This is a genomic window from Falsiroseomonas sp. (assembly GCF_051860665.1).
In the GTDB taxonomy this organism is placed as follows: Bacteria; Pseudomonadota; Alphaproteobacteria; order Acetobacterales; family Acetobacteraceae; genus Falsiroseomonas.
In genome coordinates this window covers 223,912-277,222 of the sequence record NZ_JBHYDM010000005.1, presented here as the reverse complement: position 1 = coordinate 277,222, position 53,311 = coordinate 223,912, and the positions used below count along the sequence as shown (strand labels likewise).

The following is a 53,311-nucleotide window of genomic DNA, read 5'->3' as shown; positions in this document are numbered from 1 at the left end:
CTGCTCCACCGTATGGGCGGTGCCGTTCGACATCATGCGGATCTTCTGGCCCTTGCGCAGGCGGCCATCCTTCACCCGCACCAGCACGACGACGCCTAGATAGGCATCGTACCAGCTATCCACCAGCAGCGCCTTCAGCGTCGCATCGGCATCCCCGGTAGGCGCCGGCAGGCGGGTGACGATGGCTTCCAGCACACCCTCGATGTTCAGCCCGGTCTTGGCCGAGATCATCACCGCTTCCGAGGCGTCGAGGCCGATCACATCCTCGATCTGCTGCTTCACCCGGTCCGGCTCCGCCGCCGGCAGGTCGACCTTGTTCAGCACCGGCACGATCTCGTGATTCGCATCCAGCGCCTGGTAGACATTGGCCAGGGTCTGCGCCTCGACCCCCTGGGAGGCATCGACCACCAGCAGCGAGCCCTCGCAGGCGGCGAGCGAGCGGCTCACCTCATAGGCGAAGTCGACATGGCCCGGCGTGTCCATCAGGTTGAGGACATAGGTCTCGCCATCATTCGCCTTGTAGTGCAGGCGCACGGTCTGCGCCTTGATGGTGATGCCGCGCTCCCGCTCCAGCTCCATATTGTCGAGGAGCTGTTCCTTCATGTCGCGCAGCGCGACCGTGCCGGTGGTCTGGATCAGCCGGTCCGCCAGCGTCGATTTCCCATGGTCGATATGGGCAATGATCGAGAAGTTGCGGATGCGGGAGAGAGGTGTTTCGGTCATCTGTTTCCGGGCGCCGGCCATGGCGGGAAAGGCCCGCCTGCGTCACCCGGGAGATAGGGCAGAACCGGCCGAAGTCCAAACCTTTCCGGGCCGGGCCGGGGGGCGCCGCGCTGCGGCTACTCGATCCGGGCGCCGCTGATCTGCACCATCTCCTGCCAGCGCGGCCGGTCGGCCAGGATGCGGGCGCGGGTGGCGGCGGCATCCAGCGGCGGCAGGGCCAGCAGCCCATTGGTCCGCAGCCGGTCCTCCAGCCCCGGATGGGCGGCGGCGCGGCGCAGCAGGTCCTGGGTCCGGGCGGCGAGCTCGGGCGGCAGGGTTCCGGGGCCGCCCAGGATGTTCCAGCTCTGCAGGTCGAGGTCGCCGATGCCCAGCGCCGAAAAGTCGCCCATTCCGGGCACATCCGGCAGGAAGGGAACCCGTTCCCGGGACCCAACGGCCATGGCCTTCAGCGTGCCGGCCGCCACATGCGGCAGCAGCGCAGGCATGAAGTCGAAGCACATGTCGATATTGCCGGCCAGCAGGTCGTTCAGCGCCGGCGCGCCGCCGCGATAGGGCACCACGGTGATGGCCGCCCCGCTGCGCCGGGCGATGGTGGCCGTCAGCAGGTGGGAGGCGCCGCCGCTGCTGGCCGCGCCATTGGTCAGCTCGTTCCCCGGCCGCTTCGCCCATTCCAGCATGGCGCCGAAATCGCCCCAGCCCCGCTCCTGCGCCCGGTCGGCCCGCACGCAGCACAGCACGGTGGAGGTGACCACGCTGGTGATGGGCGTGACGTCGCGGTCCACGTCCAGCGGCATGCGGGACATCATGGCGGGCAGTGAGGTGAACATGGTGATGCTGAAAAGTCCCGTGGTCAGCCCATCCGGCGGGGCCTTGGCGACCGCATCCATGGCGATCAGCCCATTGGCACCGCTGCGGTTCTCCACCACCACGGCCTGGCCGCTGATGGCCTGGATCGCCTCCCCATAGAGGCGCGCGATGGTGTCGGACTGACCGCCGGGCGGGTTCGGCACGATGATCCGCAGCGGGCGGGTGGCGGAAATCTGCGCCAGGGCAGGGGTTGCCAGGGGGGCGGCAGCGGCGGCAAGCAGGGTGCGACGTGGTATCATGAAGGAAAGATTACGCGGCTCTTTCGCAGATGCGAAAGAGCAAATATCAGGACATTTGCCGCCAGCCCCACGGAGACCAGAACCATGCCCAAGCGCGCCGTCCAGTCCAAGAAAGTCTTCAAGTCCAGCCGCCCCTTCGCCCAGGCGACCATCGCCGGCGGCTTCATGTTCGTCTGCTCCACCGGCCGCGACGTCGAAGGGAAATTCGTGGTGGGCGATGTGCGCGCGCAGACGCAGCAGACGCTCGACAATATCCGCGCCCTGATCGAGGAGGCGGGCGGCACCATGGACGATGTGGTGAAGTGCACCGTCTATGTGACGGACCGCGCGAACTGGGAGCCGATGAACGAGGTCTATTTCGCCAATTTCGTCGAGAACCCGCCGCACCGCGTCTCCTGCATCGTCAGCGGGCTGGGCTCGGTGGATTGCCTGGTGGAGATCGACGCCACGGTCTATCTCGGCACCGACTGATCACCGGATCAGCCGCACCTCCACCGCCAGGCCGAGCGTCGCCCAGACCCGGTCGGCGGTGAGCACCGGCAGGCCTTGCCGCGCGGCGGTGGCCAGGCAGGCACAGTCGCCGAGCGACAGGGTTCCGCGATGGGCGGCAAGGAGGCGGGCGGCGGCGACGGCGATTCCCGCATCGTAATCCAGGACTGGGATCTGCAAGCCTTCCCAGGCCTCCAGCCGTTCCGGGTGGCCGGGCAGCAGCTTGGCTGCCACCTCGGTCCAGTTGACGGCGGACATGCAGGCGGAGGGAAGTGAGGCCGCGGTGACCTCCGCGCCCGGCTCCTGGCGAAGCAGGGCCAGGACCGCCGAAGCATCCAGCAGCATGTCAGAGAGCCGGAGCGGCGCCAGCCTCGCCCTCTGGCAGGCTGCGGCCGGCCTCAGCCCGGCGCTGGGCGATCAACTCCTCCGACCACAGCTCGTCACCCGGCTTCCAGGCCGGCACCAGCGCCTGGAGCCGGCGCAGCGCAGCCTGCCGGGTGGTGGCGCGCAGCTCTTCCTGCGTCACCTGGAGCAGAAGCTCACCCCCTCCCTGCACGCCCAGCGAGATGCGGACTTCCTCCGGCAGCACCAGCCGGCCTTCGGCATCCACCTGCACCGTCACGACCCGGCCCATTCGCAAGCCTCCTGTCGACTATCCTCGTAGCACCGCGCCGGTCGCCTTTGCCACCGCGGCGACGATCCTGGCCGTCACGGCCTCGATCTCCGCATCGGTCAGGGTGCGCTCGCGCGGCTGCAGCGTGGCCTGGATGGCCAGGCTGATCTTGCCTTCAGCCATCCGCTCGCCGGCATAGCGGTCGAAGAGGGTGACATCGCTCACCAGCGTCTTGTCGGCATTGCGGGCGGCGCGCAGCAGCTGCTCCGCCGGCACCGACGCATCCACCACGAAGGCAAAGTCCCGCTTCAGCGGCTGGAAGGCGGGCAGGTCGGGCATGCCCTTCTTCCGGCGCTTCGGCTCCGCGATCGCATCCAGGAAGACCTCGAAGGCCACGACAGGACCCGCGAGGCCCAGCGCCTTGACCACCTGCGGGTGCAACTCGCCAAAAGTGGCCAGCACGGTCTTCGGCCCCTGGCGCAGCACGCCAGAGCGGCCGGGGTGGTAGAAGCCCGGCGCATCCGTGGTCAGCATCACCGCCGCCATCGGGACGCCGAGCGCGCCCAGCACCGCCAGCGCGTCGCCCTTCGCATCCAGCGCATCCACCGGCCGCGCCGGCGCTGCCCAATTGGCCGCCGTCTGCCCGGCCCGCACGCCCGCCGCGACGGCGAGCTGGCTGACTCCCGCCGCCGGATCCCGATAGGCGCCACCGATCTCGCCCAGGGCCACATCCGCGAAGCCGCGGGCGGCGTTGCGCGCCGCGGCCATGGCCAGGGAGGCGATCGGGGTCGGCCGCATCTGGTCCAGGTCGCTGGCGATGGGGTTCTCCAGGTGCAAGCTGTCCGGCGTCTCGCCAAACAGCGCCGCTGTGGCGCGATCCAGGAAGCCGTAGGTCACGCAATCCTGCATGCCGCGCGCCGCCAGCACCCGCCGCGCCAGCGCGGCTCGCACCTGCTTCGGCGACAGCGCCGGGCGCGGCACCGCGGAGGTCACGGGCAGCGAGACCGCCGGCACCGCATCCAGCCCGCCGAGGCGCAGCACCTCCTCCACCAGGTCGCATTCCGGCTCGATCTCGGCGCAGCCCTCGGCGGCGATGCGCGCGCGATCCGCGGGCAGGGACGGGTCCTGCGCCAGGGCACCGGCGCCGGCGATGTCATTGCGCCAGGACGGCACGGCGACCGTCACGCGCTCCGCATCGCGCTGCGTCACGCCGAAGCCGAGCCGCTCCAGCCGGCCGACGATCTCCGCCTCCTCCAGCTCCAGCCCGCCAAGGTCGCGCACCCGCGCGAAGCGCAGCGTGGCCTCCCGCTGCCAGGCGGGCTCCGCACCGGCTTCCGAAATCTCGGAAGCTTCGCCGCCGCAGAGGTCGAGGATCATCCGCGTCGCGGCTTCCAGCGCCTTGGGCAGCAGCGCCGGGTCGATGCCGCGCTCGAAGCGCGACCGCGCATCGGTCCGCACGTCATGCCGGCGGCCGGACAGCGCGATGCGCACCGGGTCGAAGAGCGCGCATTCGATGAAGCATTCGGTGGTGGCCTCGTCGCAGCCGGAATGCTCGCCGCCGATGATGCCGCCCAGCGCCTCGGCGCCATTCGCATCGGCGATCACGCCGTCCTCCTCCGTCAGCGCATAGGTCTTGCCGTTCAGCGCCAGCAACTCCTCGCCCGGCCGCGCCATGCGCATGGTCAGCTCGGTGCCCGCCACCTTGGACACATCGAAGACATGCAGCGGGCGACCTACGGCGAAGGTGAAGTAGTTGGTGATATCGACCAGCGCGCTGATCGGCCGCAGCCCGATCGCCACCAGCCGATCCTGCAGCCACTGCGGCGAGGGCCCATTCTTCACGCCCCGCACGGCGCGCCCCAGCACCCAGGTGCAGGCGCGCGGATCGGTAACTTTCCAATGCAGCGGCGTGGGGTAGCTGGCGGCGACTGGCGCCACCTCCCAGGGCTTCAGCGTGCCGAGCCCGGCCGCCGCCAGGTCCCGCGCAATGCCGTGCACCGACAAGGCATCGCCACGGTTCGGCGTCACCTTGATCTCGATCACCGGATCATCGAGGCCGGCCCACTTCACGTAGCTCTCGCCGACCGGCGCATCGTCCGGCAGGTCCACGATGCCCGAATGATCGTCTCCGAGGCCCATCTCCCGCGAGGAGAGCATCATCGCCTCGGACTTCACGCCGCGGATCTCGCCCAGCTTCAGCGTGATGCCCGTGCCCGGGATGAAGTCGCCCGGCACCGCCAGCACGCCCTTCATGCCCGTCCGCGCATTCGGCGCGCCGCAGACCACGGACAGCTCGCGCCCATCGCCCACATCCACGCGCAACTGCCGCAGCCGATCGGCATTCGGGTGCTGCACCGCCTCGATCACGCGCGCGATCCGGAAACTGCCGAGCTCCGCGGCCTTGTCCTCGATGCCCTCGACCTCGATGCCGATGGCCGACAGCGTCGTGGAAATCGTCTCCAGCGTCGCATCCGTCTCCAGATGCTCGCGCAGCCAGCTCAGGGGGAACTTCATCGCTCAGATCCCCTCATGCAGGCTGGCCGGCGCCAGCGGATCGGCGGCCCAGTGGCGCAGCCAGCGCAGGTCGCTTTCGTAGAAGGGGCGCAGGTCGGGCATGCCGTGCTTCAGCATGGTGATGCGCTCGATCCCCATGCCGAAGGCAAAACCCTGCCACTCCCGCGGGTCCAGTCCGCAATTCGCCAGCACCTTGGGATGCACCATGCCGCTGCCCAGAATCTCCAGCCAGTCACCGCCGCCACCCAGCTCGCCGGTCTTCCGGTTCCAGCCGATGTCCACTTCCATCGAGGGCTCGGTGAAGGGGAAGTAGCTGCTGCGAAACCGCACCGGCAGGTCAGAGATGCCGAAGAAGGCGCGCAAAAAGTCCGTCAGGCAGCCCTTGAGATGTCCGAGCGTGATGCCGCGATCGATCACCAGCCCCTCCACCTGATGGAACATCGGGCTATGCGTCGCATCATGGTCGGCGCGATAGGTGCGGCCCGGCGCGATGATGCGGATGGGCGGCTGTCCGCCCAGCATGGTGCGGATCTGCAAGGGCGAGGTCTGCGTGCGCAGCACCAGCCGCTGCCCGCCCGCATCCGTGCCCGGCATGTAGAAGGTATCGTGGTCCTGCCGCGCCGGATGATGGTCCGGGATGTTCAGCGCGCCGAAATTGTACCAGTCGCCCTCGATATCCGGCCCCTCGACCACCCGGAACCCCATGCTGCCGAAGATCGCGGTCAGCTCCTCGATGGTCCGGCTGATCGGGTGAATCCCGCCCTCCGCCGCCGTGCCCGGCGCGAAAGGCCGCGGCGGCAGCGAAACATCCAGCCGCTCCGCCTTCAGCCGCGCTTCCAGCGCCGCCGCCTCCAGCGCCGTCTTCCGGGCCTCCAGCAGCGCCTCGACCTCGCCCTTCAGGCGATTGAGCGCAGCCCCACGCTCCTTCCGCTGCTCCGCCGGCACCGCGCCGAGCCCCTTGAGCAGCCCGCTCAGACTGCCGGACTTGCCCAGCACCGCCACGCGTACCGCATCCAACGCCCGCAGATCCGCGGCGCCGGCCAGCGCCGCCTCCGCGTCCGCACGCAACACCGCAAGGTCATCCGTCATCATGCCAGCATCCGGATACGGAAAAGGCCGCCCCCTGCGGGACGGCCCTCCTGTTTGGTCTTCAGTCCGAACCGAACGGTTCAGGCCTGCGCGGGGAGGGCGCCCTTCGCCTTCTCGACGATGGCCGCAAAACCCGCCGCATCATCATAGGCCAGCGCCGCCAGCATCTTGCGGTCGATCTCGATATTCGCCGCCTTGATGCCCGCCATGAAGCGGGAATAGGTGATGCCGTGCTCACGCACCGCGGCATTGATGCGCTGGATCCAGAGACCCCGGAAATCACGCTTCTTGTTGCGACGGTCGCGATAGGCATACTGCAGCGCCTTCTCGACCCGCTCCAAGGCAGGACGATAGGCGGTGGAAGACCGGCCGACATAGCCCTTGGCGAGCTTGAGGACCTTCTTGTGACGGGCGTGCTTGGTTACGCCGCGCTTCACACGTGCCATGGCTCAGATCCCCCCTTACCGGCTCGAACCGTAAGGCATCCACTGCTTCACCGTGTCACTGTCCTGCTTCGGCAGCAGGAAAGTGCCGCGGTTCTGCCGCTTCATCTTGTTCGTCTTCGCCGTCAGCATGTGGCGCTTGTTGCCCACACCCGCCTTCACCCGGCCGGACGCGGTCAGCGTGAAGCGCTTCTTCACACTGGACTTGGTCTTCATCTTGGGCATTTGGACCTCCACTCGGTCTGGCCGGTCCCACTCACCCCAGCCCCCCTCTCAGAGAACCAGACCGCACCATGCGGCAAGGACACGTATCCGCGGCCAGGCATGCCCAACCAGAGGCCATGACTCGCGGAGCGCGGCTTGTAGCGGCGCGAAGGCCGGTGCGCAAGCGAGAGGGTGGCGCGGGTGGCATGCAGGGGGACGCTGTCCCCCTGCACCCCCTGCCAAGGGGCAGTGGCCCCTTGGAACCCATTGATTCATGAACAGAAATGGAGAGGGGCCGGAGGTACCGCATGTTCGGCGGTCCTACCGGCCCCTCTCCATTTCTGTTCAAGGTCCTGAGGTCCAGGAGGCCACTGCCTCCTGGCGGGAGGGTGCAGGGAGGGCAGAGCCCTCCCTGCAATCACGCAGCGCCGTCCCTCACGCCGCCGCCGCCAGGGCCTCCCGTCGCAGCAGCGCGGTCAGGTGCGCGGCGATGGCGCCCATGCCGGTTTGGGGGCCGGTGCGGCCGGCGCGGGATTCGGCGTCGGCGTTGTAGTTGGTGTTGGTGTTCACGTCGTAGGCGAAGGTTTGGCCTTGGGTGTCGGTGATGAATTCGATGGCGCCGACGCCGATGTGGTTGGCCAGCAGGAAGGCTTCCATGCGGTGGATCAGGGGGTGCTGGAAGTTGTCCAGGATGTTGAATTTGTGCGTGGGCGCCACGGCCGGGCAGGCGGCGCCTTCGCCGATGTTGCAGGCATCCGCCGGGCAGAGTTCGAAGCCTTCGGAGGTATCGACCTGCACGGCATACAGGAAGCGGCCGCCGACGAATTCGGCGCGGCTGATGAAGGGCTTGGCGGCTTCGATGTAGCGTTGGACCAGCCAGATGCCGTCGCGGGGATGGGCTTCGGGGTCCGCGGTGACGTCGAGCAGCGCGAGGGCTTCGCGCAGGCCGGCCTCGCTGCGCACCAGGCGGACGCCCAGGCCCTTGCCCGCGCGGTTGTGCTTGAGGATCAGCGGGTAGCCGAGTTTCGCGGCGGCTTCCGGGATGTTTTCGCGGCCGATGACCGCGAGGGTGGCGGGCACCGGGATGCCGTGGATGGCGAGCGCCTGGTATTGCGCGACCTTGGAGAGTTCGAGTTGCAGCGCGCGGCGGCCGTTCACCAGGGGGCGGTTGTGCCGTTCCAGCTGTTCGATCACGGCGCCGGCGTATTCGGGGGCGTAGATATGCCCGCGGGTGTGGGAGGAAGCGCTCATCCGGTTGTAGAAGACGCCGGGCGGCGGCGGCCGGTTCAGGTCCAGCACGCCGCGGTCCAGGAACCATTCCTCGAAGGGCGTGCCGAGGCTGGCGAAGGCGCTGCGCAGCGGTTCCACCCAGGCGTCGTTCTCGTGGATGACATGCACCTTGGTCATGGTCGGGGATCCCCTGCGGCCGGCTGATTTCCAGCCGAGAGAAGAGGATTTTTCCACGGAAAGGCAATAGGCAGGCCTCAGAAAGATTTTCTCTCTACTGAGACATAATTCTGCGCGAAAATGCGGTTCTAGGCGGCGGCGTCGCCGAGCACGGATCGCTCCGCCTCCGGCGGGCAGGGCGGCATGTCGCGCAGGAACTTGTAGCGGCCATGGCCCTTCAGCGCCGCCAGGTCATGCGGCACGGCGCCCGGCAGGAGCAGCTCGGCGACCAGGGCCTCGGGGCCGCTAAAATCCACGGTCACGGCGCCCACGGCGGGCGTGCCGCCATGGCTGGCCGAGCCCAGGAAGGCCAGCGCCGGCAGCCAGAGGTGGCGGATGCCCTCCACCACGCGGTCGCGGCTGCTGTGCAGATGGCCGCTGATGACCATGCGCACGCCGCCTTCCCGCAGCATCGGCAGCAGCGCGGCGCGGGGCGCGGGGTTGAGGGAGGAGGCGGTCGCCTCCGCCTCATCCGCGCTTTCGACGAAGAGCGGCTTGTGCAGCACCAGCGCCACCGGCCGCCCCTCGGCGCCGGCCAGTTGCTGGGCGAGCCAGGCGGTCTGCTCGGTTTCCTCCCGCAGGCCGGAGCCGAAAAGCTGCGCGTTCACGCCGAGAAGCCGCCAGGCGCCGATATCCAGGGTGAAGCGGTCGCTGCCGAAGGCCTCGTTCCAGCGGGCGAGGCGGGGGGCGTCGATCAGCTGGTTCGGATCCTGGCCGGGCGGTTCGTCGCCCACATCGTGGTTGCCCGGCAGGGCCAGCACCTGGCCGCGCAGGCGCGACAGCGCGCGGGCGGCGAAATCCATCTCGGCGTCGCTGTCCGGGCCATTGATGCAGAGGTCGCCATTGACGATCACGCCCGCCGCCCCCGCGGCATTGGCGGCCACGCAGGCGATCCGGAAATTGTCCCAGAAGAAGCCGTGCGTGGGCGAGAGATGCAGGTCGGACAGGAAGACGATCTTGCTCATGACGGGCGGCCCTTCAGGTAAAGCGCAGCTGGGAGGCGCGGAAATCCATGTAATACAGCGGCGGATGCTGCCACTGGATGGCGCGCCGCTTGGCGTAGTATTCGCGCACCGGGTAGAGGATCAGCGCGGGCGCCTCCGCCTCGAATTCATCGAGCAGCGCCAGCCACAGGCGCTTCCGCTCGGCCGGCTCGGTGGCCAGGCGCAGGGCGCGGACCAGCTCGTTGAACCGCACCGGCTGCCAGAAGCCGTTCTTCTGCAGCGAATAATCCTCCGCCAGATGCACGGCGAGGCCGCCGCCCAGCGGGTCCGGGAAGCGGAAGGCGATGGAGGTGGGGCGGATATCGGCGCCGGGCTGGGTGATCAGCGAGAGATTTTCGCGCGTCTCCAGCCGCGTCTTCAGGCCGACCGCCTGCCACATCTGCTGCACGATCTGCACCGCCTGCAGCATCTGCAGGTAGTAGCCGGGGGCGATGCGGATGACGATTTCCTCGCCCCGGTAGTCGGCCTCCCGCAGCAGGCGGCGCGAGAGATCCGGGTCATAGGCAAAGCCGCGGCGGTTGGCGTCGTACAACTCGCCGAAGGCCGGAATCTGCAGCGCGGTCATCGGCTGGAAGGCGGCGCCCCATAGGCTGCGCCCCAAGAGTTCCGTGTCCACCGCATGGTTCAGGGCGCGCCGCACCCGCACGTCGCGCAGCGCCGGGCGGCTGGTGTCGTAGTAGAGGATGTGCGCGAAATCGAGCGCCACATCGACGCCTTCCAGCGTCGGATGCCGCGCCAGCCCCTCGATCTGCTCCGGCAGCAGATTGGTCACCAGGTCGTAGTCCCCGGCCTGGAGTCCGGCGAGGCGGGAGGAAGCCTCGGGCACCACGCTGAACACCAGCTGCTTCGCCGGCGGCCGGCCCTGCCAATAGTCGTCATGGCTCTCCAGCACGGCGCGCTGGTCCCGCTGGAAACTCGCCACGCGATAGGGCCCGCTGCCGATCGGCCTTGCCCGCAGCCCGTCCCGGCCGGTCTCGGCATAGGCCTTGGCCGAGTGGATCCAGCCGCCATAGGCCGCCAGCCGCTGCGGCATGACGGGGTCCGGCGTGCGGGTGCGGAACACCACGCGCCACGCCCCCTCGGCCTCCACCCCCGCCAGATGGCCGAAGTTCACGCGGCCCTCGAAGGTCTGGACGGGGTCGCCCCACATGCGCTCGGCGGAGAAGGTGGAGAGCACGTCGGCGGAGGTCAGCTCACCCCCGTCCTGCAGCCGCACGCCTTCGCGCAGCGTCGCCACCCAGCTCAGCGGGTCCCGCTGTTCCAGGCTGGTGGCGAGGAAGGGCGTGAGATGCTGCCCGCCCTGCGCGGCCTCGGCCGCAAAGTCGCGGCGCCAGAGGGTGTCAAAGACATTGGTGGTGATGCGCAGCCCAACGTTCGAAATCGCCTCCAGTGGCTCCAGCGTCGGCGGCAGGGCCTGCACGGCGATGCGCAGCACGGGCCGGGTATCGGCCTGGGCGCCGGCCACGCGCGGCAGCAGGGCAGGGGTGGCGAGCGGTGCGGCCAGCAGGGCGCGGCGGCTGAGGGTCACGGGCAATGGCTCCTTCGGCGCGGCGCAAGCTAGGCGCGGGCGGCGACAGGGCGATGACAGCTGGATGTGCGCGGCGTGACCGTCGGCCGCGGGTTCCGGGCAGGCGGCGCAGCCTCTATATCTTCGGGCGACCGCGCCCGGCCAACATCATCGGCGCCGATCGAACGGGTGGAGCGGCGTCGCAGCATGCTGTCCTGGAAGGCCGTGGCCGGCGGCATCGCGCGACTGCTGAGCTATTTCGTCGTCGTGCAGCTGTTCAAGCTGGTCTTCGCCCTCGGCGCGGCGCGGGGGGAGGCCGGCTGGTCCCTCGTTTTCGCGGGGGTCGCCAGCCAATTGGCCGGATGGGGGGTGGCCGTGGCCTGGGCCGTGGCGCTGGGCCGGCGGGATGGCCGCCGCTGGTCGCGCGACGTCGCCCGCATCGGAGAAGAGGCCGCCGCCGCGCGCGGCCGCCGCCTCTGCGAGGCGCTGGCCTGCATCGGCATCCTGGCCGCGCTGCCCTCCGCCTATGCCCTCGGCGCCGCCCTGGGCGAGGGTTTTGTTGTGCCCTTCGCGCATGCCCTGGCCGCCTGGCTGCTGTCCTTCGTCCTGGTCGTCCTCGCCTATATGCGTGCCCTGCATCGCCTTCGCGGCGCCGCGACGGGCCTGGGATGACGATCCGCAGGGGCCCGGCCTCCGGCGCGGGTTTCATGCGGCAGCCGGGCGCTCTATATCCGCGGGGTGACCACGCAATTCCGCAAGATGCACGGGCTGGGCAACGACTTCGTCGTGCTGGATGCGCGTGCCCGCCCGCTGGCGATCACGCCGGCCGCCGCCGCCGCCATCGCCGACCGCCACTTCGGCATCGGCTGCGACCAGTTCATCGTCATGGAGCCCGGCACCGACGGCGCCGATGTCTTCATGCGCATCCGCAACCCGGATGGCTCCGAGGCCGGCGCCTGCGGCAATGCCACGCGCTGCGTCGCCTCGCTGGTGGCGGATGAGGCGGCAAGCGATCGCGTGGTGGTCCGCACCATCGCCGGCGACCTGCCGGTGGAGCGCCTGCCCGGCGGTCTCTGGCGCGCCGATATGGGCCCGGCGCGGCTCGGCTGGCAGGAGGTGCCGCTGGCCTTCGAGGCGGATACGCTGCACCTGCCGCTGGCCCGCGGTGCGGTGGCGGACCCCGCTGCCTGCTCCATGGGCAATCCGCACGCCACCTTCTTCGTCCGCGACCTGGATCGGGTTCCGGTGGCCGAGATCGGCCCGGGCCTGGAACACGACCCCATCTTCCCCGACCGCGCCAATATCGGCTTCGCCCAAATCCTCTCGCCCGAGCATATGCGGCTGGTGATCTGGGAGCGTGGCGCCGGCATCACGCTCGCCTGCGGCTCCGGCGCCTGCGCCGCCATGGTCAATGCGCATCGCCGGGGCCTCACCGGCCGGCGCGCCACCATCACCATGCCGGGCGGCGACCTGCAGATGGAGTGGCGGGAGGATGGGCATGTGCTGATGACCGGTCCCGTCGCCACCGCCTTCACGGGCACGCTGGACCTCTCGGCCTATGCCGGATGAGCCTGCGGACGCTGAATTTCGGCTGCCGCCTGAATGCCTATGAGACCGAGGCGATGCGGGTCCTGGCCACGCAGGCCGGCCACGGCGCCGAGACGCTGATCGTCAATACCTGCGCCGTGACGGCGGAGGCCGAGGCGCAGGCCCGCCAGGCCATCCGCCGCGCCGCCCGCGAAAACCCCGAGGCGCGCATCCTGGTCACCGGCTGCGCCGCGCAGATCGCGCCCGCGGCATGGGCGGCGCTGCCGGGCGTCGCGCGCATCATCGGCAATGCCGACAAGCTGCGCCCCGAATCCTGGGATCTTTCCGCGCCCGCCGCCCCGGTCTCCGACATCATGCGGGCCGAGGCCGCGGCGCCGCTGCCGGTGACGGAATTCGCCGGCCGCGCCCGCGCCCTGGTCCAGGTGCAGCAGGGCTGCGACCATCGCTGCACCTTCTGCGTCATCCCCCAGGGCCGCGGCCCCTCCCGCTCCGTCCCTATCGGCCTGGTGGTGGAGCAGGTGCGCGGCCTGGTGGCGCAGGGCTATCGGGAGGTGGTGCTCACGGGGGTCGATATCGCCAGCTACGGCCCGGACCTGCCCGGCCAGCCGCGCCTCGGCCAGATGGTGCGGCGGCTGCTGGCGCTGGTGCCGGACCTGCCGCGGCTGCGCCTGTCCTCGCTCGACCCCGCCGGGATGGATGCGGACCTCTGGCGGCTGCTGGCGGAGGAGCCGCGCTTCATGCCGCATCTGCACCTGTCCCTGCAGCATGGCGCGGACCTGATCCTGAAGCGCATGAAGCGCCGCCACAGCCGGGCGGGGGCCCTGGCGCTGGCCCGCCGCGCCCGCGCGCTGCGGCCGGAGGTGGCGCTGGGCGCCGACCTCATCGCCGGCTTCCCCACCGAGACCGAGGCCCATTTTTCGGAATTGCTGGACCTGGTGGGAGAGGCCGGGCTCAGCTTCCTGCACGTCTTCCCCTTCTCCGCCCGCCCCAACACGCCCGCCGCACGCATGCCGCAACTGCCCGTGCCGTTGCGGCGGGAGCGGGCGGCGCGGCTGCGGGAGGCTGGCGCCGCGGCGCGCCGCGCGCTGTTTGCCAGCCGGCTCGGCCGGGTGGAGCAGGTGCTGCTGGAACAGGGTGGCCGCGGCCATACCGAACAATTCGCCCCGGTCCGGATCGCGGCGGGCCCAGCGCCCGCCGCCGGCAGCCTGCGCCCGATGCGCGTGCTCGCCGCCGACGACCAGGGCCTGATCGCGGAGGCAGCCTGAGCCATGGCACTCAAGGGATTCTGGGACCGGCTGCGCGGCCGCGAGGCCGTCACCCCGCCCCCGGCGCAGCCCGCCACGCCCGCGCCCCCGGGGCCGGAGACGCCGCCCGCGCCGATGCTGCCGCCGGTGGCACCGCTGCCCCCCAGGCCGGCCGTGCCGCCGCCCTTCACCGCGCCGCCCGCGCCGACGCCGGCGCCGGAGCCCGAGCCCGCCCTGCCGGAGCCGCCGCCGGAGGCCCTCCCGCCCGCCGATCCGCAGGCCGCCCTCGCCGAGGCCCTGGCCAGCAGCGAGCCGGAAGCCACCGCCGCGCCAGAACCCGAGCCCGCGCCCGAGGCTGAAGCCGAACCCGAGGCTGAACCGGCCAGCGGCGGCGGCTGGTTCGCCCGCCTCAAGACCGGCCTGTCCCGCTCCACCGCCCGCCTCACCGATGCGCTGACCACCGTCTTCCGCAAGCGCAAGCTGGACGATGCGGCGCTGGAGGAGTTGGAGGATACGCTGATCGCCGCCGATCTCGGCGTCGCCGCATCCCGCCGCATCGTCACGGGCTTCCGGAAGACCCGCTTCGGCAAGGAGGTCTCGGACGAGGAGGTGAAGGGCGCACTGGCGGATGCCATCGCCGAGATCCTCGCCCCCGTCGCCCGGCCGCTCGAGATCCGCCGCGACCATGCGCCGCATGTGGTGCTGGTCGTCGGCGTGAACGGCACCGGCAAGACCACCACCATCGCCAAGCTCGGCCAGCAGTACCGCGCCCAGGGCCTCAAGGTGATGTTCGCCGCCGGCGACACCTTCCGGGCCGCGGCGGTGGAGCAGTTGCAGATCTGGGGGGATCGCACCGGCTGTGCCGTGGTCGCACCCGCGAAGATGGGCGCCGATGCGGCGGGGCTCGCGCATGACGCCCTGGCCCGGGCGCGCGCGGAAGGCATGGACCTGCTGCTGATCGACACCGCCGGGCGCCTGCACAACAAGTCCGCGCTGATGGAGGAGCTGGCCAAGATCATCCGCGTGATCCGCAAGCTGGACCCCACCGCGCCGCATTCCGTGCTGCTGACGCTGGATGCGACCACCGGCCAGAACGCGCTGCAGCAGGTGAAGACCTTCAAGGACATGGTGGCCGTGAGCGGCCTTGCCGTGACCAAGCTGGATGGCAGCGCGAAGGGCGGCGTGGTGGTGGCGCTGGCCCAGGAGATCGGCCTGCCGGTGCATTTCGTCGGCGTCGGCGAGAAGGCGGCGGATCTGCGGCCCTTCACGGCGCGGGATTTTGCCCGAGGGTTGGTCGGGTTAGGCTGAAAGGCGACGACGTATCGCGCGATGAAACGCCACGCGGCCCGTCAAGATCCCATGCCGCGATACAGGGCGGGTTGTGTTCAACTTATTGTCAAATGAATCACGCTGGCGATAGGATCGGGATCGGATAGTTTCGACTGCGACGCGCAATCGCTGATGCGCGGGCGTGGAGACGATCACCCGATGCGCCGAAGCCTTCTCAGCCTGGCCCTGCTGCTGCTCCTGCCCCTCGCGGCCCAGGCGCAGACGGGCAATCCGCTACACGATCAGCTCTCCGCCCTGGAGGAGCCGCCCCGCCGGGCGGAGGTCTTCCGCGCGATCACGGGCCGGGGGGCCGGCTGCCAGGCGATCATCGCCACCTATTTCGCGGGCTTCGATGCGGATCGCACCGCCTATTGGGATGCGCGCTGCCGGGAGGGCGCGCTCTATCGCCTGGCCCTGCCGCCGCAGCGTTTCGCGCAGCCCAGCCTGTCCGTCTGCGGCGCGCTGGGGGGCGGGCTGGCGGCCGGGCCCTGCTTCCAGCCGGTCGGCACCGCCGCCTCCGCAAGGGTGACCACCGGCGTCGGCGTGCAGCTGGCCAGCACCGGCAGCGGCGCACCGCCGGCCAATAGCCGCTTCGGCGCCGTCTACGCGACCGATGTGCCGCTGGCCGCCTTCGGCTTCAGCAATGGCGCCAGCGACCGGCTGGCGGTGAACACCGCCGCGGTGCGGGCCTGCCAGGGCATGGCCGGGCGCAGCCCCTGCAAGTTCCTGGGCGAGATCGTCAATCGCTGCGGCGCGCTGGTGCAGGCGGTGACGCGGCACCCGAATGCCGTGGTCATGACGGGCGACCTCAGCACCATGGTGCTGGCGCGCAACTTCCCCGGCCTCGGCGCGACGGTGCAGGAGGCGGAGGCACAGGCGATGGAGGCCTGCCGGGCCGTCCCCGGCGCCACCTGCCGCGTCGCGGCTTCCGGCTGCTAGGGCGATGATCATGCGCAAGCTCCTGGCGGCCGCCTTCCTCTGCCTCGCGGCTCCCGCCCTGGCGCAGCCGGCCGCCCCGCCGAATGCCCTGGCCACGCTGAAGGCGCGCGGCACGCTGGTCTGCGGCGTCAATGGCGCGCTGCCCGGCTTCTCCGCCCCCGATGCCACGGGCGCCATGCAGGGCTTCGATGCCGATTTCTGCCGCGCCGTCGCCGCCGCGGCGCTGGGGGATGCGACAAAAGTCCGCTTCGTGCCGATCGAGACGCCGGATGAGGGCCTGGCGGCGCTGGGGGAGCGCCGCATCGACCTGCTGGCGCGCAACACCACCTTCACCTACTCGCGGGAGGCCGGGCGGCCCGTCGCCTTCGCCGGCATCACCTTCTTCGACGGCCAGGGCCTGCTGGTGCCGCAGGAGGCCGGCATCGCCAGCCTTCGCCACCTGGACGGCAAGCGCATCTGCGTCACCGGCATCGCCGGCTCCACGGGGCGGGAGGTGGTGGAGAGCGAGGCCGCGCGCCTCGGCATCACGGTGACGGTCATCGAGGCCGGCGGCGGGACCGCGCTGCTGCAGGCGCTGGCCGCCGGGCGGTGCGAGGCCGCCTCCACCGATGCCTCCCAGCTCGCCATTCGCCGCGTCACCGAACTCGCCAACCCCGATGCCTTCGTCCTGCTGCGGGAGGTGCTGAGCCGCGAACCGCTCGGCCTGCTGGTGCGGGAGGAGGAGGAGGCGCTGCGCCAGGTGGTCTTCTGGGTGGTGCAGGCGATGCTGGAGGCCGACGAATTCGGCGTCACCAGCACCAATCTGCTGGCCATGCTGCAATCCAACGACCCGGCGCTGCGCCGGCTGATCGGGGTGGAGGAGGGGCTCGGCGCCGCGATCGGGCTGGATTCGGACTGGTCGCAGCGCCTGCTGGCCCAGGTCGGCTCCTATGCCGAGGTCTTCGACCGCCATCTCGGCGCCGGCAGCCGCTTCGGGCTGGACCGCGGCCCCAACGACAATTGGCGGCGCGGGGGGCTGATGTTCCCCCTGCCGCTGCGCTGAGGACCGCGCCCATGCGCCTGAAACTGATCCTCGGCCTTGCCGCCGCCCTTTCCCTGGCCTTGCCCGGCATGGCCGCCGCGCAGGCCACGCTGGAGCAGGTGCGCGCCCGGGGCGAGCTGCTCTGCGCCACCAATACCGGCCTGGCCGGCTTCGCCCAGGCGGATGCGCAAGGCGTGGTGCGCGGCCTGGCGGCGGATACCTGCCGGGCCATCGCGGCCGCCGCGCTGGGCGATGCCGCCCGGGTGCGCTTCCTGCCGATGACCCCGCCGCAGGCCCTGGCCGCGGTACGGGAGGGGCGGGCCGATGTCGCCTCCGCCAATCTGACGCAGACGATGAGCCGGGATGCCGGGCTCGGCCTTTCCCCCGCGGGGGTGAACTTCTTCGATGGCCAGGGCTTCCTGGTGCCGCTGGCCGCCGGGGTGAGGGAGGCGAAGGCGCTGGACGGGCGTCGCATCTGCGTGGCCCCGGGCACCTCCAACGACCAGGCGCTGGCGGATGCGGCGCGGCGCCTCGGCATCGCCTTCGCCGCGGTGGACACGCCGAGCTTCGCCGAGATGCGGGAGGCCTATGCCGCCGGGCGCTGCGAGGTGGCCAGCGCCGACCTCTCCACCCTCATCGCCCTGCGGCAGACCGGCACGGCGGAGCCCACGGCGCATGCCCTGCTGCCCGAGATCATCAGCCGGGAGCCGCTGGGCCCGCTGGTGCGCGACGGCGATCCGCACTGGCGCAGCCTGGTCTTCTGGGTGGTGAATGTGATGCTGGAAGGGGAGGCGCGCGACATCGGCACCGGCACGGCGGCCGCCCGCCGGGCCGATCCCTCGCCGCTGGTCCGCCGCATCCTGGGCGCGGAGCCCGGCCTCGGCGCGCCACTGGGCCTGCCGGATGACTGGGCCTTCCGCGTGCTCAGCCAGGTCGGCAACTACGCCGAGGTCTATGAGCGCAGCCTGGGCGAAGGCTCAGCCCTGAAGCTGGAGCGCGGGCTGAATGCGCTCTGGAGCCGGGGCGGGCTGATGTACCCGATCCCGATGCGCTGAGGCCTATTCGAGGGGGATGCGCAGCCGCGCCCCCGGCGCCAGGTCCTTGAACAGCTGGTCCTGGCGGCCTGTCAGATGTTCCCGGCCGAAGGTGAAGCCGCGGCGCTGCTCGCGCTCCTCGATGATGGCGGGCTCCAGCACCGGGCCGACGGGGCGGGCGAAGATATCGGGCGGCGCCTGGATGTCCCGGTTCGGCATCGGCGCCAGGTCGCCCACCACGATCGGCGGGCGCATCAGGCCGCCGAGCGGCGGCGCGGCCGGCGGCGGCTCGGGCAGGGGCAGCGTGTCCAGCGGGCGGCGACGTTGCGCCAGGGCCGCGCCGGGGGCCAGCAGGGCCAGGCCGGCGAGGATCATGCCGCGCCGCCTCATGCCGCGGCCTCCGCCGCGCTGGGGGGCAGGGGGGTCGTGCCGCGCAGATCGGCCGGCGGATTGCCGCGCGGCACGCCGAGCGGACCCTCACCCGCCTCCCGCCAGTGCTGCAAGACCCAATGGACGGAGGGAAAGGCCAGCTCGTCCCAGGGGATCTCCGCCCAGTCGAAAAGCCGGACCTCCAGGCTCTCCGGCCCGGGGGCGAAATGCGGTGTGGCGAGGCTGGCGCGGAACAGGATCTGCACCTGGCCGATGCGGGCGATGGAATAGATGGCCAGGACGCCGTCCAGCCGCAGATCGGCACAGGCTTCCTCCCGCGCTTCCCGCAGCGCGCCTTCCTCCACCGTCTCACCGAGTTCCATATAGCCGGCGGGGATGGTCCAGAAGCCGCGGCGCGGCTCGATGGCGCGGCGGCAGAGCAGAATGCGGCCCTGCACCGCCACGACCGACCCGACGACGATCTTCGGGTTCTCATAGGCGACAAAACCGCAATCGTTGCAGGTCAGCCGCTCCCGGTCCTCCCCTTCAGGGATTCGCCGGACGAATTGGGCCATGGCCGTGGACATGCCCAAAGGGTGGCGCCGAAGCCCCCGCTTCGCAAGGCATTCCGCATCACGCCCTGGCCATTTCGGCCGCGGGGCGGTGAGGGGGAATCAGACCCGCAGGTCGAGCAGCGATCCGCGCGGCAGGGGTCCGCCCGGGGCCGCCGGCATCGCATCCAGCGTGCGCTGCTGCGGCGCCGGCACCGGCTGCAGGGGTTGCGGCATGGCGCCGGTGCCGCGGGTTTTCGCGGCGCCCTGCGTCCGGGAGACTTCCGTCGTGAAGGCGGAGAGGGAGTTCATGGCGATCATGCGCACGACCATGAAGCGGAGGTCTGAATGATCCGTGAACCGATAGGCGGAAATCCGCGGGGACGGCTTGGTGGGGCGCATGCCGGCAGGGTGCCGGCATGCGCCGTTAACGATCCAGCAACCTCTAGTGGCAAACGCGCCTCAGGTTGAGAATTCGTAAAGGCTACCTGGCCTCCAGTACCGCCACACCCGGCAGGGTCTTGCCCTCCAGCCATTCCAGGAAGGCGCCGCCGGCGGAGGAGACATAGGTCAGGCGGTCCAGCACCCCCGCATGGCGCAGGGCGGAGACGGTATCACCGCCGCCCGCGATGGACTTCAGCCCCGAGGAGGCGGTGAGGCCCGCCACCGACTGCGCGACCGCCACCGTCGCCGTGTCGAAGGGCGGGATCTCGAAGGCGCCGAAGGGGCCGTTCCAGACCAGGGTGGAGGCCTGGCGCAGCCGCTTCTCCACCAGCTCCACCGTGTCGGGTCCGACATCGAGGGCCATCATATCCTCCGGCACCCGGTCCACGGCGACCGTCCGGCTGGCCGCATTGGCGGCAAATTCGCCGGCCACCACCAGGTCCACCGGCAGGATGATCTCGCAATTCGCGGCCTTGGCCTCGGCCATGATGCTGCGCGCCGTGTCATGCATCTCGACTTCCTGCAGCGACCGGCCCATGGCGTGGCCCTGGGCGGCGAGGAAGGTATTCGCCATGGCGCCGCCGATCACCAGCACATTGACCTTCCGGGTCAGGTTGCCCAGCAACTCCAGCTTGGTGGAGATCTTGGCGCCGCCGACGATGGCGACCACGGGCCGCGCCGGATTGCCGAGCGCCGCATCCAGCGCCTTCAGCTCCGCCTCCATCAGCCGGCCGGCATAGGCAGGCAGCAGATGGGCCACGCCCTCCGTGCTCGCATGCGCGCGATGCGCGGCGGAGAAGGCGTCGTTGACATAGACATCGGCGAGCTTGGCGAGCGCGGCCGCGAGCGCCGGGTCGTTCTTCTCCTCGCCCGCATGGAAGCGGGTGTTTTCGAGCAGCAGCACCTCCCCATCGGCCAGCGCCGCCGCGGCAGCCTCCGCTTCCGGCCCGATGCAGTCCTCGGCCCAGGCGACGCGCCGGTCGAGCGCGACGGAGAGCGCCTCCGCCATCGGCTTCAGCGACATCTCCGGCACCCGCTTGCCCTTGGGCCGGTCGAAATGGCTGCAGACGATGACGCGCGCGCCCTTCTCGGCCAGTTCGCGGATGGTCGGCGCCAGGCGGTCGATGCGCGTGCGGTCGGTGATGACGCCGTCGCGCACCGGCACGTTGAGGTCGGCGCGCAGCAGCACGCGCTTGCCGGCGGGGTCCAGCGCATCAATGGTTTTGAAGCTCATGGGGGCGATCATCCTGCGGAGAGAAATGCTACGGGGTGTCGCATGATCCGATGGATCGCTGCTTTCGCATTCCTTCCGGTCCTAGCATCGGCCCAGGAAGGCTTCCAGTTGCCCTCCGGCAATATCCGCTGCGAGGTCATGGATCGGGCGCTGCGCTGCGAGATCGTGAACTTCAGCTTCGCCCGCCCACAGGCGCCGGAGGAGTGCGACAGCGACTGGGGGCATGCCTATGCGCTGGCGGCGCGGGGGCCTTCCGCCGTGCTCTGCGCCGGGGACCTGGTGGTCAATCCGCGCCTGCCGGTGCTGGGCTATGGCGCGCGATGGAGCGGCGCGGGGGTGGTGTGCACCTCCGGCCAGGCCGGGCTGCGGTGCAGCAATGCGGAGGGGCGGGGGATGGGGATGTCCCGCGCCAGGCTGAACCGGTTCTGAAGGGGGGGCGCCGCCCCCCACCCCGGCCAGCCTCCGGCGTCGGGGCAATGCCCCGACCCCCCGCCTTGCGGGGGAGGGAGAAGTTGCGTCAGAGGCTGCCGAAGAGCGCGGCCGTGTCGGACATGCGGTTCGAGAAGCCCCACTCATTGTCGTACCAGGACATCACGCGGACCAGCCCGCCATCGACCACCTGGGTCTGGGTGGCGTCGAAGGTGCTGCTGTGCGGGTCGTGGTTGAAGTCGATGCTGACCAGCGGCGCCGTGTTGTAGCCCAGGATGCCCTTCAGCGGGCCGGACTCGGAGGCCGCCTTCATCACGGCGTTGATCGCCTCCTTGGTCAGGCCCTCGGTCTTCGCGGGCACGAAGTCGAGGCTGACGAGGGAGACATTCGGCGTCGGGATGCGGATGGCGGTGCCGTCCAGCTTGCCCTTCAGCTCCGGCATGACGAGGCCCACGGCCTTGGCCGCACCCGTGCTGGTCGGGATGGCGGAAACGGCGGCCGCACGCGCGCGGTGCAGGTCCTTGTGCAGCGTATCGACCGTGTTCTGGTCGCCGGTATAGGCGTGGATGGTCACCATGTAGCCGCGCACGATGCCGAAATTGTCGTGCAGCACCTTGGCGATCGGCGCCAGGCAGTTGGTGGTGCAGCTGGCATTGGAGATGACGGTCATCTCCTTGGTCAGCGTCTTCTCGTTCACGCCATAGACGATGGTCGCATCGGCATTGTCGCCGGGGGCGGAGATGATGACCTTGCGCGCGCCGGCGGTGATCAGCGCGGAGGCCTTCTCCTTGCTGGTGAAAATGCCGGTGCATTCCATGGCGACGTCAACGCCCTGGAAGGGCACCTTGGTCGGGTCGCGCTCGGCGCTGACCACGATCGGCGCATAGGTGCGGCCATTCGCCGTGATGATCAGCTTGTTGCCGTCCACCGCGACCTCGCCGGGGAAGCGGCCATGCACGCTGTCATAGCGGAAGAGGTGCGCATTGGCCTCGACGCTGCCGAGGTCGTTGATCGCCACGCATTCCACATCGGTGCGGTTGCTCTCGATCATGGCGCGCAGCACCAGGCGGCCGATGCGCCCGAAGCCGTTGATGGCAACCTTCACCGTCATCGTCGTCTTTCCCCTTTTGTGAGCGATCTCAGTTCAGCCGAGGCGCTTCTTCACCGCCGCCGCGGCGGCCTCCGCCGTGATGCCGAAGTGTCGGAACAGCTCCTCGGCCGGCGCGCTGGCGCCGAAGCCCTGCATGCCGATGAAGATGCCGTCCGGCCCAAGCCAGCGGTCCCAGCCGAAGGACAGCGCCGCCTCGATGCCCACGCGCAACACATCGCCGAGCACCTGGTTCCGGTAGCCCTCGTCCTGCAGCGCGAAGAGCTCCCAGGAGGGCAGGGACACCACCGCGGTCGGGATCCCATCGGCCTCCAGCAGCGCGCGGGCGGCGATGGCGACATGCACCTCGGAGCCGGTGGCGATCAGCGTGGCGCGGCGCGGGCCGGAGCTTTCGGCCAGCACATAGCCGCCGCGGGCGGAGCGGTTCTCGCCCGGCTCGGCGCGCAGCGCCGGCAGGTTCTGGCGCGACAGCGCAAGGACGGAAGGCCCATCCGCGCGTTTCACCGCCAGCTCCCAGCATTCCGCGGTCTCCATCGCATCCGCAGGGCGGAAGACCGCCAGGTTGGGCATGGCGCGGAGCGAGGCCAGCGTCTCCACCGGCTGGTGCGTCGGCCCATCCTCGCCCAGGCCGATGCTGTCATGCGTCAGCACATGGATGACGCGCAGCCGCATCAGCGCCGCCAGCCGCAGCGAAGGCCGCAGATAATCGGCAAAGACGAGGAAGGTGCCGGAATAGGGAATGAGGCCGCCATGCAGCGCCATGCCGTTCATCGCGGCGGCCATGCCATGCTCGCGCACGCCGTAATGGATGTAGCGGCCGGCATAATTGCCGGGCGAGACGGAGGGGATGCCCTTCACATTGGTATTGTTGGAGCCGGTGAGGTCGGCGGAGCCGCCCACCATCTCCGGCACCGCCGGCACCAGGGCCTCCAGCGCGCGCTGGGAGGCGATGCGGGTCGCGATCTTCGGCCGGTCCTCGGCATGTTTGGTGCGCAGCTCGGCCAGCTTCTCGTGCCAGGCCTCGGGCAGGCGGCCGGCCATGGCGCGCTCGAACTCGTCCTTCTGGGCGTGGTTGGCCAGGCGCTTCAGCCAGGAACGCCGGGTGCCGGCGCCGCGGCGGCCGGCTTCCTCCCAGCGCGCCTTCAGGCCTTCCGGCACCTCGAAGGGGCCGTGGTTCCAGCCCATCGCGGCCTTGGCGGCATCCGCCTCCGCCTTGCCCAGCGGGGCGCCGTGGCTGGAGGCGGTGCCGGCCTTGTTCGGCGCGGTGAAGCCGATGATGGTGCGGCAGGCGATCAGCGTCGGCTTGCGGTTGCGCATCGCCCAGGACATGGCGGCGGCGACCTGGTCATGGTCATGGCCATCGACCCGGCGCGTCGCCCAGCCATAGGACTGGAAGCGGCGCAGCGCATCGTCCGACAGCGAGATCGAGGTATCGCCATCGATCGAGATGTTGTTGTCGTCATAGAGCACGCAAAGCCGCTCGAGCTTCATATGCCCGGCGAAGGAGGCCGCCTCGTGGCTGATGCCCTCCATCAGGTCGCCGTCGGAGGCGATGACCCAGGTGCGGTGGTCGACCAGCGACTTGCCGAAGCGCGCCGCCAGCAGCCGCTCCGCCAGCGCCATGCCGACGGCGGTCGCGATGCCCTGGCCGAGCGGGCCGGTGGTCATCTCGATGCCGGGATGCTCGCCATACTCCGGATGCCCGGCGGCGGGGGAGTGCAACTGCCGGAAATTCTTGATGTCCTCGATGGACATCCCCTCCTGCCCCGTCAGGTGCAGCAGGGCATAGAGCAGCATGGAGCCGTGGCCGGCGGAGAGCACGAAGCGGTCCCGGTCCGGCCAGCGGGGATCCGCCGCATCGTATTTCAGGAAACGCGCGAACAGCACGGTCGCGACATCCGCCATGCCCATCGGCATGCCGGGATGGCCGGATTTGGCCTGTTCCACCGCATCGATGGCGAGTGCGCGGATGGCATCGGCCATCCGGCGCTCCTCGCTGGCGGGGCGGGCGAGCAGCAGCGCCTGGGCCGCCTGGGCGGCGGTGGGCTCCGTGCGGGGTTGGGTATCGGGTTCGGTGGTGGCCAAGATCGTCCTCCGGCTGAGGCGCTATAGACAGGGCTTGCGGCGGCGACAACCCGAAGCCTCCGCCGGTCCGCCCCGCGTGCCCCGCCCGGGCCGGCGGCGGAACGGTCGCCCCCGCCAGGCATCCGCCCGCCGCCTCGGCCGTTAGCCCCTTCCCGAGCACAGGAAGGAAACCCACAGATGAGCGAATTCAGCAGCCAGATCGAGGAACATATGGAAGTGGTCGGCGCCGATGGCGGCCATGTCGGCACGGTGGATCACCTGGATGGCGATCGCATCAAGCTGACCCGCAAGGACGATCCGGACGGCACCCGGCAGCACCACCATTTCCTGCCGCTGAGCCTGGTGGCGGCGGTGGCGGAGGGCCGGGTGCGGCTGAACCTGCCGGCGGAAGTCGCCCGCAACCGCGCGGTCGCGGCCGGCCACGACTGAGCCGGCAGGCCCAGGTCAGCGCATCAGGCCCTGGCGTTCCATCCAGGCCTGGATGCGCGCCGCCACATCGTCCGAATTGTCGTCCATCATGATCATGTGGGAATTGCCGCGCACCCCCTCCGCCGGCATGTCCAGCGTATCCGCCACCCCGCCGGCGGCGCGGATCTGGTCCTGCCAGCGCCCGATATTGCCGCGGATGCGCTGCCAGAAGGGATTGTCCGCCATATGGTCTCCCCAGACGACCAGGTGCGGCACCTCCCGCAATGGCGCGGCATCGGCGGTGGCGGGCGGTGCGCCGGAGGGTTCGACGGCGATCACCGCCTTGACCAGCCCCGGCGCGTTCAGCGCCGCGGTGAAGCCGAAATTGCCGCCCTGGCTATGCACCAGCATGACGCAGGGGCAGATGCGCTGGACCAGCGCGTCATAGGCGGCCTGCACCTGCCGGTCCGTGGTCACCCAGCGCGGCACGGCCTGCATCATGAAATGGTTCCAGGCGGCAACGGGAAAGCGCGTCTCCGGGAAGGCGCGGCGCTGGCTGGCCTCCAGGCTCCAGCCATCGGCCGGGCCGACGCGGAACAGTCCCCAGCCCTCGCCCATGCTGCGGAAGACCGGCTCGCCGGCCAGGATCTGCGGGAATCGGGCCCAGCCGGAACGGCCGCGCTCCATCGCATCCGTCACATAGACATCATGGCCGGCGCGCAGGAAGGCCATCTGCCAGCCCGGCCGGCCATCCGGCGTCGTCTCATAGGTCACGCCCGAAAGCCCGCCGCCATGCGCCAGGATCAGCGGCCATCGGGCGCGCGGCGCTGCGAGGCGGACGTATTGCGCATACATCTGCTCGACCTGGAAATGCCCATTGGGGTTCACCCGCAGCGGCGGCGCGCCGGGGGAGAAGACGATCTCCTGCTCCGGCAGGCCCGAGAGCTCCGCCACCCGGCCGCCGACATGCAGGCTGCCGATCTCCCGGATCTCCAGCGGCTGGGCCGGCGCCGGCTGCGCGCCGAGCAGCAGCGCGGCCGTGATGAGGATGCGTCTCATTCCCATATTCTCCTTTATTCACAATGCCTTGCGTCGCATCCGCTGCGTCTTCGGGACGTGACTTGGCACGGTTCGGGACTGTAAGCTTCCCCCATGTCCAGCGCATCCACCGCCGAGATCACGCTGCGCGAGCCGACCCGCGACGGCCTGCCGCCCATGCCCCCCGGCCCGCCGCATGAGGAACTGCATTTCAGCGCCGCGGCGCCGATGCGGGATGTGCTGGCAGGCGCGGCGCAGGGGGTGGTGCTGCCCTTCGCGGTGGCGACGGCGCTGGCCGGCCTTTCCGGCACGCCGGCGCAGATCGTGCTGGCGGGGCTGGCCGTGGCCGGGGCCGGCGCGGTGGTCAGCGGCCTTGGCCAGGCCATGGCGGCCCGCGATGCGGCGGCGCAATACCAGGCCGAGCGTGCGCGGGAGGAGGAGGAAAGCCACCTTTATCCGGAACGCGAGCGCTGGGAGGTGGCGGCCATCCTGCACCGCTACGGCGTGCGCGGGGACCTGCTGCGCCAGGCGGTGGAGGCGATTGCGGGCGATCGGCGCCGCTGGGTGGATTTCATGATGCGGTTCGAGCTGGACCTGTCGGAGCCCGATCCCCGCCGCGCGCGGCGCGCGGCCACGGCCATGGCCTTGGGCACCGCGCTGGCGGGTCTGTTGCCCCTGCTGCCCTATATGCTGGGCGCGGCCAGCCCGCTCGCCTGGTCCTGCGGCCTGGCCGGCGCGGCCCTGCTGGGCCTGGGCTGGCTCAAGGCACGGGCCCAGGGGCTGAACCCGATGGGCGGCGCGCTGCGGGCGCTGGCGCTCGGCCTTCTGGCGGCGCTCGCCGCCTATGCGGTGGCCGCCGCGCTCGGCTGAGCGCGGCGGCCGTCTTCGCTCAGTTCCGCGGCTGGCCCTGCTGCTGCTGCTGCTGCTGGACCGACTGGCGCAGGCGATCCAGCGTGGCCTGGGCCTGCCGGGTCTGCTCGCCGAGCTCCGTCACCTGGCGGGCAAGTTCCGCGGCGGCGCGCTGCCGCTCCGCCAGCGCCGTGCCGGCCTGCTCCGCCTGCTGGCGCAGCTCCGCCAGGCGGCGCTGCTGCTGCTCCACATTGCCGGCCAGGCCCTGCAGGCGCTCCTCGGCGGCGCGCAGCTCGGACGTCACCTCGGCCCGGCGGGCCTCGGCCTGGCGCGTCTCGCGCTCGGCCGCCTCGCGCGCCTCGTTCAGCCGCGTGGCCTCCGCCTCGGCCCGCTGCGCCGCCTGGCGGCGCTGGTCGCGCTCGGCCTCCGCCGTCGTCGCCTCGTTGCGCAGGCTGGCCAGGCGCTGCTGCACCTCGCCCGCCTGGCGCGTCGCCTGCGCCGTCTCGGACTGCGTGGCGGAGAGGCGGCTGGCGGCCTGTTCCGCGCCCTGGGTCGCCTGCTCCAGCCGGGCCTGCATCTCGGCCAGGGCGGCGCGGCGGGCGTTCAGGTCGGTCTCCAGCAGCGCCTGCTGGTCGCGCAGGCCGCGCAGGCGCTGGTCGGTGCCGGCCAGCTCCGCGCTGCGCGCGGTCAGCATCTCCTGCGCCTGGCCGGTCTCGGCCGCGAGCGCGGCAAGGCGCGCCTCGGCGGTCTGCACGCCGGCATTCAGCTCCGCCTGGCGGGCCTGCAGGCTGCGCAGCGCCTCCGCCGTGGAGTCGCGGCTTTCGGCGGCACGGGCCTGCGCCGTCTCGGCCTGCTCCAGCTCGGCGCGCAGCGCATCGCGCCGCGTCTCGGCCTCGCGCAGCGCGTCCCGGGTCTCGGTCAGGCGCTGCTGCAGCTGCGCGGTTTCCTCGCGGGCGGTGCGGGCGGCCTCGGCGGCCTGCTGGGCCTCGGCCAGCTCCGGCCGCAGGGTGGCCAGGCGCTGCTCGGCCTGCCTCGCCTCGCCGGTCAGCTGCAGCGTGCGGGCCTCGGCGGCGCTGCGGGCCTGCTCGGCCTGCTGGGCGCGGGCCTGGATGGCGGGCAGCGCGCCGTTCGCGGCGCGCTCCGCGGCCAGGCTCTGCTCCAGCGTCACGCGCTGCGCCTCGGTCCGCGCCGCCAGCTCCCGCGCCTCCCGCGCATCGCTGCTGACACTGATGACGGTGATCCAGCCGATCAGGCCGAAGAGCAGGAGAAGCCCAGCGGCGATCTGCGCCGGGCGGGGCCAGAGGGTGGGATTCATGATGCGCAGTCTCTCCGGGAAAGGGTGCGGCGAGGCTTGGGACATGCCCCGCGCCAAGCGCCCCAATCACGTGAAAGTTGCGCGTCGCGGCGCGAACCGCTGCGCCGTTACACGGGCACGCGGTTGGCGCGGGCCAGCACCGCCTGGAACAGCACCTGGCAGCCGGCCTCGGCTTCCTCCGGCTCGATGCTCTCGGCCTCGTTGTGACTGAGGCCGTCCTTGCAGGGGGTGAAGATCATCGCCGCCGGCATGCGCCGCGCGACATAGACGGCGTCGTGCCCGGCGCCGGAGACCATGCGGCGGGCCGGGTAGCCGAGGCGTTCGGCGGCCTGTTCGACCAGGGCGACGCAGTCCGCATCGAAGGGCTGGGCGTCGTAGTGCAGCACCTGGGTGAGTTCGAGCCGGCAGCTGGTCTCCTTCACCACGGCCGCGGCCATGGGCGGAAAATCGCGCGCCAGGGCGGCGATGTTCGCGCTGTCGGGGTGGCGGAACTCGATGGAGAAGGTGACCTCGCCGGGGATGACGTTGCGGCTGTTGGGCGCCACCTTCAGGAAGCCCACCGTGCCGCGCCCGTCCTCGCCGCGGTCGCGCATCAGCCCATCCACCAGGGAGATCACCTGCGCCGCCGCCACCAGCGCATCGCGCCGGGTGGAAGGGGGCGTGGTGCCGGCATGGGCGTCCTGGCCGAGGATGCGCGCATCCCACCAGACCTGCGCCTGGGCGCCAGTGACGATGCCGATCTGCCTCCCCTCCTGCTCCAGGATCGGGCCCTGCTCGATATGCAGCTCGAAATAGGCGTCCGCCCGGAAGGGTTCGGCGGGGTGTTCGCCCTGGTAGCCGATCTCCTTCAAGGCCTGTTCCACGGTGACGCCCTGCTGGTCGGGCAAGGCGTAGCTGCGGGAGAGGGGATAGACGCCCGCCCAGGTGCCGCTGCCCATCAGCGAGAGGCCGAAGCGGCTGCCCTCCTCGTCGGTCCAGTTCACCAGCTCCAGCGGCGCCTCCGAGGTGATGTTCAGCTCATGCAGCGTGCGCATCACCTCCAGGCCCGCCATCACGCCGAGCGCGCCGTCGTACTTCCCGCCGGAGGGCTGGCTATCGAGGTGGCTGCCGAAGAGCACCGGGGGACGGCTGGGGTCGCGGCCCTCGCGGCGGGCGAACATATTGCCGATGGCATCCACCCGCACTGTCAGGCCGAGCGCCTCGCACTGGCTGCGAAAATCGTCGCGGGCGGCCTTGTCGACCTCGGTCAGCGTCAGCCGCCGCACGCCGCCCTTGGGCGTGGCGCCATGCCGCGCCATGGCCATCAGGCTGTCCCAGAGCCGCCGGCCGTCGATCCTCAGATTGGTGCCGCTCATCGCCCTCACTCCCTCCGCCACGCATGATCTGCGACAGAGTTTCGGAAATGGCCAGATCGCGGGCTTGCAGCGCGGCGAGGCTGCTGCGAATCATCCCCCATTCGAAGGAAAGGCCCCGCCATGGCGCATGCGCTGAACGCCGCCCCCGCCATCCTGCGCAATTCGGAGCTCGATGCCGATGCGGTGCGCGCCGCGCGCGTCGATCTCGCCGCCGCCTTCCGCATGGCCGCGCGCCTCGGCATGCATGAGGGTATCTGCAACCACTTTTCGCTGGTGGTGCCGGGGCGGGACGACCTGTTCCTGGTGAACCCCTATGGCTGGGCCTTTGCGGAGATCACCGCCTCCCGCCTCCTCGTCTGCGATTTTGCGGGCAATGTGGTGGCGGGGGAGGGCGTGCCGGAGGCGACGGCCTTCTACATCCATGCGCGCGTCCACAAGAACCTGCCGCGCGCCAAGGCCGCCTTCCACACGCATATGCCGAATGCGACGGCGCTGGCGATGCTGGAAGGCCCGCCGCTGGCCTGGGCCGGGCAATCCGCGCTGAAATTCTACGGCCGCACCGTGGTGGATGAGCATTACAACGGCCTCGCTTTGGACGAGCGGGAAGGCGACCGCATCGCGGCCTCGATCGGCGATGCCGATATCGTCTTCATGAAGAACCACGGCGTGATGGTGGTGGGCGCCAGCGCGGCGGAGGCCTGGGACGACCTCTACTACCTGGAACGCGCGGCGGAGGCGCAGCGCCTGGCGCTCTCCACCGGCCGGCCGCTGAAGCCGGTGCCGCCCGAGCTGGCGCAGAAGACCTACGACCAGATGCGCCTCGGCGACCGCGAAAGCGCGGTCCTGCACCTGGAAAGCATCAAGCGCCGGCTTGCGAAGGAGGAGCCGGACTACCTGGATTGAACACCCCCCTGGCGGCCCGGCTCGACCCGCGCGGGCTGGCGCTGCTGCTGGTGACGGTCATCGGCTGGGGCTTCAACTGGCCCTCGATGAAGCTGCTGCTGGGCGTGCTGCCGCCGTTTTCCATGCGCGTGGTCTGCGCCGCGCTCGGCATTTCCCTGCTGTTCGCCATCGCGGCGGTGAAGGGCGAGAGGCTTGCCGTGCCCCGGGTGCTCTGGCCGCGGCTGGTCGCGGCGAGCCTGCTGAACGTCACCGCCTGGATGGGCATGGCAACCTTTTCCCTGCTGTGGCTGGCGGCCGGGGAGGCGACGATCGTCTGCTACACCATGCCGGTCTGGACCTCGCTGCTCGCCTGGCTGGTGCTGGGCGAGCCGCCGAGCCGGCGGCGCCTGGCCGCGCTGGTGCTGGGCCTCGGCGGGCTGGTGGTGCTGGTGGTGGGGCAGGGGTTGGATCTGGGGCTGGCCAAGCTGCCGGGCGTGGCGGCGGCGCTGGGCGGGGCGGTGCTGTTCTCGCTGGGCACCGTGGTCACCAAGCGCTGGCCGCTGGCGCTGCCGCCCACCACCTCCGTCGCCTGGCAGCTCGTGGTCGGCTGCACGCCGCTGCTGGCCGGCGCGCTGATCTTCGAGACGCCGGATTTTTCCGGGTTGTCCGGGTGGGACTGGGCGGTGATGGTCTATGGCGGCGTCGGGCCGCTGGGCCTCTGCTACCTCGCCTGGTTCGCCGCGCTGCGGCGGCTGCCGGCCGCGGCTGCCTCCTCCGGCACCCTGCTCACGCCGGTGATCGGCGTCGCCTCCGCCGCGCTGCTGCTGGGGGAGCCGCTGGGGCTGCGGGAGGTTGCGGCGCTGTCCATGACCATCGGCGGTGTCGTACTGGCAGTACGCGGATGAAGCTTACTGGCGGTGCGCGGCTGATCCGGGCATAGGCCCGGTCATGACCGAGCATCCGCTGATCCGCCTGGCCCCCGGCGGCGACCGCCGCGTGAAGGCGGGCCACCCCTGGGCCTTCTCCAACGAGATCGCCATGACCCCCGCGCTGCGCGCCCTGCCGCCCGGTACCCCGGTGCGGCTGGAGGGTGATGACGGCGTCAAGCACGGCGTCTGGCATTTCAACCCGCATAGCCTGATCGCCGCCCGACGGCTGGACGGCAACCCCGCCGCCGTGATCGACGCGGCCTGGTACCAGCGCCGCCTCGCCGCCTGCCTGGCCCTGCGGGAGCGGCTGTTCGACACGCCCTACTACCGCCTGGTGCATGCCGAGGCGGATGGCCTGCCGGGCCTGGTCATCGACCGCTACGGCGATGCGGTGGCGATCCAGGCCAATACCGCCGGCATGGATGCCGCGACGCCGCACATCCTGGCCGCGCTGAACGCGCTGTTCGCCCCGCGCCTCGTGGTGGCACGCAACGACAGCGCCGTGCGCAAGCTGGAGGGCCTTGCCGAGCAGGTCACCGCCCTGCAGGGCGAGGGCACGGCGACGGTGGAGGAATCCGGCCTCCGCTTCCCGGTGGACCTGCTGGGCGGCCAGAAGACCGGCTGGTTCTTCGACCAGCGCGCCAATCGCGCCATGGTCGCGCGCTTCTGCCGCGGCCGGACCATGCTGGACGCCTTCTGCCATACCGGCGGCTTCGGCCTGGCCGCGGCGGCGGCCGGCGCTTCCGAGGTCACGCTGCTGGACCGCAGCGAGCACGCGCTGGACCACGCCATGCAGGCCGCCCGCCTCGCCGGTTTCGCGGAACGCGTCACGCCCCTGAAGGCGGAGGCGCTGGAGCATCTGGAGAAGATGGCGGCCAGCGGCCGGCGGTTCGAGGTGGTGGTGGCGGACCCGCCGGCCTTTGCCAAGTCGCGAAAAGATCAGCCGGCGGCGCTGCGCGGCTACGGCAAGCTGGCGCGACTGGCGGCGGGGCTGGTGGCGCCGGAGGGCATCCTCTTCATCGCCTCCTGCTCCCACCATGTCTCGCCCGGCGATTTCACCGATGCGGTCGCCTGGGGCCTGCACAAGGCGCGGCGGGAGGCGCGGCTGCTGGCGACCGTCGGCGCCGGCCCGGACCACCCGGTGCATCCCGGCCTGCCCGAGAGCGCCTATCTCAAGGGCCTGCTTTTGCAGCTCGCCTGATCCGCCGGGCCCGATGCAACCGCCGCTCGCCGCCTTCCGCGCCACGGGCTACGAGGCCGCCGGCATCACCGTGCGGATCGGCCGGCGGTCGGCCGGCCTGGATGCGCTGCTGGCGGCGCGGGGGGTGCGCCAGGCCGGCTTCGTCACCGCCTGGAATCCGCGCAGCCGGCGCATGCCGCCGGGCTGGAACCGTCGCCAGCAGGACAGGCTGCGGCAGGCGGCGCGCAGCCGCGTGCTGGCGGAGGGTTTTGGGCGGGCGGGGGCCTGGGCGGAGCACCACCTGTTGCTGGCCGGCGATCCGCGTCGCCTCGCGGTGCTGGCCCGGCGCTTCCGCCAATGGGCCATTGTGGTGGTGGCGGCAGGGCGGCCGGCCCGGCTGGTGCGGGTTCTCGCCGCGCCGCCTCATTCCGGACCGCCCAACTCCGGGCCGCGCGCCGGATAGGCGCTGTAGCCGCCGATCACGACCCGCTGCACCCCGGCGAAGCGGATGCGCTCCTCGCCCAGGATGATGGTGCCGCGCACGCCCTCCAGCAGGATCTCGCCCAGGCCCAGCCGGGGTTCGGGCGAGCCGGGGTCGAGCCGGATGGCCTGCAGGATCTGCTCCAGCGTGCGGTCGGTGTCATCCAGCTGCAGGGTGCGCACCGCATCGATGGCGGCGATCGCCCGGTTGCCGTCGCCAGGGTGCCAGATCAGCGTCTCCTGGCCGGGGCGCAGGCGGTGGTTCACCGGTCCGCCGACCCAGCGGCCCTGGGCCGGCCGCTCCGGCAGGAGGTAGTCGAGGTCCCAGCATCCGGGGCTCTGATTGGTCTCGGTCACGGCCTGATCTCCCGCTTCGTCTTGCGGGGGGGATCAAGCGCCGGCGCGTCTCACGCATCCAATTCGAAGGCCCTGTGGACCCCATAGGCGAAGCCGATGCCCGCCTCGCGGGCTGCCAACCCCGTTATATCAACGGCTTGAGGCGCGCTCCTGCGTCGGCCGGACCTGGATGACGAGGCGTTCCATGGCCCGGAAGGTCAGTGTCTCATGGCCGAGGAGGATTCGCCCGACGACGCCGGTCACATCGATGGTGCAGCCCTGCAGGCGCGGCGCCGGGCTATCCGGCTCGATCTCGATCGAGGCCAGAAGCTGCTCGGGCGTCAGTCCGGTTCCGGTGAGGCGCAGCGTATCGCCGCCGCCGCCGCCGATCACCGTGTCATCCCCATCCCCGCGGTGCCAGTGGAGCGTTTCGGGCCCGGCCAAGACCTCATTGTCGTTGTCGGCGAGGGACCGGCCGGTGGGGGCTGGCTCGCGAAGCGGCTGGCGCGGCAGGGTGGGCATGTTGCTCTCCGGGATCGGCCCGGCATAGGAACCAATATCACATTCGCGTGCAAGGCGAAAGTTACACTAGTTTGTAGCTTTACAGGCGAAATCGTTGCGGTGTCGCGCGTAGGCGGCGGCGCCTGTCCGGGCTGCCCGCCGGGCGCGATCCGGCGGCCGCCGCGCAACCCTTCGGTTCAAAGGAAGCGTTCGCGGATATCGACGCTGCTCTCCCGCCCCAGCTTGTCGAAATGCGCCGCGATCCAGCCATCCGCGGCCTCCCGCCCGTAGCGCTTCAGCGTCATGAGAAATTCCCAGTCGCCGTTCAGCTTGGTGCTGAGCTTGAAGTCGCGCATTCGCGCCTCGTCCTCGATGCAATGGACGAAGAGCTTGCGGTAGCGCGGCTGCTCCAGTCGCCCAGCCTCCAGCAGGCGCTGCACGAAGTCGATGGCGCGCATTTCCGCCATCAGGGAGGCATTGAAGCTGATCTCGTTCAGCCGGTTGACGATCTCGGTCGGCCGCGTCGGCAGCTCGTCCCGCACGATGGGGTTCAGCTGCACCAGCACGATGTCCGGCGGCCCGCCCTGCTCATACAGCGGCCAGAGGGCCGGATTGCCGAGATAGCCGCCATCCCAGAAGGGCTCGCCATCGATCTCCACCGCCTTGAAGAATTGCGGCAGGCAGGCGGAGGCCAGCAGCGTATCGACGGTGACCTCCTCGCGCGCGAAGACCCGGGGCTTGCCGGTGCGGACGGAGGTGGCGGAGATGAACAGCTTCGGGCCCTTGCCGTGGCGCAGGATCTCCGGATGGATCTCCTCCTCAAGCACCTGGCGCAGCGGGTTGAACTCGTAGGGGGTCGGGTTGAGCTGGTAGGGGGACATGACGCGGGTCAGCGTCTCGAAGGTCTGGTAGGCGAAGGACCAGGTCAGGTCGTGGCCCCAGAGCGCCTTCTCCAGGGGGGTGTTCTGCAGCGGGCTCATGGACATGCGGCTGGCGGCATTGCGCCAGAAGCGCTCCAGTGCCCGGCGCGCACCGTCCCGCCCGCCCTCGCAGAGGCCCTGGACGAAGACGGCGGCATTCATGGCGCCGGCCGAGGTGCCGGAGACCGCCTCGAATTCCAGCCGCTCATCCTCCAGCAGCCGCTCCAGCACCCCCCAGGTGAAGGCGCCATGCGTGCCGCCGCCCTGCAGCGCCAGGTTGATGCGGCGCGTGGTGGGGGCGGGGCGGGCGGGGCGGGGGGAGGGGCCGGGCGCAGCGCCGGCCGCGCCGAGCGTATCGGCAGCCTCCGCGCGGAATTCTTCCTCGATCATGGGCTAGGCGTCACACCTTGAACAAAAGCCCTCTCCCCACGACGGGGGGAGAGGGTTGGGTGAGGGGGGGCTCCCGCAGGCCGCATCGAGGGAGAGGGCTTCGCGCCGCCTCTCACTGCGCGGTCCAGCCGCCGTCGATGCTCAGCGCGCTGCCATTGATGCTGCCGCTGTTCGGCCCCACCAGGAACAGCGCCATCTCCGCCACCTCCTCGACCTCCACCCAGCGCTTGGTGGGCTGGCGTTCCAGCAGGTAGTCGGTCAGGGCCTTGTCCTCGGAGACGCCGTGCTTCTCCGCCAGCGGCTTCACCTGGGCCTCGGCCAGCGGGGTCCGCACGAAGCCGGGGCAGATGGCGTTGCAGGTGACGGGGCCGCGCGCGATTTCCAGCGCGACCGACTTGGTCAGCCCCACCACGGCATGCTTCGCCGCCACATAGGCGGTCTTGAAGGGGCTCGCGACGAGCCCGTGGGCGGAGGCCACGTTGACGATCCGCCCGAAGCCGCGCGCCTTCATCCCCGGCAGCGCCGCCTTGATGGCGTGGAAGTTGGAGGTGAAGTTGATGGCGATGATCCGGTCGAACTTGTCCTCCGGAAACTCCTCCACCGGCGCCACGAACTGGATGCCGGCATTGTTCACCAGGATGTCGCAGGCGCCGAGCTCGGCCTCGCAGGCGGCCACCATGGCGCGGATTTCTTCCGGTTTCGACATGTCGGCCCCTGAGTAGGGGGCCTCCGCCACGCCCATGGCAGCGCCGACCGCGGCCCGCGCCTTGGCGATTTCCTCAGGCTTGCCGAAGCCGTTCAGCATCACCTTCGCACCTGCCCCGGCAAAGCCCAGCGCGATGGCCAGGCCGATGCCGGAGGTGGAGCCGGTGACGAGGGCCGTGCGGCCCTCCAGTTTTCCTGCCATGGTCGAGGCCCTTCCCGCGTTGCAGCAATCTTGCGCCGGAGCCTCGCGCAAATCCGTTAAGAAGGCGAGCCTCCGCCTCAGGGCAGCCGCTTCAGCCAGCCCACGACGCGCTTCACCACAGGCGACATCAGCTTGGGCGCGTAGAAATCCCCCGCCGCCCGCTTCGCCGCCTCCGCCAGGGTGGGATAGGGCAGCACCAGGCCCGCGAGCGCCGAGAGCGGCAGCTTGCGCCCGATCATCAGGGCAAAGGTGCCGGCCATCTCGCCGGCATGGGGGGCCAGGATGCCGGCGCCGAGCAGGCGGCCCTTCGGCGTCACCACCAGCTTCACCAGCCCTTCCTCGATCCCCTCCGCCACCGCGCGGTCGGTCTCCGCCACCGGGAAGCGCAGGATATTGATCTCGTGCCCGGCCTCGCGCGCCTCGGCCTCGGTCAGGCCGACCTGCGCCAGCTCCGGGTCCGTGTAGGTCACGCGGGGCAGGGCGGCGTAGTCCACCTTCGCCGGCAGGCGGAACAGCATCCGCCGCGCCAGGATGCCGGCATGCTGGGAGGCCACGTGGGTGAAGGCCCGCGGCCCGATTCCCTGCGGGTCCGCGATATCGCCCACCGCATAGACCCGGCGATTGGTGGTGGAGCGCAGCCCGGCATCGGTGGCGATGCCGAGCTTGGTTGAGGCCACTTGGCCGGCCGCGAGGTCCAGCCCCGCCAGCCGCGGCGCCCGGCCCACCGCCAGCAGCAGGTGGGTGCCGCCGATGGCGCGGCCATCCTCCAGATGCGCGACCAGCCCCGGCCCGCCACCTTCCGGCCGATCGGCGCTGACGCGGGCGAGCTTGGCGCCCTCCAGCAGGGTCACCCCCTCCCGCAGCAGGGCGCGGCGCAGGCCATCCGCCAGCTCCGGATCGTCGCGGCCGGCGATTCGGCCAGCCTCGATCACGGTGACCAGGCAGCCGAGGCGTGCATGGGCCTGCGCCATCTCCAGCCCGATCGGCCCGCCGCCGAGGATGATGAGGTGGCCGGGCGGGTCCTCCAGATCGAAGAGCGTCTCGTTGGTCAGCCAGGGCACCGGGCCCAGGCCCGGAATATCCGGCACGATGGCCTGGCTGCCGGCGGCGATGACGCAGCGGCGGAAGGTGAGGCGGCGCCCCCCGGCCGCGATCATGTCGGGGGCGACGAAATGGGCGGAGGCGCGGATCACCTCCACCCCCATGCCGCGGAAGCGGGCCTCCGAATCCACCGGGGCGATATGGGCGATGGCGCCCTGCACATGGGCGCGCAGCGCCGCCCAGTCGATCTCGGGCTCCGGCAGGCGCACGCCGAATCGCCCGGCGCGGCGGGCGGCCTGGGCGGCATGGGCCGCGGCGAGCAGGGCCTTGGAGGGGACGCAGCCATAATTCAGGCAGTCCCCGCCCATGCGGCCGCGCTCCACCAGCGCCACCTTCAGCCCGAGGCCCGCGGAGAAGGCGGCGACCGAAAGCCCGGCCGCGCCCGCGCCAATCACTACCAGGTCGAAATCGGGCATCGCAGGGTCCTTCCGGCGGGTCAGGCGTGGCATCCGGCGCCCCTCATGCCCGATCCGCGCGGTTGACGGCAGGGGTGGCGCTTCCCTATACGTCCGGCCTCGCCGGGGTGGCCCTCGCCATATGGGGCCGCCGCCGGCAATTCCTTTAGATACCAGCCGGTGCATGGCGGGCCAGGGGCATTCCCTGGCGGGCCTGGGGCCGGAGCCCGCGGGAGTGTGTCGTGAAGCGTACTTATCAGCCCTCGAAGCTCGTCCGGAAGCGCCGCCATGGCTTCCGCGCCCGTACGGCGACGGTCGGCGGGCGCAATGTGCTGGCGAATCGCCGCGCCAAGGGCCGCAAGAAGCTCTCCGCCTGAGAACGCGGCGGGCTTCGACTGTGCCATGCCGGCGCGCCCGCCACGTCTGAAGCTGCGTCGTGAGTTCAAGCTGGTGGCAGCCCGCGGTCAGCGGGCGGCGCGGCCTGGGCTCGTGCTGCAGGTGCTGAAGGGCACGGACGGCCCGCTGCGGGTCGGCTTCACCGCCACCAAGAAGATCGGCAACGCCGTCATCCGCAACCGCACCAAGAGGCGGCTGCGGGAGGCGGCGCGACTGCTGCTGGGCGAGGGCGCGCCGCCGGGCTTCGACCTGGTGCTGATCGGGCGGGAGGCGACGGCGCAGCGCGACTTCGCCACCCTCCTCGGTGACCTGCGCGGCGCGCTGCGCCAGGGGGGGGTGCTGGGCGGGGTGCTGTCGCCGAAGGAACAGGCGCCCACGCCGCCGCGCGCGGATGCTCCGGCATGACCCCGCAGCAGCATCTGCTGCGCGGCGCGATCCGCACCTACCAGCTCACCCTGCGGCCCTTCATCGGCTGCAATTGCCGATTCTACCCGCATTGCAGCGAATACGGGCTGCAGGCGGTGGCCGAGCACGGCGCGCTGCGCGGTAGCTGGTTGACCGCGCGGCGTGTATTGCGCTGCAACCCCTGGCACCCGGGTGGCTATGACCCGGTGCCACCCACTTCCCGGAACGTCTCCGGGGCGGAAAACCTGCCCGCCCCGCGACCGACGAAAGGCTGAATCAGGCCGTCATGGACCAGAAGCGTCTCCTCGCCGCCATCGCCCTGTCGGTCGGCATCCTGCTGTTGTTCGACCTCTGGAACCGCCCGGCGCGGGAAGCGGAGCAGCGCCGCCAGGCCGAGATCGCCGCCCAGGCGCCGGCCCCCGCCAGCCCGGGCGCGGCGGCACCGGCCTCCCCGGTGCCGGTGCCCGCCTCCGGCGGCGCGCCGCTGGCCGAGCCGGGCGCCGCGCCTGGTGCCTCCCCTGGCGCCACCGCCGCGGCCGCCACGCCGAACCTGCCGCCCGAGCAGCGCATCCGCATCGAGAATCCCCGCCTGCAGGGCAGCATCAGCCTGCGCGGCGCGCGGCTGGATGACGCCATCCTGCGCGGCTACCGGGAGACGGTGCAGCCGGACAGCGCGCTGGTGCGCCTGCTGGCGCCGCGCAGCGATGCGAACCCGTATTTCGCGCAATGGGGCTGGACCGCCGCCGATGGCCGCACGCCGGTGCCGGGCCCGGAGACGGACTGGATCGCCGATGGCCAGAACCTGACGCCCACCACCCCGGTGACGCTGCGCTGGGACAATGGCCAGGGCCAGGAATTCAGCATCCGCCTCGGCATCGACGAGGACTTCATGCTCACCGCGGAGCAGAGCGTGCGCAACACCGGCGCGGAGCCGGTGCAGCTGCTGCCCTGGGCCCGCGTCCGGCGCGAGCGCACGCCGGCCACCGCCGGCTTCTTCATCCTGCATGAGGGCTTCACCGGTGTCCTCGGCGGCCGGCTGACGGAGTGGAAGTACAGCGACGCCAAGACCGAGGCGGAGCGCCGCCGCGGCGCCGCGATGGAGCAGGAGTCGACCGGCGGCTGGATCGGCTTCACCGACAAGTACTGGCTGACCGCGCTGACGCCGATGAGCCAGGCCACGCCGATCCGCGCCGCCTATCGCCACTCGGCCGAGGGCGGCCAGGACCGCTGGCAGGTCGATATGGCGCCCCCGGCGGCGCAGACCGTGGCCGCCGGCGCCGAGGCCGGCCTCGCCACGCGGCTTTTCGCCGGCGCCAAGGAAGTGCGGCTGCTGGACGGCTATGCGGACCGCCTGAACATCGAGGGCTTCGACAAGGCGATCGACTTCGGCTGGTTCTACTGGATCACCAAGCCGTTCTTCTATGCCATCGACTGGCTATTCCAGATCTTCGGCAATTTCGGCGTGGCGATCCTGGTCTTCACCCTGGCGCTGAAGGCGGCCTTCTTCCCGCTGGCCAGCAAGGCCTATACCTCCATGGCCCGCATGAAGGTGCTGGCGCCGAAGATGACGGAGGTGCGGGAGCGCTACAAGGACGACCCCGCCAAGGCCCAGGCCGAGATGATGGCGCTCTATCGGTCGGAGAAGGTGAACCCCGCCTCCGGCTGCCTGCCCATCCTGCTGCAGATCCCGGTCTTCTTCGCCCTCTACAAGGTGCTCTTCGTCACCATCGAGATGCGGCACGCGCCCTTCTTCGGCTGGATCCGCGACCTTTCGGCGCCGGATCCGACCAACCTGTTCAACCTCTTCGGCATCCTGCCCTTCGACCCGACGCAGCTCTCCAGCTTCCTGCACATGCCTGCCTGGGCCATCGCGATGGGCATCACGATGTTCCTGCAGTTCAAGCTGAACCCGACGCCGCCGGACCCGATCCAGGCCAAGATCTTCGCCTGGATGCCGCTGATCTTCACCTTCATGCTGGCCAGCTTCCCGGCCGGGCTGGTGATCTACTGGACCTGGAACAACCTGCTTTCCATCGCCCAGCAGTACTGGATCATGAAGATGGACAAGAAGCGCCAGGCCCGCACGCCGGCCGCCCCGCCGCCGCCCAAGCCGGCCGCGGTGGCCGCTGCCAAGCCGGCGCCGAAGGGCAAGAAGTGACCATTACCACCCCCTCCGGCACCCCGGTGACGCTGCCGCCGGGTGGGCTGGCGGAGGCGGTGGATGACGAGCAGCGCGCCGGGTTGATCGAGGCCGGGCGCCTGCTGTTTGCCCGGCCCTGCACCTTCTTCTACGCCTCCCAGGCCATCAATCAGCTGCCCCCCCTGGCGGGGCCGGAAGTCGCCTTCTGCGGCCGCTCCAACGTGGGCAAATCCTCCCTGCTGAATGCCCTGACCGGCCAGAAGGCCCTGGCGCGCGTCTCGGTCACGCCGGGGCGCACCCGGCAGCTGAACTTCTTCCGCTGCGATGAGGGCCAGCTCACGCTGGTCGACATGCCGGGCTATGGCTATGCCAAGGCCTCCAAGACGGTGAAGGAGGACTGGCAGGGGCTGATGTTCGACTTCCTGCGCGGCCGGCCGACGCTGCGGCGCGTGCTGCTGCTGATGGATGCGCGCGTCGAGACCAAGCCCGCCGACCGCGCCGCGATCGAGTTGCTGTCGGACGCCGCCGTCGCCTTCCAGATCTGCATCACCAAGGTCGACGACGTGAAGAAGGCGCAGCTGGAGAAGCGGATCGGGGAGCTGGAGGCGATCGTGAAGAAGCGCGCCGCGGCGCATCCGCTGATCCTGGTGACCAGCAGCGAGACCGGGCAGGGCATTCCCGAATTGCGGGCCGAGCTGGCCGCCGTGGCGCGCCTGGGCTGAGGCCCGGCCTTCATTGCTGATTAACTTGGACGGGCGCAGGCTTGCCGCCGCGCATGCCCGATCGGCGGGCGGCGCCTGCCCCGATCCGAGGATTCTCGCTGATGTTCCGACGCCTGGCCCTGGCCGCCGTCCTGCTCGCTGCCGCCGCGGCACCCGCCGCCGCGCAATGCGACACCCGCTTCACGCTGGTCAACAATTCCGGCAGCCAGGTGAACGAGTTCTATTTCGGCCCCTCCTCCAATTCGAACTGGGGGCGTGACCGGCTGGGCGAGAATGTGCTGCCGAATGGCCGGCAGGTGAGCTTCACGCCGGGCGGCCGGGGTGGCGCCTATGACTTCAAGGTGGTCTGGGCCAATGGCGAGACGGCGGAGCTGATGCGGGTCAATATCTGCGAGGCCTCCCAGATCATCGCCACGCGCCGCGGCATCGAGGCCCGCTGAGGCGGCCCGCCGGGTCCCGGGGGGCCGCTGTCCCCCGGTCTTGACCCTGGCCGGCAAAGGCCGCAAACCGCGCCGCCCGCGGCGGAAGGTCCCGGGCCGACCGGGGACGCCTGCCATGACCGACGACGCGCTCGACCAGATGGCGATCCTCGCCGGCGCGCTGCCCTTCCTGAAGCGCTACGACGACCAGATCGTGGTGGTGAAGTACGGCGGCCACGCGATGGGCGAGGAGGAGACGGCGCTGCGCTTCGGCCGCGACATCGCGCTGCTGGAGCAGGTGGGCGTGAACCCCGTGGTGGTCCACGGCGGTGGGCCGCAGATCAATGCCATGCTCAAGCGCCTCGGCGTGAAGTCCAGCTTCGTGCAGGGCCTGCGCGTGACGGATGAGGAAATGCTCGACGTGGTCGAGATGGTCCTGGCCGGCCCGGTGAACAAGCAGGTCGCCTCCGCCATCACCCGCGCCGGTGCCATCGCCGTCGGCATCTCCGGCAAGGATGGCGGGCTGATCCAGGCGCGCAAGCTGACCCGCACCTATCGCGACCCCGACAGCCATATCGAGAAGGTGCTCGACCTCGGCTTCGTCGGCGAGCCGGAGCGGGTGGACCCCCGCGTGCTGCAGCTGCTGATCGGCGCGGATATCGTGCCGGTGGTGGCGCCGGTCGGCGTCGGCGCCGATGGCCAGACCTACAATATCAACGCCGATACGGTGGCGGGCGCCATCGCCGGCGCGCTGGGCGCGGAACGGCTGCTGATGCTGACCGATGTGCGCGGCGTGCTCGGCCCGGATGGCCAGCTGATCCCGGAGATGACGGTGGCCGAGGTGAAGGCCGGCATCGAGGCCGGCTGGATCTCGGGCGGCATGATCCCGAAGGTCGAGACCTGCATCTATGCCGTGGAGTGCGGCGTGAAGGGCGCGGTCATCGTCGATGGCCGGGTGCCGCATGCGGTGCTGCTGGAGCTCTTCACCGGCCAGGGCGCGGGTACGCTGATCCGCGCCTGAGGCGCGGGCGCGTCAGGCGGGCAGCCCTTCCAGCAGCTCCGCCTGCCATTGCAGCTCGGCCTCCCCCAGCGCCCAGCGGCCCTCCTGGGTCGGGTGCACCACTTCCGGCGGGCTCAGCCCGCCCAGCACCACCTGCACCTCCGCCGCCAGCTGCGCGGACCAGCCGGCGCTGTGGCAGAGGCCGGCGATGGCGCGGCCGCTGCGCAGCGCCAGCGCCGCCTCCACCCGCGCCTCCGTCACGCCGGCGGCCAGGGCCAGGCGGCCGAGCAGCAGGTCGCGGTCGCCGGCGCGGGCCGCGGCGAACAATTCGGCCTCCGCATCCGCGCCGCGTGCCTTGGCCGAGAGCTGCGCGGCGACGCGGCTGCGCAGCGTCGCGGCCAGGCCGGCCGGCAGGTCGGACCGCGCGGCCAGGACCCGCAGCAGATGGTCGGTCACGATCTCCCCCAGCGCGCGGGCGGCCCCGGCCGGCAGCTGGTGGCGCCGCACCAGGGCGGCCTGCCAGCTCGGCCGGTTGCCGGCGCCGGCCACCAGCCGGTCCAGCGTCGCCTCCCGGATCGCGGCGGAGGGATTGGCCAGCAGGGCGGCTACCGCCTGCCGGTCCGTCGTCTCGGCGATCGCATCCGCCAGGGTCTCGCTCAGCGCCGGACGCCGGGCGACGGCGCGGCGGGTGGCCGGCGCCGGCGGATCGGCGACCAGGCCGAGCAGATCGGCCTCCGTCAGCAGCGGGGAGAAGCGGATCACCGGCTCCGCCACCGGCATGGCGGTATCCCGCGCCAGGCGCAGGATCAGCGCGCGCGGCGCATCCGGCATTTCCCGCACCGCGGCGGCGATGGCGGCGCGCACTTCGGTGGCGGTATCCTCCACCAGCAGCGCCAGGGTGCCGGCGGAGAGCCGGGCCTTCCGGCCTGGCGCATCGGCGGAGAGGCTGGGGGCGAGCGCCGCGATGCGCCGGGCCAGTTCGCGCCGCACCGCCGCATCGCTGTCCGCCGCCAGCAGCCGGTCCACGGCGGGCGGCGTGGCGGCATGGGCGGCGACCGCCTGGCGCACCTCCGCCGCGGGATCCGCCGCCAGGAAGGTGAGCAGCTCGGGCGAGGTGCCGGGCAGCCGGGCCACGGCGGCGCGGGCCTGCGCATCGCCATGCCGGGCGGCATGGCGGGCTTCGGGACTATCGGTCACCGCCGCCGCTCGCCCCGCGCGCGCTTGGCCGCATACATGGCGGCATCGGCGCGGGAGAGCAGCTCCGCCACCGTGTCCCCGGGCTCCGAGACGGCGATGCCGATGCTGGCGCGCAGCGCCTGCGGCCCGGCCTCCGGCCATTCGGGCAGCGGCCCGGGATTGCCGAGCGCCGACATCCGGCAGGCCGCCTCCGCGGCGCAGGTGCGATGCAGCCAGAGGCAGAATTCATCGCCGCCGAGCCGCGCCGCCAGGTCCTGCTGCGCGGCCGCGGCGCGCATCCGGGCGGCGACGGCGCGCAGCGCGGCATCCCCCGCCTCGTGCCCCAGGCGATCGTTCAGCGGCTTCAGCCCGTCCAGGTCCAGGAAGACCAGCGCGCCGCCTTCCGCCAGGTGGTGCGGCAGCGCGGCGAGGAAGCCGCGGCGGTTGAGCAGGCCGGTCAGCGGGTCGCCGTTCGCCGCCACGGCCAGGGCCTGCTGGTGCAGCATCTCCGCCCGCAGCGCCGCGATGGGCAGGGCCAGGGCGGCCAGCAGGTCGCGCTCGTCAGGGTCCAGCGGCGGCTGGTCCGGGCTGCGCCAGGCCAGCAGGCAGGGGCCGCATTCGGTGGCGGCCAGCGCATGATGGCCGGGCACCACCGGCCGCCCGGGCGGGGGCAGCAGGTGCAGCGGCGGCGCGCTGCGCACGAAATGGGCCACCTGCCACGCCTGGCCCTCGGGGATCAGCACCGCCGCCCCTTCGCAGGACAGGGCGGCGGGCAGGGCAGAGAGCATGGCGCCCAGCGAGGCCTCCGCCCCGCCCTGGCGCTGGCCCAGGCGCAGCAGGCGGCCGAGCGCATTGGCCCGGCGCAGCGCGCGCGCCGCCACCTCGCCCCGCCGCTCCGCCGCGGTGATGTCGCGCGCCGTGCCGCGCAGGCCCTCGCCATGCCGCAGCAGGGTGAATTCGAGGCAGGCCCGGTCGCCATCGGCGCAGGTCAGCCAGGCCTTGATCATGCGCTGCCGGCCGAAGGTGCCGAGGCCGAAGGGGCTGGGCCCGGGCGCCGCCAGCAGCGCGGAGGCGGGGGTGCCGATCAAGGCCTCCGCCGCATGGCCCAGCACCAGCTCGGGCGCCAGGAAGGTGAAGCGCCCCTCGGCATCCGTCTCGAAGAGCAGATCGGCCGACAGCAGCGCGAAGTCGCGCCAGCGGGACCGGCTTTCGATCAGCGCCGCGGCCAGCGGCTCCGCATCCCCGCGCGGGGGCACCTGGCGCCGGGCCTCGCCCAGGGTGCCGGGCGGGATGCCGGGTGAGAGCGAGGGGGTTCCGTCCATGCTGGGCAGGGTAGGGGGGTGCGGGTGAAGGCGGGGTTAGCAAAGCCGGCCCGGGGTGGCCCATCTGGCGCCCGCTGCGTTGACAGCGCGCGGGCGGGCTATGCATGGTCGGCGCCGAATCCCCACCCCCGCCAGGACACCCAGCACACCATGGACACGACGACGCGCCTGCAGTCCCAGATCGAGGCGCTGTGGGACCGGCGGGATACGCTGAACGCGCAGACCCAGGGCGAGGACCGCGTGGCGGTGGAGCAGGCGCTGGAACTGCTCGATTCCGGCCAGGCGCGCGTTGCCTCCCCCGGCGCGGATGGCGCCTGGCAGGTGAACCAGTGGCTGAAGCAGGCCGTGCTGCTGTCCTTCCGCCTGAGCGACAGCGCGCCGATGGAGGTCGGCACCGGCGCCTATGACAAGGTGCCGCTGAAATTCGCCGACTGGGGCGCGAACCGATTCAAGGAAGCCGGCTTCCGCGCCGTCCCCGGCGCCATCGTGCGGCGCTCCGCCTATATCGCGCCGGGCGTGGTGCTGATGCCGTCCTTCGTGAACCTCGGCGCCTATGTCGATTCGGGCACCATGGTGGATACCTGGGCGACCATCGGGTCCTGCGCGCAGATCGGGAAGAACTGCCATATCTCCGGCGGCGCCGGCATCGGCGGGGTGCTGGAGCCGCTGCAGGCCAATCCGGTGGTGATCGAGGATGAGTGCTTCGTCGGCGCCCGGTCCGAAGTCGCGGAAGGCGTGATCGTCGAGCGCGGCAGCGTGCTCTCCATGGGCGTCTTCCTCGGCGCCTCCACCAAGATCATCGACCGCACGACCGGCGAGGTCTTCATCGGCCGCGTGCCGGCCTATTCGGTGGTGGTCCCGGGCAGCCTGCCGGGCAAGCCGCTGCCGGATGGCTCGCCGGGGCCGAGCCTCTATTGCGCCGTGATCGTGAAGCGGGTGGATGCGCAGACGCGGTCCAAGACCTCGATCAACGAATTGCTGCGGGACTAGAGGCGGGGTGAGGAACGACGTGCCGGATCCGGTGCCTCTGGCCCAGGCGCTGATCCGATGCCGCAGCGTGACGCCGGCCGATGACGGGGCGATGGCGGTGCTGGAGGCGGCGCTGGCGCCGCTGGGCTTCGCCTGCCACCGGCTGCGCTTCGGGGAGATCGAGAACCTCTTCGCGGTGCGGGAGGGGGAAGGGCCGCACCTGATGTTCGCCGGCCATACCGATGTGGTGCCGCCCGGCGCCACCGGCTGGACCGCCGACCCCTTCGGCGGGGAGGTGCGCAACGGCCTGCTGTTCGGCCGCGGCGCCACCGACATGAAGGGCGGCGTCGCCGCCTGGATTTCCGCCGTCGCGGACGTGCTGGCGCGCCGCCCCGACCTGCCCGGCACCCTGTCCCTGCTCATCACCGGCGACGAGGAAGGCCCCGCGGTGGACGGCACGGCAAAAGTGCTGGAGTGGCTGGCAAACTCGAAAAGGATCCCGGATTGCTGCGTGGTGGGGGAGCCCACCAGCAAGGCGGTGCTGGGCGATACCATCAAGGTCGGCCGCCGCGGCAGCCTGAATGCCACCCTGACCGTGCACGGCACCCAGGGCCACAGCGCCTATCCGCAGCGGGCCGACAATCCCATCCATCGCCTGGTGCGCGTGCTGGCGGCGCTGACCGGCACGCCGCTGGACCAGGGCACGGAATTCTTCGAGCCGACGACGCTGCAGGTGACCAGCTTCGACGTCGGCAACCCGGCGACCAATGTGATTCCGCCCAGCGCCACGGCGCGGCTGAACATCCGCTTCAACGACCTGCATACGGAAGCCAGCCTGACCGCGCATCTGCGCGCCGCGCTGGAAGCCGCTGCGCCGCGGCATGAGCTGGCCGTGTCCTGTTCCGGCGAATCCTTCCTCACCCAGCCCGGCCCCTTCGTCGCGGCCCTGGAACGCGCCGTGCTGGCGGAGACCGGGCAGGCCGCGAAGCTGGATACCGGTGGCGGCACCTCCGATGCCCGCTTCATCGCGCGGTATTGCCCGGTGGCGGAGCTCGGCGCGGTGGGGGCCACCATGCACAAGGCCGATGAATCGACCCCGGTGGCGGAGCTGCGGGCGCTGGCCCGCCTCTATGCCCGGGTGATCGAGGAAGTGCTCGCCTGAGCGGCGCCCCCAACCCGCCACCCCCCGCTCCGCCGCCGGAGCCGCCGCTGCGCCTGGCGATCATCGCCGGCCTGCTCGGCGCCTCGCTGCTCGCGCGTGGCCGGCCGGAGGGCATGGCGCTGATGGAATCGACGCCGGCCGGCGCCTGGCGATCCTTCGTCGCGGCGCTGATCTGCCTGCCCGCCTTCCTGGTGCTGGGCTTCTTCAACGGCACGGCGGGGGAGGGGGAGGCCACGCTGCGCCCGCTGGCGGCGCAGATGACCGGCTTCGTCTATGGCTGGGTGCTGTTCGCCCTGGTCAGCCTGCCGGTGATCGCCGGCTGGGGCCGCGCCGCGCTCTGGCCGCGCTTCCTGGTGGCCTGGAACTGGATCAGCGTGATCCAGTACCTGGCGCAGATCGCGCTGGCGCTGCTGCTGCTAGCCGGGCTGCCGGTGATCCTCGGCCAGGGGCTGACGCTGGCGGTGGTGGGCTATTCGCTCTGGCTGGAATGGTTCATGGCGCGGGCGGCGCTCGGCATCTCGGGCGGCCGGGCGGTGGGGCTGGTGGCGCTGGATGTGGCGCTGGGGCTGTTCATCGCGGGCTTCGTGCAGCGGCTGTCGCTGGGCTGATCCGCGCGACCAAGGGGGGGAAGAACGAATGACGGCACGCCATGACGTGGCCCAGCTGCGCAGCTTCGCCATCGCGGCCTGCGCGGCGGCGGGGCTCGATTCCGAAAAGGCGCGGTCGGTGGCGGAGGTGCTGCTGGAGGGCGACCTGATGGGCCACGACACGCATGGCCTGGCCCTGCTGACGCCCTATCTCGATGCGCTGCAATCCGGCGATATGCGCGCCTCCGGCGAGCCGGAGGTGATCTCCGCCACCGCCGTTGCGCAGACCTGGGACGGTCGCAAGCTGCCCGGCCCCTGGCTGGTGCGCCGCGCCATCGCCCGCGCCGAGGCGGCCTCGGCCGATGCCGGCATCGGCGTGGTCAGCATCGGCCGCTGCCACCATATCGGCTGCCTGGCCGCCTATGGGCCGCCGGTGGCCGCCGCCGGGCGGATGCTGCTGCTGACCTGTTCCGACCCCGCCACCGGCTCCGTCGCCCCCTGGGGCGGCACGCGGCGCATCTATACGCCGAACCCGCTGGCCGCCGCCTGGCCGACGCCGGAGGGGCCGGTGCTGATCGACGTTTCGATGTCCATCACCACCAATGGCATGACCGCGCGCAAGCGGGTCGAGGGCGGCCTCTTCGCGCATGAGGTTCTGCTCGATGCGGAGGGCAGGCCGACGCGCGATCCGAATGCCTTCTGGGCCGATGGCACGCTGATGCCGCTGGGCGGCGTCGAGGCCGGGCACAAGGGTTTTGCGCTGGGCCTGCTGATCGAGGTGCTGACCTCGGCGCTGGCCGGCCATGGCCGTGCCGAGGCGCCGACGGGCTGGGGCGCCTCGGTCCTGGTCATGGTGATCGACCCGTCCCGCTTCGGCGGAACGGCGGCCTTCCTGCGGGAGACCGGCTGGATGGCGCAGGCCGTGCACGCGAACCCGCCGAGGCCGGGCGGCGAGGCGCCGCGCCTGCCGGGCGAGCGCGCCATGGCGCGGCGGGCGGAGGCGCTGGCGCGCGGCGTGGCGCTGCATCCGGCGATCCCGCCGGCCCTGGCGAAGCTGGCGCAGCGGTTCGAACTGGCGCTGCCGGAGGCGGTCTAGGGCGGGCTCAGACCCAGGCCGGCGCCGGGTCATACCGGGCAAAGCGAAACACCAGCCCATCCGGCGGCGCCGTCTGGCCCGCCTTGCTGCGGTCCAGCCCCTCCAGCACCTGGCGCGGCCAGGTGACGGGACGGCGGCCCTGGCCGACCTCATGGAGCGTGCCGACGAGGTTGCGGACCTGGTGGTGCAGGAAGCTGCGCGCCTCCGCGATGATATGCACCTCCTCGCCCAGCCGGGTCACGTCCAGCCGGTCCAGGGTGCGGACCGGCGACTTCGCCTGGCAGGCGGCGGCGCGATAGGCGGAGAAATCGTGCCGGCCGAGCAGCAGCTGCGCCGCCGCATGCATCGCTTCCGCATCCAGCTTGCGCTTCACATGCCAGAACTGCCCCGCCGCCAGCGCCGGCCGCGCCGGGCGGTTCAGGATGCGGTAGCGATAGCCGCGGCCGAGGCAATCGAAGCGCGCGGACCAGTCCGGCGCCACCCGGGCGGCCGCCCGCACCACCACGGGATGCGGCTGGGTGCGGAAATTGATGGCGTCCCGCACCCGGGCCGGCGGCAGGTCCAGCGCCAGCTCCAGATCCGCCACGGCGCCTTCCGCATGCACCCCCGCATCGGTGCGGCCGGAGGCGGTGGCGGTGGGAAGCTGGCCGTGGTTCAGCGGCGCGGCCGCCTCCTCCAGCAGCTTCTGGACGCTGGGCAGCTCGCCCTGGCGCTGCCAGCCGCAGAAATGCGTGCCGTCATATTCCAGCAGCAGCGCGTAGCGCGGCATCTATGCAAGCTGGTTGGGCAGCGTGTAGCCACGCAGGAGGTCGGCGGTGGCCATGGCGGCGCGGCCGGGGCGTTGCAGGCGCAGCAGGCGTAGCGCGCCCTCGCCACAGGCCACCACATCGGGCGCCAGCAGCGTGCCGGGCGTGCCCTGCCCAGACACCGCTTCCGCCGCATGGACTCGGAGAACCTCCGCGCCGGCCTCGAAGAAGCAGCCGGGCCAGGGGGTGAGGGCGCGGATGCGGCGGTCCAGCGCCGTGGCGGGCTGGGTCCAGTCGATGCGGCCATCGGCCTTGGCCAGTTTCGGGGCGTAGGTCACGCCCTCCTCCGGCTGCGGCACGGCCGGCGGGTTCTCGTCCAGCGCACGCAGGATCAGCCGGGCGCCGATCTCGGAAAGCGCATCATGCAGCTCCGGCGTGGTGGTGCGGGGGCCGATCGGCGTGGCCTCGGCCAGCAGCATCGGGCCGGTGTCCAGCCCTTCCTCCATCTGCATGATGGTCACGCCGCTTTCGGCATCGCCTGCCACGATCGCCGCCTGGATCGGCCCCGCCCCGCGCCAGCGCGGCAGCAGGGAGGCATGGATGTTCAGGCAGCCGCGCCGCGGCGCGGCCAGCATCGCCGGCGGCAGGATCAGCCCATAGGCCGCGACCACCGCCACATCCAGATCCAGCGCCGCAAAGGCCGCATGTTCCGCCGCATCCCGCTTCACCCGCGCGGGCGTGCGCACCGGCAGGCCGAGCTCCAGCGCCGCGCGATGCACGGGGCAGGGGGTCTCCTTCTGGCCGCGCCCGGCGGGTTTCGGCGGCTGGGCATAGACCGCCACGATCTCATGCCCCGCCCCATGCAGCGCCCGCAGTGCCGGCACCGAGAAATCCGGGCTGCCCATGAAGGCGAGGCGGAGGCGCCGGCTCACCCCTGCGCCTTCAGCTTCAGTTCCTTGGCCAGCTTGCGCAGCAGCATATTGCGCTTCAGCGCCGAGATATGATCGACGAAGAGTACGCCATCCAGGTGGTCGATCTCGTGCTGCAGGCAGGCGGAAAGCAGGCCCTCGCCCTCGATTTCCTTCTTCGCCCCGGTCAGGTCCTGGTAGCGCACCTTCACGCGCGCGGGGCGCGTCACATCGGCATATTGGCCGGGCAGCGAGAGGCAGCCTTCCTCCCGCACCGCCGTCTCGCTGCTCTCGGCCACGATTTGCGGGTTCACCAGCACCAGGGGCGCGGGGATGTCGTTCTCATGCAGGTCGATCACCACCAGGCGCAGCAGCTCCCCCACCTGCGGCGCGGCCAGGCCGATGCCGGGGGCCTTGTACATGGTGGCCAGCATCCGCGCGGAGAGGTCGGCGATCCGCGCATCCCCCTCCGCCACCGGCTTCGCCTTGGCGCGCAGCCGCGGGTCCGGGACATAGAGGATGGGCAGCAGCTCTGGTTCGGTGGTCATTTCGATCATTCGCCCGTCAAACGGGCCGCCTTGGAGGAAGGGGGGAGAGGTAGCCCCGCCCCGCCCCCCTTGCAACGGCAGGCCATGCCGCCAAAATTGCAGCAAGCGGGGTGCCTTCGGGCCCCGCGAGACCAAGGCTTCGCTCCTGAGCGAGGAGGCACCTGAGACACATGTCACGACCATCCCTGTTCGGCTCGCCCCTGTTCCTCGGCTTCGATCATCTGGAGCAGATGCTCGACCGGGTGCAGAAAAGCGCCGACGGCTATCCCCCCTACAATATCGAGCAGACGGGCGAGACGCGGCTGCGCATCACGCTGGCCGTGGCCGGCTTCTCGATGGACGACCTGCAGATCACGCAGGAGGACAACCAGCTGGTGATCCGCGGGCGGCAGCGGGAGGACGGCGAAGGCCGGATCTTCCTGCATCGCGGCATCGCCGCGCGGCAGTTCCAGCGGGCCTTCGTGCTGGCCGAGGGTATCGAGGTGGAGGGCGCCTGGCTCGACAACGGCCTTTTGCATGTCGACCTGCAGAGGCCGCTGCCCGAGGTGCGGGTGAAGACCATCCAGATCGCCACCCGCGGCCAGGGGCCGCAGCGCCCCGTTGTGGGGCAGGTGCCGGTGGGCGAGGGGCGGGTCTCCGAGGCACGCCTGGCAGAGGCCCGTCTGAAGGAAAGCTGACACACCTTTCGCGTTACCTTGGCACGGGCCATGACGGCCGTGCCGGAAGGAGATGACCATGTCCGACTTCGATGGCGGCGCTGCCGAGGGCCGCATGACCCTGTCCCCGATGGCGCTGCGCAGCCTGTCCAACCTCGATTTCGCCCGGCTGGGTGCCGATGCGGTCGCCTATCTGCGCCCCGTCGTGCTGAACGGCGCGCTGGCCTTCGCCATCCACGCCGCGGATGGCACGCCGATCGGCGCCGCGCCCAATGCCGATCTGGCGGCCGCGGCGATCCGCCAGCACGACATGGAGCCGATGCTGGTGCATTGAGCCGGGCCGCGGTTCCGCCGCGCGCCGGTCCCGTCTAGCCTGCCCGGAACAACCGGGCAGGAAACCCCCCATGACGCTGAATATCGGCCTGTTGCTGTTTCCGGACGTGCAGCAGCTGGACCTCACCGGCCCCTATGAGGTCCTGGCCGGCCTGCCGGGGGCCAGGATGCACCTGGTGGCGGCGAAGGCCGGGCCGGTGCGGGCCTCGACCGGGCTGGTGCTCGCCGCGACCACCGATTTCACCGATTGCCCGCAGCTCGACATCCTCTGCGTGCCGGGCGGTGGCGGGATCGGCGCGCTGATGCAGGATTCGGCGGTGCTGGACTTCCTGCGGCGCCAGGCGCCGGGTGCGCGCTACGTCACCTCCGTCTGCACCGGCGCGCTGGTGCTCGGCGCCGCGGGGCTGCTGCGCGGCAAGCGCGCCACCACCCATTGGAATGCGCACCACCTTCTGGCGCCGCTCGGCGCCATTCCGGTGCAGGCGCGGGTGGTGCGGGACGGCAATCTCTTCACCGGCGGCGGCGTGACCGCGGGCATCGACTTCGCCCTGACCCTGGTGGCGGAGATCGCCGGCCCGGCGGTGGCGCAGTCCATCCAGCTCGGCCTGGAATACGCTCCCGCCCCGCCCTTCGACTCCGGCAGCCCGGAGAGCGCGCCGCCCGAGATCCTCGCCGGCGTGCGGGCCAAGACCGCCGCCACCCGGCAGGCGCGCGAGGCGCTGGTGGCCGAGGTGGCGGCGGGGCTGGGGGGTTAGGCGCTCTTCGGGTCGATCCAGCCGATATGGCCGTCGCCGCGGCGATAGACCACGTTGAGCCCATTGGTCGCGCGGTTGCGGAACATCAGCACCGGCACATGCGCCAGGTCCATGCGCATCACCGCCTCGCCCACCGTCAGGCGGTGGATCTCGGCCGGGGTCTCGGCCACCACGGCGGGGTGGTCGCCGGCCTGCTCCAGCGCGGGGTCGGGCGTCTCCTCCTCCTCCTCCGCATGGCGCAGCACCACCTGGCGGGCCGGCTCGGCCACCTCCGGCTCGCGCTCGCCGGCCAGGCTGCGGGCGTGGTCGTTCATGCGGCGGCGGTAGCGGCGCAGGCGCTTGGCGACATGTTCCGCGGCGACGGTGAAGGCGCGATGCGCATCGGCGCCCTCGCCCTCGCCGCGCAGGAACAGGTTGCGGCCGGCCTTCAGGTTGATGTCGCAGAGGAAGGCGTGGCCCTTGGCGTCCCGGCTGAAGGTCACGTTTGCTTCCACGGCGTGGTCGAAATACTT

Annotated in this window: 60 protein-coding genes (2 of these 60 running past the window's edge); 29 read left to right on the top strand and 31 right to left on the bottom strand. The window is 71.4% G+C overall.

Annotated features, from left to right (window positions below; translation table 11 throughout):
* Together lepA and ACTIF1_RS08015 are read right to left on the bottom strand one after the other, a co-directional pair.
* On the bottom strand, positions 1–723 hold the 5' end (the start) of the coding sequence (lepA, locus tag ACTIF1_RS08020; protein WP_439595864.1) for a translation elongation factor 4. 1,083 nt of this gene lie to the left of the window's left edge; only the first 723 of its 1,806 coding nucleotides appear in the window; it begins with the start codon at positions 721–723; its stop codon lies off the left edge, out of view.
* A gap of 116 nt (positions 724–839) precedes the next feature.
* On the bottom strand, positions 840–1,829 hold the full coding sequence (locus tag ACTIF1_RS08015) for a Bug family tripartite tricarboxylate transporter substrate binding protein (protein ID WP_439595863.1): 990 nt from the start codon (positions 1,827–1,829) through the stop codon (positions 840–842).
* A gap of 84 nt (positions 1,830–1,913) precedes the next feature.
* On the opposite strand from ACTIF1_RS08015, the gene ACTIF1_RS08010 reads away from it, so the two are divergent.
* Positions 1,914–2,300, top strand: a complete 387-nt coding sequence (locus ACTIF1_RS08010; RefSeq protein WP_439595862.1) for a RidA family protein — start codon at positions 1,914–1,916, stop codon at positions 2,298–2,300.
* Here the strand turns inward: ACTIF1_RS08010 and ACTIF1_RS08005 are convergent, their stop codons facing one another.
* The 9 genes from ACTIF1_RS08005 to ACTIF1_RS07965 form a co-directional block, all read right to left on the bottom strand.
* Positions 2,301–2,663 (bottom strand): PIN domain-containing protein, encoded by a 363-nt coding sequence (locus tag ACTIF1_RS08005; protein ID WP_439595861.1) that lies wholly within the window; start codon positions 2,661–2,663, stop codon positions 2,301–2,303. It abuts the gene before it with no gap.
* 1 nt (position 2,664) lies between these two features.
* Positions 2,665–2,952: an AbrB/MazE/SpoVT family DNA-binding domain-containing protein gene (locus ACTIF1_RS08000; protein ID WP_439595860.1), complete on the bottom strand. Its 288-nt coding sequence runs from the start codon at positions 2,950–2,952 to the stop codon at positions 2,665–2,667.
* 18 nt (positions 2,953–2,970) lie between these two features.
* Complete coding sequence (gene pheT / locus ACTIF1_RS07995; protein ID WP_439595859.1) at positions 2,971–5,445, bottom strand: phenylalanine--tRNA ligase subunit beta; 2,475 nt, start codon at positions 5,443–5,445, stop codon at positions 2,971–2,973.
* Positions 5,446–5,448: 3 nt separating this feature from the next.
* Entirely contained in the window at positions 5,449–6,534 is a 1,086-nt protein-coding gene (gene pheS / locus ACTIF1_RS07990; RefSeq protein ID WP_439595858.1) for a phenylalanine--tRNA ligase subunit alpha, read from the bottom strand.
* Positions 6,535–6,614: 80 nt separating this feature from the next.
* Positions 6,615–6,980, bottom strand: a complete 366-nt coding sequence (rplT, locus tag ACTIF1_RS07985; protein ID WP_439595857.1) for a 50S ribosomal protein L20 — start codon at positions 6,978–6,980, stop codon at positions 6,615–6,617.
* Positions 6,981–6,995: 15 nt separating this feature from the next.
* Positions 6,996–7,202, bottom strand: a complete 207-nt coding sequence (gene rpmI / locus ACTIF1_RS07980; protein WP_168054448.1) for a 50S ribosomal protein L35 — start codon at positions 7,200–7,202, stop codon at positions 6,996–6,998.
* Positions 7,203–7,616: 414 nt separating this feature from the next.
* Positions 7,617–8,588, bottom strand: coding sequence for an ATP-grasp domain-containing protein (locus ACTIF1_RS07975; protein WP_439595856.1), 972 nt, complete (start codon positions 8,586–8,588; stop codon positions 7,617–7,619).
* 128 nt (positions 8,589–8,716) lie between these two features.
* Positions 8,717–9,592 carry a metallophosphoesterase family protein gene (locus ACTIF1_RS07970; RefSeq protein ID WP_439595855.1) on the bottom strand — a complete coding sequence of 292 codons (876 nt, stop codon included), beginning with the start codon at positions 9,590–9,592 and terminating at the stop codon, positions 8,717–8,719.
* Positions 9,593–9,605: 13 nt separating this feature from the next.
* Entirely contained in the window at positions 9,606–11,159 is a 1,554-nt protein-coding gene (locus ACTIF1_RS07965; RefSeq protein ID WP_439595854.1) for an ABC transporter substrate-binding protein, read from the bottom strand.
* A gap of 186 nt (positions 11,160–11,345) precedes the next feature.
* Between ACTIF1_RS07965 and ACTIF1_RS07960 the strand changes: the two genes are divergently transcribed.
* From ACTIF1_RS07960 to ACTIF1_RS07930, 7 genes are all read left to right on the top strand, one after another.
* Positions 11,346–11,810 carry a hypothetical protein gene (locus ACTIF1_RS07960; RefSeq protein WP_439595853.1) on the top strand — a complete coding sequence of 155 codons (465 nt, stop codon included), beginning with the start codon at positions 11,346–11,348 and terminating at the stop codon, positions 11,808–11,810.
* Positions 11,811–11,876: 66 nt separating this feature from the next.
* On the top strand, positions 11,877–12,707 hold the full coding sequence (gene dapF, locus ACTIF1_RS07955; protein ID WP_439595852.1) for a diaminopimelate epimerase: 831 nt from the start codon (positions 11,877–11,879) through the stop codon (positions 12,705–12,707).
* Positions 12,704–13,951, top strand: coding sequence for a tRNA (N(6)-L-threonylcarbamoyladenosine(37)-C(2))-methylthiotransferase MtaB (mtaB, locus tag ACTIF1_RS07950; RefSeq protein WP_439595851.1), 1,248 nt, complete (start codon positions 12,704–12,706; stop codon positions 13,949–13,951). The genes dapF and mtaB overlap by 4 nt, the downstream gene beginning before the upstream one ends.
* 399 nt (positions 13,952–14,350) lie before the next feature.
* Positions 14,351–15,238 carry a signal recognition particle-docking protein FtsY gene (gene ftsY / locus ACTIF1_RS07945; protein WP_439595893.1) on the top strand — a complete coding sequence of 296 codons (888 nt, stop codon included), beginning with the start codon at positions 14,351–14,353 and terminating at the stop codon, positions 15,236–15,238.
* 180 nt (positions 15,239–15,418) lie between these two features.
* Complete coding sequence (locus ACTIF1_RS07940) at positions 15,419–16,198, top strand: DUF4189 domain-containing protein (protein WP_439595850.1); 780 nt, start codon at positions 15,419–15,421, stop codon at positions 16,196–16,198.
* Positions 16,199–16,208: 10 nt separating this feature from the next.
* A complete protein-coding gene (locus tag ACTIF1_RS07935; RefSeq protein ID WP_439595849.1) occupies positions 16,209–17,240 on the top strand; it encodes a transporter substrate-binding domain-containing protein in 1,032 nt (343 codons plus the stop codon).
* Positions 17,241–17,251: 11 nt separating this feature from the next.
* Positions 17,252–18,274, top strand: a complete 1,023-nt coding sequence (locus tag ACTIF1_RS07930) for a transporter substrate-binding domain-containing protein (protein WP_439595848.1) — start codon at positions 17,252–17,254, stop codon at positions 18,272–18,274.
* A 3-nt stretch (positions 18,275–18,277) separates the two neighbouring features.
* Here the strand turns inward: ACTIF1_RS07930 and ACTIF1_RS07925 are convergent, their stop codons facing one another.
* The 4 genes from ACTIF1_RS07925 to ACTIF1_RS07910 all read right to left on the bottom strand — a co-directional run bounded on the left by ACTIF1_RS07925 (position 18,278) and on the right by ACTIF1_RS07910 (position 20,851).
* Positions 18,278–18,628, bottom strand: coding sequence for a hypothetical protein (locus ACTIF1_RS07925; RefSeq protein WP_439595847.1), 351 nt, complete (start codon positions 18,626–18,628; stop codon positions 18,278–18,280).
* Positions 18,629–18,639: 11 nt separating this feature from the next.
* Entirely contained in the window at positions 18,640–19,209 is a 570-nt protein-coding gene (locus ACTIF1_RS07920; protein ID WP_439595846.1) for an NUDIX domain-containing protein, read from the bottom strand.
* Between the two features lie 87 nt (positions 19,210–19,296).
* On the bottom strand, positions 19,297–19,506 hold the full coding sequence (locus tag ACTIF1_RS07915) for a hypothetical protein (RefSeq protein WP_439595845.1): 210 nt from the start codon (positions 19,504–19,506) through the stop codon (positions 19,297–19,299).
* 151 nt (positions 19,507–19,657) lie between these two features.
* The gene (locus tag ACTIF1_RS07910; protein ID WP_439595844.1) at positions 19,658–20,851 is read right to left on the bottom strand and encodes a phosphoglycerate kinase; all 1,194 of its coding nucleotides are present in this window, start codon (positions 20,849–20,851) and stop codon (positions 19,658–19,660) included.
* 108 nt (positions 20,852–20,959) lie between these two features.
* Between ACTIF1_RS07910 and ACTIF1_RS07905 the strand changes: the two genes are divergently transcribed.
* Positions 20,960–21,280, top strand: coding sequence for a DUF6636 domain-containing protein (locus tag ACTIF1_RS07905; RefSeq protein ID WP_439595843.1), 321 nt, complete (start codon positions 20,960–20,962; stop codon positions 21,278–21,280).
* An 88-nt stretch (positions 21,281–21,368) separates the two neighbouring features.
* Here the strand turns inward: ACTIF1_RS07905 and gap are convergent, their stop codons facing one another.
* Complete coding sequence (gap, locus tag ACTIF1_RS07900) at positions 21,369–22,391, bottom strand: type I glyceraldehyde-3-phosphate dehydrogenase (RefSeq protein ID WP_439595842.1); 1,023 nt, start codon at positions 22,389–22,391, stop codon at positions 21,369–21,371.
* Positions 22,392–22,424: 33 nt separating this feature from the next.
* Entirely contained in the window at positions 22,425–24,473 is a 2,049-nt protein-coding gene (tkt, locus tag ACTIF1_RS07895; protein WP_439595841.1) for a transketolase, read from the bottom strand.
* A gap of 177 nt (positions 24,474–24,650) precedes the next feature.
* Here tkt and ACTIF1_RS07890 point away from each other — a divergent pair, with 177 nt between their 5' ends.
* Positions 24,651–24,902 (top strand): DUF2171 domain-containing protein, encoded by a 252-nt coding sequence (locus tag ACTIF1_RS07890; RefSeq protein WP_439595840.1) that lies wholly within the window; start codon positions 24,651–24,653, stop codon positions 24,900–24,902.
* 15 nt (positions 24,903–24,917) lie between these two features.
* On the opposite strand, the gene ACTIF1_RS07885 is transcribed toward ACTIF1_RS07890, so the two are convergent.
* Positions 24,918–25,940, bottom strand: a complete 1,023-nt coding sequence (locus tag ACTIF1_RS07885) for an esterase (protein WP_439595839.1) — start codon at positions 25,938–25,940, stop codon at positions 24,918–24,920.
* 93 nt (positions 25,941–26,033) lie between these two features.
* Here ACTIF1_RS07885 and ACTIF1_RS07880 point away from each other — a divergent pair, with 93 nt between their 5' ends.
* Entirely contained in the window at positions 26,034–26,789 is a 756-nt protein-coding gene (locus ACTIF1_RS07880) for a VIT1/CCC1 transporter family protein (RefSeq protein WP_439595838.1), read from the top strand.
* A gap of 19 nt (positions 26,790–26,808) precedes the next feature.
* Here the strand turns inward: ACTIF1_RS07880 and ACTIF1_RS07875 are convergent, their stop codons facing one another.
* Together ACTIF1_RS07875 and ACTIF1_RS07870 are read right to left on the bottom strand one after the other, a co-directional pair.
* Positions 26,809–28,083 carry a hypothetical protein gene (locus ACTIF1_RS07875; protein WP_439595837.1) on the bottom strand — a complete coding sequence of 425 codons (1,275 nt, stop codon included), beginning with the start codon at positions 28,081–28,083 and terminating at the stop codon, positions 26,809–26,811.
* 107 nt (positions 28,084–28,190) lie between these two features.
* Positions 28,191–29,438, bottom strand: a complete 1,248-nt coding sequence (locus ACTIF1_RS07870; RefSeq protein WP_439595836.1) for a Zn-dependent hydrolase — start codon at positions 29,436–29,438, stop codon at positions 28,191–28,193.
* 120 nt (positions 29,439–29,558) lie between these two features.
* Between ACTIF1_RS07870 and ACTIF1_RS07865 the strand changes: the two genes are divergently transcribed.
* From ACTIF1_RS07865 to ACTIF1_RS07850, 4 genes are read left to right on the top strand one after another with little or no spacing between them, the layout of a single operon-like run.
* The gene (locus ACTIF1_RS07865) at positions 29,559–30,341 is read left to right on the top strand and encodes an aldolase (RefSeq protein ID WP_439595835.1); all 783 of its coding nucleotides are present in this window, start codon (positions 29,559–29,561) and stop codon (positions 30,339–30,341) included.
* Positions 30,338–31,225: a DMT family transporter gene (locus ACTIF1_RS07860; RefSeq protein ID WP_439595834.1), complete on the top strand. Its 888-nt coding sequence runs from the start codon at positions 30,338–30,340 to the stop codon at positions 31,223–31,225. The genes ACTIF1_RS07865 and ACTIF1_RS07860 overlap by 4 nt, the downstream gene beginning before the upstream one ends.
* A gap of 43 nt (positions 31,226–31,268) precedes the next feature.
* A complete protein-coding gene (locus ACTIF1_RS07855; protein ID WP_439595833.1) occupies positions 31,269–32,450 on the top strand; it encodes a class I SAM-dependent rRNA methyltransferase in 1,182 nt (393 codons plus the stop codon).
* A 13-nt stretch (positions 32,451–32,463) separates the two neighbouring features.
* Positions 32,464–32,892, top strand: coding sequence for a DUF3293 domain-containing protein (locus ACTIF1_RS07850; protein ID WP_439595832.1), 429 nt, complete (start codon positions 32,464–32,466; stop codon positions 32,890–32,892).
* Here ACTIF1_RS07850 and ACTIF1_RS07845 read toward each other — a convergent pair.
* The 5 genes from ACTIF1_RS07845 to ACTIF1_RS07825 all read right to left on the bottom strand — a co-directional run bounded on the left by ACTIF1_RS07845 (position 32,853) and on the right by ACTIF1_RS07825 (position 37,480).
* Entirely contained in the window at positions 32,853–33,266 is a 414-nt protein-coding gene (locus ACTIF1_RS07845) for a hypothetical protein (protein ID WP_439595831.1), read from the bottom strand. The genes ACTIF1_RS07850 and ACTIF1_RS07845 overlap by 40 nt on opposite strands.
* A 129-nt stretch (positions 33,267–33,395) precedes the next feature.
* Positions 33,396–33,767 (bottom strand): hypothetical protein, encoded by a 372-nt coding sequence (locus ACTIF1_RS07840; RefSeq protein WP_439595830.1) that lies wholly within the window; start codon positions 33,765–33,767, stop codon positions 33,396–33,398.
* A gap of 176 nt (positions 33,768–33,943) precedes the next feature.
* Positions 33,944–35,056, bottom strand: a complete 1,113-nt coding sequence (locus tag ACTIF1_RS07835) for a patatin-like phospholipase family protein (RefSeq protein ID WP_439595829.1) — start codon at positions 35,054–35,056, stop codon at positions 33,944–33,946.
* A 112-nt stretch (positions 35,057–35,168) separates the two neighbouring features.
* Positions 35,169–35,963 (bottom strand): 3-hydroxybutyrate dehydrogenase, encoded by a 795-nt coding sequence (locus tag ACTIF1_RS07830; RefSeq protein WP_439595828.1) that lies wholly within the window; start codon positions 35,961–35,963, stop codon positions 35,169–35,171.
* Positions 35,964–36,040: 77 nt separating this feature from the next.
* Complete coding sequence (locus tag ACTIF1_RS07825; RefSeq protein ID WP_439595827.1) at positions 36,041–37,480, bottom strand: dihydrolipoyl dehydrogenase family protein; 1,440 nt, start codon at positions 37,478–37,480, stop codon at positions 36,041–36,043.
* A 221-nt stretch (positions 37,481–37,701) separates the two neighbouring features.
* On the opposite strand from ACTIF1_RS07825, the gene rpmH reads away from it, so the two are divergent.
* The 7 genes from rpmH (at position 37,702) to argB (ending at position 42,562) form a co-directional block, all read left to right on the top strand.
* Positions 37,702–37,836 carry a 50S ribosomal protein L34 gene (gene rpmH, locus ACTIF1_RS07820; protein WP_092962847.1) on the top strand — a complete coding sequence of 45 codons (135 nt, stop codon included), beginning with the start codon at positions 37,702–37,704 and terminating at the stop codon, positions 37,834–37,836.
* A gap of 25 nt (positions 37,837–37,861) precedes the next feature.
* Positions 37,862–38,260, top strand: coding sequence for a ribonuclease P protein component (gene rnpA, locus ACTIF1_RS07815; RefSeq protein WP_439595826.1), 399 nt, complete (start codon positions 37,862–37,864; stop codon positions 38,258–38,260).
* Complete coding sequence (gene yidD, locus ACTIF1_RS07810) at positions 38,257–38,535, top strand: membrane protein insertion efficiency factor YidD (RefSeq protein ID WP_439595825.1); 279 nt, start codon at positions 38,257–38,259, stop codon at positions 38,533–38,535. Before rnpA ends, yidD begins: the two co-directional genes overlap by 4 nt.
* Before the next feature lie 11 nt (positions 38,536–38,546).
* Positions 38,547–40,418, top strand: a complete 1,872-nt coding sequence (yidC, locus tag ACTIF1_RS07805) for a membrane protein insertase YidC (RefSeq protein ID WP_439595824.1) — start codon at positions 38,547–38,549, stop codon at positions 40,416–40,418.
* 59 nt (positions 40,419–40,477) lie between these two features.
* Positions 40,478–41,122 carry a ribosome biogenesis GTP-binding protein YihA/YsxC gene (yihA, locus tag ACTIF1_RS07800; protein WP_439595892.1) on the top strand — a complete coding sequence of 215 codons (645 nt, stop codon included), beginning with the start codon at positions 40,478–40,480 and terminating at the stop codon, positions 41,120–41,122.
* 101 nt (positions 41,123–41,223) lie between these two features.
* Positions 41,224–41,562, top strand: coding sequence for a hypothetical protein (locus ACTIF1_RS07795; protein WP_439595823.1), 339 nt, complete (start codon positions 41,224–41,226; stop codon positions 41,560–41,562).
* Positions 41,563–41,677: 115 nt separating this feature from the next.
* Entirely contained in the window at positions 41,678–42,562 is an 885-nt protein-coding gene (gene argB, locus ACTIF1_RS07790) for an acetylglutamate kinase (protein WP_439595822.1), read from the top strand.
* A gap of 12 nt (positions 42,563–42,574) precedes the next feature.
* Here the strand turns inward: argB and ACTIF1_RS07785 are convergent, their stop codons facing one another.
* Positions 42,575–43,738 (bottom strand): DUF2336 domain-containing protein, encoded by a 1,164-nt coding sequence (locus tag ACTIF1_RS07785; protein WP_439595821.1) that lies wholly within the window; start codon positions 43,736–43,738, stop codon positions 42,575–42,577.
* The gene (locus tag ACTIF1_RS07780; protein WP_439595820.1) at positions 43,735–45,039 is read right to left on the bottom strand and encodes a diguanylate cyclase domain-containing protein; all 1,305 of its coding nucleotides are present in this window, start codon (positions 45,037–45,039) and stop codon (positions 43,735–43,737) included. Before ACTIF1_RS07780 ends, ACTIF1_RS07785 begins: the two co-directional genes overlap by 4 nt.
* A gap of 150 nt (positions 45,040–45,189) precedes the next feature.
* Between ACTIF1_RS07780 and dapD the strand changes: the two genes are divergently transcribed.
* The 4 genes from dapD (at position 45,190) to ACTIF1_RS07760 (ending at position 48,853) form a co-directional block, all read left to right on the top strand.
* Complete coding sequence (gene dapD, locus ACTIF1_RS07775; protein WP_439595819.1) at positions 45,190–46,029, top strand: 2,3,4,5-tetrahydropyridine-2,6-dicarboxylate N-succinyltransferase; 840 nt, start codon at positions 45,190–45,192, stop codon at positions 46,027–46,029.
* Between the two features lie 7 nt (positions 46,030–46,036).
* Entirely contained in the window at positions 46,037–47,170 is a 1,134-nt protein-coding gene (gene dapE, locus ACTIF1_RS07770) for a succinyl-diaminopimelate desuccinylase (protein WP_439595818.1), read from the top strand.
* A gap of 113 nt (positions 47,171–47,283) precedes the next feature.
* Positions 47,284–47,778 carry a hypothetical protein gene (locus tag ACTIF1_RS07765; RefSeq protein WP_439595817.1) on the top strand — a complete coding sequence of 165 codons (495 nt, stop codon included), beginning with the start codon at positions 47,284–47,286 and terminating at the stop codon, positions 47,776–47,778.
* A gap of 28 nt (positions 47,779–47,806) precedes the next feature.
* Positions 47,807–48,853 carry an Ldh family oxidoreductase gene (locus ACTIF1_RS07760; protein ID WP_439595816.1) on the top strand — a complete coding sequence of 349 codons (1,047 nt, stop codon included), beginning with the start codon at positions 47,807–47,809 and terminating at the stop codon, positions 48,851–48,853.
* Positions 48,854–48,860: 7 nt separating this feature from the next.
* On the opposite strand, the gene truA is transcribed toward ACTIF1_RS07760, so the two are convergent.
* From truA to def, 3 genes are read right to left on the bottom strand one after another with little or no spacing between them, the layout of a single operon-like run.
* Positions 48,861–49,622, bottom strand: coding sequence for a tRNA pseudouridine(38-40) synthase TruA (gene truA, locus ACTIF1_RS07755; RefSeq protein WP_439595815.1), 762 nt, complete (start codon positions 49,620–49,622; stop codon positions 48,861–48,863).
* A complete protein-coding gene (fmt, locus tag ACTIF1_RS07750) occupies positions 49,623–50,504 on the bottom strand; it encodes a methionyl-tRNA formyltransferase (RefSeq protein ID WP_439595891.1) in 882 nt (293 codons plus the stop codon).
* Between the two features lie 23 nt (positions 50,505–50,527).
* Positions 50,528–51,064, bottom strand: coding sequence for a peptide deformylase (def, locus tag ACTIF1_RS07745; protein ID WP_439595814.1), 537 nt, complete (start codon positions 51,062–51,064; stop codon positions 50,528–50,530).
* A gap of 161 nt (positions 51,065–51,225) precedes the next feature.
* Between def and ACTIF1_RS07740 the strand changes: the two genes are divergently transcribed.
* From ACTIF1_RS07740 to ACTIF1_RS07730, 3 genes are all read left to right on the top strand, one after another.
* A complete protein-coding gene (locus tag ACTIF1_RS07740) occupies positions 51,226–51,732 on the top strand; it encodes an Hsp20 family protein (protein ID WP_439595813.1) in 507 nt (168 codons plus the stop codon).
* Between the two features lie 58 nt (positions 51,733–51,790).
* Positions 51,791–52,045, top strand: coding sequence for a DUF1150 family protein (locus tag ACTIF1_RS07735; protein WP_439595812.1), 255 nt, complete (start codon positions 51,791–51,793; stop codon positions 52,043–52,045).
* Between the two features lie 70 nt (positions 52,046–52,115).
* On the top strand, positions 52,116–52,799 hold the full coding sequence (locus ACTIF1_RS07730; RefSeq protein ID WP_439595811.1) for a DJ-1/PfpI family protein: 684 nt from the start codon (positions 52,116–52,118) through the stop codon (positions 52,797–52,799).
* Here ACTIF1_RS07730 and hpf read toward each other — a convergent pair.
* Positions 52,796–53,311, bottom strand: partial view of a ribosome hibernation-promoting factor, HPF/YfiA family gene (hpf, locus tag ACTIF1_RS07725; protein WP_439595810.1) — the 3' portion only. The gene runs 87 nt beyond the window's last position; only the last 516 of its 603 coding nucleotides appear in the window; its start codon lies beyond the right edge, outside the window — the gene reads right to left on this strand; the stop codon is at positions 52,796–52,798. The two genes, ACTIF1_RS07730 and hpf, sit on opposite strands and share 4 nt — an antisense overlap.

What these genes read in the sequence shown, in the direction of transcription:
- ACTIF1_RS07855 (WP_439595833.1), top strand. Translation starts at nt 31,269, where the DNA reads ATGACCGAGCATCCGCTGATCCGCCTGGCCCCCGGCGGCGACCGCCGC.
- ACTIF1_RS07880 (WP_439595838.1), top strand. Translation starts at nt 26,034, where the DNA reads ATGTCCAGCGCATCCACCGCCGAGATCACGCTGCGCGAGCCGACCCGC.
- ACTIF1_RS07835 (WP_439595829.1), bottom strand. Translation starts at nt 35,056, where the DNA reads ATGATCGAGGAAGAATTCCGCGCGGAGGCTGCCGATACGCTCGGCGCG.
- ACTIF1_RS07875 (WP_439595837.1), bottom strand. Translation starts at nt 28,083, where the DNA reads ATGAATCCCACCCTCTGGCCCCGCCCGGCGCAGATCGCCGCTGGGCTT.
- ACTIF1_RS08015 (WP_439595863.1), bottom strand. Translation starts at nt 1,829, where the DNA reads ATGATACCACGTCGCACCCTGCTTGCCGCCGCTGCCGCCCCCCTGGCA.
- ACTIF1_RS07735 (WP_439595812.1), top strand. Translation starts at nt 51,791, where the DNA reads ATGTCCGACTTCGATGGCGGCGCTGCCGAGGGCCGCATGACCCTGTCC.
- ACTIF1_RS07865 (WP_439595835.1), top strand. Translation starts at nt 29,559, where the DNA reads ATGGCGCATGCGCTGAACGCCGCCCCCGCCATCCTGCGCAATTCGGAG.
- ACTIF1_RS07940 (WP_439595850.1), top strand. Translation starts at nt 15,419, where the DNA reads ATGCGCCGAAGCCTTCTCAGCCTGGCCCTGCTGCTGCTCCTGCCCCTC.
- ACTIF1_RS07825 (WP_439595827.1), bottom strand. Translation starts at nt 37,480, where the DNA reads ATGCCCGATTTCGACCTGGTAGTGATTGGCGCGGGCGCGGCCGGGCTT.
- ACTIF1_RS07780 (WP_439595820.1), bottom strand. Translation starts at nt 45,039, where the DNA reads ATGGACGGAACCCCCTCGCTCTCACCCGGCATCCCGCCCGGCACCCTG.
- ACTIF1_RS08005 (WP_439595861.1), bottom strand. Translation starts at nt 2,663, where the DNA reads ATGCTGCTGGATGCTTCGGCGGTCCTGGCCCTGCTTCGCCAGGAGCCG.
- argB (WP_439595822.1), top strand. Translation starts at nt 41,678, where the DNA reads ATGACCGACGACGCGCTCGACCAGATGGCGATCCTCGCCGGCGCGCTG.
- ACTIF1_RS07930 (WP_439595848.1), top strand. Translation starts at nt 17,252, where the DNA reads ATGCGCCTGAAACTGATCCTCGGCCTTGCCGCCGCCCTTTCCCTGGCC.
- ACTIF1_RS08010 (WP_439595862.1), top strand. Translation starts at nt 1,914, where the DNA reads ATGCCCAAGCGCGCCGTCCAGTCCAAGAAAGTCTTCAAGTCCAGCCGC.
- rpmI (WP_168054448.1), bottom strand. Translation starts at nt 7,202, where the DNA reads ATGCCCAAGATGAAGACCAAGTCCAGTGTGAAGAAGCGCTTCACGCTG.
- yidD (WP_439595825.1), top strand. Translation starts at nt 38,257, where the DNA reads ATGACCCCGCAGCAGCATCTGCTGCGCGGCGCGATCCGCACCTACCAG.
- ACTIF1_RS07760 (WP_439595816.1), top strand. Translation starts at nt 47,807, where the DNA reads ATGACGGCACGCCATGACGTGGCCCAGCTGCGCAGCTTCGCCATCGCG.
- ACTIF1_RS07850 (WP_439595832.1), top strand. Translation starts at nt 32,464, where the DNA reads ATGCAACCGCCGCTCGCCGCCTTCCGCGCCACGGGCTACGAGGCCGCC.
- ACTIF1_RS07840 (WP_439595830.1), bottom strand. Translation starts at nt 33,767, where the DNA reads ATGCCCACCCTGCCGCGCCAGCCGCTTCGCGAGCCAGCCCCCACCGGC.
- ACTIF1_RS07960 (WP_439595853.1), top strand. Translation starts at nt 11,346, where the DNA reads ATGCTGTCCTGGAAGGCCGTGGCCGGCGGCATCGCGCGACTGCTGAGC.
- yidC (WP_439595824.1), top strand. Translation starts at nt 38,547, where the DNA reads ATGGACCAGAAGCGTCTCCTCGCCGCCATCGCCCTGTCGGTCGGCATC.
- ACTIF1_RS07885 (WP_439595839.1), bottom strand. Translation starts at nt 25,940, where the DNA reads ATGAGACGCATCCTCATCACGGCCGCGCTGCTGCTCGGCGCGCAGCCG.
- ACTIF1_RS07975 (WP_439595856.1), bottom strand. Translation starts at nt 8,588, where the DNA reads ATGACCAAGGTGCATGTCATCCACGAGAACGACGCCTGGGTGGAACCG.
- def (WP_439595814.1), bottom strand. Translation starts at nt 51,064, where the DNA reads ATGATCGAAATGACCACCGAACCAGAGCTGCTGCCCATCCTCTATGTC.
- truA (WP_439595815.1), bottom strand. Translation starts at nt 49,622, where the DNA reads ATGCCGCGCTACGCGCTGCTGCTGGAATATGACGGCACGCATTTCTGC.
- ACTIF1_RS07910 (WP_439595844.1), bottom strand. Translation starts at nt 20,851, where the DNA reads ATGAGCTTCAAAACCATTGATGCGCTGGACCCCGCCGGCAAGCGCGTG.
- gap (WP_439595842.1), bottom strand. Translation starts at nt 22,391, where the DNA reads ATGACGGTGAAGGTTGCCATCAACGGCTTCGGGCGCATCGGCCGCCTG.
- ACTIF1_RS07920 (WP_439595846.1), bottom strand. Translation starts at nt 19,209, where the DNA reads ATGTCCACGGCCATGGCCCAATTCGTCCGGCGAATCCCTGAAGGGGAG.
- ACTIF1_RS07890 (WP_439595840.1), top strand. Translation starts at nt 24,651, where the DNA reads ATGAGCGAATTCAGCAGCCAGATCGAGGAACATATGGAAGTGGTCGGC.
- ACTIF1_RS07795 (WP_439595823.1), top strand. Translation starts at nt 41,224, where the DNA reads ATGTTCCGACGCCTGGCCCTGGCCGCCGTCCTGCTCGCTGCCGCCGCG.
- dapD (WP_439595819.1), top strand. Translation starts at nt 45,190, where the DNA reads ATGGACACGACGACGCGCCTGCAGTCCCAGATCGAGGCGCTGTGGGAC.
- fmt (WP_439595891.1), bottom strand. Translation starts at nt 50,504, where the DNA reads ATGGGCAGCCCGGATTTCTCGGTGCCGGCACTGCGGGCGCTGCATGGG.
- ACTIF1_RS07915 (WP_439595845.1), bottom strand. Translation starts at nt 19,506, where the DNA reads ATGGTCGTGCGCATGATCGCCATGAACTCCCTCTCCGCCTTCACGACG.
- mtaB (WP_439595851.1), top strand. Translation starts at nt 12,704, where the DNA reads ATGAGCCTGCGGACGCTGAATTTCGGCTGCCGCCTGAATGCCTATGAG.
- ACTIF1_RS07870 (WP_439595836.1), bottom strand. Translation starts at nt 29,438, where the DNA reads ATGAGCGGCACCAATCTGAGGATCGACGGCCGGCGGCTCTGGGACAGC.
- ACTIF1_RS07935 (WP_439595849.1), top strand. Translation starts at nt 16,209, where the DNA reads ATGCGCAAGCTCCTGGCGGCCGCCTTCCTCTGCCTCGCGGCTCCCGCC.
- ACTIF1_RS07970 (WP_439595855.1), bottom strand. Translation starts at nt 9,592, where the DNA reads ATGAGCAAGATCGTCTTCCTGTCCGACCTGCATCTCTCGCCCACGCAC.
- pheT (WP_439595859.1), bottom strand. Translation starts at nt 5,445, where the DNA reads ATGAAGTTCCCCCTGAGCTGGCTGCGCGAGCATCTGGAGACGGATGCG.
- ACTIF1_RS07730 (WP_439595811.1), top strand. Translation starts at nt 52,116, where the DNA reads ATGACGCTGAATATCGGCCTGTTGCTGTTTCCGGACGTGCAGCAGCTG.
- ACTIF1_RS07925 (WP_439595847.1), bottom strand. Translation starts at nt 18,628, where the DNA reads ATGATCCTCGCCGGCCTGGCCCTGCTGGCCCCCGGCGCGGCCCTGGCG.
- ACTIF1_RS07765 (WP_439595817.1), top strand. Translation starts at nt 47,284, where the DNA reads ATGGCGCTGATGGAATCGACGCCGGCCGGCGCCTGGCGATCCTTCGTC.
- rplT (WP_439595857.1), bottom strand. Translation starts at nt 6,980, where the DNA reads ATGGCACGTGTGAAGCGCGGCGTAACCAAGCACGCCCGTCACAAGAAG.
- ACTIF1_RS07830 (WP_439595828.1), bottom strand. Translation starts at nt 35,963, where the DNA reads ATGGCAGGAAAACTGGAGGGCCGCACGGCCCTCGTCACCGGCTCCACC.
- ACTIF1_RS07740 (WP_439595813.1), top strand. Translation starts at nt 51,226, where the DNA reads ATGTCACGACCATCCCTGTTCGGCTCGCCCCTGTTCCTCGGCTTCGAT.
- ACTIF1_RS08000 (WP_439595860.1), bottom strand. Translation starts at nt 2,952, where the DNA reads ATGGGCCGGGTCGTGACGGTGCAGGTGGATGCCGAAGGCCGGCTGGTG.
- rnpA (WP_439595826.1), top strand. Translation starts at nt 37,862, where the DNA reads ATGCCGGCGCGCCCGCCACGTCTGAAGCTGCGTCGTGAGTTCAAGCTG.
- pheS (WP_439595858.1), bottom strand. Translation starts at nt 6,534, where the DNA reads ATGACGGATGACCTTGCGGTGTTGCGTGCGGACGCGGAGGCGGCGCTG.